The sequence below is a fragment of the Salmonella sp. GDC200615 genome (assembly GCF_050574145.1).
GTDB lineage: Bacteria > Pseudomonadota > Gammaproteobacteria > Enterobacterales > Enterobacteriaceae > Salmonella > Salmonella enterica.
Genome location: NZ_CP192247.1, coordinates 1898862 through 1956532 on the forward strand (window position 1 = coordinate 1898862; position 57671 = coordinate 1956532).

At 52.9% G+C, this 57671-nt stretch carries 50 protein-coding genes and 3 pseudogenes (2 of these 53 cut by a window edge); 37 read left to right on the forward strand and 16 right to left on the reverse strand.

What is annotated here, in order from left to right:
- From ACQ29O_RS08960 to flgL, 4 genes and pseudogenes are all read left to right on the forward strand, one after another.
- A protein-coding gene (locus tag ACQ29O_RS08960) for a flagellar basal body P-ring protein FlgI (RefSeq protein ID WP_001747324.1) crosses the window boundary here: on the forward strand, window positions 1-1072 show its 3' portion. Its footprint begins 26 nt before the window's first position; only the last 1072 of its 1098 coding nucleotides appear in the window; its start codon lies off the left edge, out of view; the stop codon is at window positions 1070-1072.
- Complete coding sequence (flgJ, locus tag ACQ29O_RS08965; protein ID WP_000578682.1) at window positions 1072-2022, forward strand: flagellar assembly peptidoglycan hydrolase FlgJ; 951 nt, start codon at window positions 1072-1074, stop codon at window positions 2020-2022. Before ACQ29O_RS08960 ends, flgJ begins: the two co-directional genes overlap by 1 nt.
- Before the next feature lie 64 nt (window positions 2023-2086).
- A pseudogene (gene flgK / locus ACQ29O_RS08970) lies at window positions 2087-3748 on the forward strand (flagellar hook-associated protein FlgK).
- Between the two features lie 14 nt (window positions 3749-3762).
- Window positions 3763-4716 carry a flagellar hook-associated protein FlgL gene (flgL, locus tag ACQ29O_RS08975; protein WP_001223036.1) on the forward strand — a complete coding sequence of 318 codons (954 nt, stop codon included), beginning with the start codon at window positions 3763-3765 and terminating at the stop codon, window positions 4714-4716.
- A gap of 246 nt (window positions 4717-4962) precedes the next feature.
- Here the strand turns inward: flgL and rne are convergent, their stop codons facing one another.
- A complete protein-coding gene (gene rne, locus ACQ29O_RS08980) occupies window positions 4963-8169 on the reverse strand; it encodes a ribonuclease E (protein ID WP_000827478.1) in 3207 nt (1068 codons plus the stop codon).
- A gap of 573 nt (window positions 8170-8742) precedes the next feature.
- On the opposite strand from rne, the gene rluC reads away from it, so the two are divergent.
- From rluC to ACQ29O_RS08995, 3 genes and pseudogenes are all read left to right on the forward strand, one after another.
- A complete protein-coding gene (gene rluC, locus ACQ29O_RS08985; protein WP_000846319.1) occupies window positions 8743-9702 on the forward strand; it encodes a 23S rRNA pseudouridine(955/2504/2580) synthase RluC in 960 nt (319 codons plus the stop codon).
- Window positions 9703-9857: 155 nt separating this feature from the next.
- Window positions 9858-10600, forward strand: a pseudogene (locus ACQ29O_RS08990) (DUF3053 domain-containing protein).
- Window positions 10601-10802: 202 nt separating this feature from the next.
- Complete coding sequence (locus ACQ29O_RS08995; protein WP_000528430.1) at window positions 10803-11027, forward strand: hypothetical protein; 225 nt, start codon at window positions 10803-10805, stop codon at window positions 11025-11027.
- 70 nt (window positions 11028-11097) lie between these two features.
- Here ACQ29O_RS08995 and ACQ29O_RS09000 read toward each other — a convergent pair whose 3' ends face one another.
- The gene (locus ACQ29O_RS09000; RefSeq protein WP_020936936.1) at window positions 11098-11682 is read right to left on the reverse strand and encodes a Maf family protein; all 585 of its coding nucleotides are present in this window, start codon (window positions 11680-11682) and stop codon (window positions 11098-11100) included.
- Window positions 11683-11879: 197 nt separating this feature from the next.
- Between ACQ29O_RS09000 and yceD the strand changes: the two genes are divergently transcribed.
- The 14 genes from yceD (at window position 11880) to ptsG (ending at window position 24409) form a co-directional block, all read left to right on the forward strand.
- Window positions 11880-12401, forward strand: coding sequence for a 23S rRNA accumulation protein YceD (gene yceD / locus ACQ29O_RS09005; RefSeq protein ID WP_001174492.1), 522 nt, complete (start codon window positions 11880-11882; stop codon window positions 12399-12401).
- 51 nt (window positions 12402-12452) lie between these two features.
- Window positions 12453-12626, forward strand: coding sequence for a 50S ribosomal protein L32 (rpmF, locus tag ACQ29O_RS09010; protein ID WP_000290727.1), 174 nt, complete (start codon window positions 12453-12455; stop codon window positions 12624-12626).
- Between the two features lie 133 nt (window positions 12627-12759).
- Complete coding sequence (gene plsX, locus ACQ29O_RS09015; RefSeq protein ID WP_001518286.1) at window positions 12760-13839, forward strand: phosphate acyltransferase PlsX; 1080 nt, start codon at window positions 12760-12762, stop codon at window positions 13837-13839.
- Window positions 13840-13918: 79 nt separating this feature from the next.
- Complete coding sequence (gene fabH, locus ACQ29O_RS09020; RefSeq protein ID WP_000288148.1) at window positions 13919-14872, forward strand: beta-ketoacyl-ACP synthase III; 954 nt, start codon at window positions 13919-13921, stop codon at window positions 14870-14872.
- Between the two features lie 15 nt (window positions 14873-14887).
- Window positions 14888-15817, forward strand: coding sequence for an ACP S-malonyltransferase (gene fabD / locus ACQ29O_RS09025; RefSeq protein ID WP_000191342.1), 930 nt, complete (start codon window positions 14888-14890; stop codon window positions 15815-15817).
- 12 nt (window positions 15818-15829) lie between these two features.
- Complete coding sequence (gene fabG / locus ACQ29O_RS09030) at window positions 15830-16564, forward strand: 3-oxoacyl-ACP reductase FabG (RefSeq protein ID WP_000007236.1); 735 nt, start codon at window positions 15830-15832, stop codon at window positions 16562-16564.
- Window positions 16565-16719: 155 nt separating this feature from the next.
- Entirely contained in the window at window positions 16720-16956 is a 237-nt protein-coding gene (gene acpP, locus ACQ29O_RS09035; RefSeq protein WP_000103754.1) for an acyl carrier protein, read from the forward strand.
- 85 nt (window positions 16957-17041) lie between these two features.
- Complete coding sequence (fabF, locus tag ACQ29O_RS09040) at window positions 17042-18283, forward strand: beta-ketoacyl-ACP synthase II (RefSeq protein ID WP_000044664.1); 1242 nt, start codon at window positions 17042-17044, stop codon at window positions 18281-18283.
- Window positions 18284-18406: 123 nt separating this feature from the next.
- Window positions 18407-19216: an aminodeoxychorismate lyase gene (pabC, locus tag ACQ29O_RS09045; RefSeq protein WP_000478653.1), complete on the forward strand. Its 810-nt coding sequence runs from the start codon at window positions 18407-18409 to the stop codon at window positions 19214-19216.
- Window positions 19217-19218: 2 nt separating this feature from the next.
- The gene (gene yceG / locus ACQ29O_RS09050) at window positions 19219-20241 is read left to right on the forward strand and encodes a cell division protein YceG (RefSeq protein ID WP_000736467.1); all 1023 of its coding nucleotides are present in this window, start codon (window positions 19219-19221) and stop codon (window positions 20239-20241) included.
- Entirely contained in the window at window positions 20231-20872 is a 642-nt protein-coding gene (gene tmk / locus ACQ29O_RS09055) for a dTMP kinase (RefSeq protein WP_000535396.1), read from the forward strand. Before yceG ends, tmk begins: the two co-directional genes overlap by 11 nt.
- On the forward strand, window positions 20869-21873 hold the full coding sequence (gene holB / locus ACQ29O_RS09060; protein WP_020936939.1) for a DNA polymerase III subunit delta': 1005 nt from the start codon (window positions 20869-20871) through the stop codon (window positions 21871-21873). The genes tmk and holB overlap by 4 nt, the downstream gene beginning before the upstream one ends.
- Window positions 21874-21883: 10 nt before the next feature.
- Window positions 21884-22681: a metal-dependent hydrolase gene (locus ACQ29O_RS09065; RefSeq protein ID WP_000480268.1), complete on the forward strand. Its 798-nt coding sequence runs from the start codon at window positions 21884-21886 to the stop codon at window positions 22679-22681.
- A gap of 294 nt (window positions 22682-22975) precedes the next feature.
- Window positions 22976-24409, forward strand: coding sequence for a PTS glucose transporter subunit IIBC (ptsG, locus tag ACQ29O_RS09070; RefSeq protein ID WP_000475700.1), 1434 nt, complete (start codon window positions 22976-22978; stop codon window positions 24407-24409).
- An 84-nt stretch (window positions 24410-24493) separates the two neighbouring features.
- On the opposite strand, the pseudogene fhuE reads toward ptsG, so the two are convergent.
- A pseudogene (gene fhuE / locus ACQ29O_RS09075) lies at window positions 24494-26657 on the reverse strand (ferric-rhodotorulic acid/ferric-coprogen receptor FhuE).
- Between the two features lie 341 nt (window positions 26658-26998).
- Between fhuE and hinT the strand changes: the two are divergent.
- The 8 genes from hinT to ACQ29O_RS09115 all read left to right on the forward strand — a co-directional run bounded on the left by hinT (window position 26999) and on the right by ACQ29O_RS09115 (window position 33072).
- Window positions 26999-27358, forward strand: coding sequence for a purine nucleoside phosphoramidase (gene hinT / locus ACQ29O_RS09080; RefSeq protein ID WP_001532068.1), 360 nt, complete (start codon window positions 26999-27001; stop codon window positions 27356-27358).
- 2 nt (window positions 27359-27360) lie between these two features.
- Window positions 27361-27735: a YcfL family protein gene (locus ACQ29O_RS09085; RefSeq protein WP_000589563.1), complete on the forward strand. Its 375-nt coding sequence runs from the start codon at window positions 27361-27363 to the stop codon at window positions 27733-27735.
- Between the two features lie 13 nt (window positions 27736-27748).
- On the forward strand, window positions 27749-28387 hold the full coding sequence (gene lpoB, locus ACQ29O_RS09090) for a penicillin-binding protein activator LpoB (RefSeq protein WP_000164350.1): 639 nt from the start codon (window positions 27749-27751) through the stop codon (window positions 28385-28387).
- A complete protein-coding gene (gene thiK, locus ACQ29O_RS09095) occupies window positions 28368-29192 on the forward strand; it encodes a thiamine kinase (protein ID WP_001257325.1) in 825 nt (274 codons plus the stop codon). The genes lpoB and thiK overlap by 20 nt, the downstream gene beginning before the upstream one ends.
- 10 nt (window positions 29193-29202) lie before the next feature.
- Complete coding sequence (gene nagZ / locus ACQ29O_RS09100) at window positions 29203-30228, forward strand: beta-N-acetylhexosaminidase (protein WP_000529340.1); 1026 nt, start codon at window positions 29203-29205, stop codon at window positions 30226-30228.
- Between the two features lie 24 nt (window positions 30229-30252).
- Entirely contained in the window at window positions 30253-30795 is a 543-nt protein-coding gene (gene ycfP / locus ACQ29O_RS09105; protein WP_000587945.1) for an alpha/beta hydrolase YcfP, read from the forward strand.
- Between the two features lie 254 nt (window positions 30796-31049).
- Window positions 31050-32354 carry an NADH-quinone dehydrogenase gene (ndh, locus tag ACQ29O_RS09110; protein WP_000211053.1) on the forward strand — a complete coding sequence of 435 codons (1305 nt, stop codon included), beginning with the start codon at window positions 31050-31052 and terminating at the stop codon, window positions 32352-32354.
- Between the two features lie 178 nt (window positions 32355-32532).
- Window positions 32533-33072 (forward strand): glycine zipper 2TM domain-containing protein, encoded by a 540-nt coding sequence (locus tag ACQ29O_RS09115; RefSeq protein ID WP_001043452.1) that lies wholly within the window; start codon window positions 32533-32535, stop codon window positions 33070-33072.
- 73 nt (window positions 33073-33145) lie between these two features.
- Here the strand turns inward: ACQ29O_RS09115 and comR are convergent, their stop codons facing one another.
- On the reverse strand, window positions 33146-33781 hold the full coding sequence (gene comR / locus ACQ29O_RS09120) for a TetR family copper-responsive transcriptional repressor ComR (RefSeq protein ID WP_000205982.1): 636 nt from the start codon (window positions 33779-33781) through the stop codon (window positions 33146-33148).
- Between the two features lie 241 nt (window positions 33782-34022).
- On the opposite strand from comR, the gene bhsA reads away from it, so the two are divergent.
- Complete coding sequence (gene bhsA, locus ACQ29O_RS09125; protein WP_000800134.1) at window positions 34023-34280, forward strand: multiple stress resistance protein BhsA; 258 nt, start codon at window positions 34023-34025, stop codon at window positions 34278-34280.
- 96 nt (window positions 34281-34376) lie between these two features.
- Here bhsA and ldtC read toward each other — a convergent pair whose 3' ends face one another.
- Together ldtC and mfd are read right to left on the reverse strand one after the other, a co-directional pair.
- The gene (ldtC, locus tag ACQ29O_RS09130) at window positions 34377-35342 is read right to left on the reverse strand and encodes a L,D-transpeptidase LdtC (protein ID WP_000482961.1); all 966 of its coding nucleotides are present in this window, start codon (window positions 35340-35342) and stop codon (window positions 34377-34379) included.
- 147 nt (window positions 35343-35489) lie between these two features.
- Window positions 35490-38936 carry a transcription-repair coupling factor gene (gene mfd / locus ACQ29O_RS09135; protein ID WP_001114330.1) on the reverse strand — a complete coding sequence of 1149 codons (3447 nt, stop codon included), beginning with the start codon at window positions 38934-38936 and terminating at the stop codon, window positions 35490-35492.
- A 337-nt stretch (window positions 38937-39273) separates the two neighbouring features.
- Here mfd and lolC point away from each other — a divergent pair, with 337 nt between their 5' ends.
- From lolC to cobB, 5 genes are read left to right on the forward strand one after another with little or no spacing between them, the layout of a single operon-like run.
- Entirely contained in the window at window positions 39274-40473 is a 1200-nt protein-coding gene (gene lolC / locus ACQ29O_RS09140; RefSeq protein WP_001532069.1) for a lipoprotein-releasing ABC transporter permease subunit LolC, read from the forward strand.
- The gene (gene lolD, locus ACQ29O_RS09145; protein ID WP_001033714.1) at window positions 40466-41167 is read left to right on the forward strand and encodes a lipoprotein-releasing ABC transporter ATP-binding protein LolD; all 702 of its coding nucleotides are present in this window, start codon (window positions 40466-40468) and stop codon (window positions 41165-41167) included. Before lolC ends, lolD begins: the two co-directional genes overlap by 8 nt.
- Window positions 41167-42411 carry a lipoprotein-releasing ABC transporter permease subunit LolE gene (gene lolE, locus ACQ29O_RS09150; RefSeq protein WP_000168092.1) on the forward strand — a complete coding sequence of 415 codons (1245 nt, stop codon included), beginning with the start codon at window positions 41167-41169 and terminating at the stop codon, window positions 42409-42411. Before lolD ends, lolE begins: the two co-directional genes overlap by 1 nt.
- Window positions 42412-42439: 28 nt before the next feature.
- The gene (nagK, locus tag ACQ29O_RS09155; protein WP_000291334.1) at window positions 42440-43351 is read left to right on the forward strand and encodes an N-acetylglucosamine kinase; all 912 of its coding nucleotides are present in this window, start codon (window positions 42440-42442) and stop codon (window positions 43349-43351) included.
- Window positions 43352-43369: 18 nt separating this feature from the next.
- The gene (gene cobB / locus ACQ29O_RS09160; protein ID WP_001191856.1) at window positions 43370-44191 is read left to right on the forward strand and encodes a Sir2 family NAD+-dependent deacetylase; all 822 of its coding nucleotides are present in this window, start codon (window positions 43370-43372) and stop codon (window positions 44189-44191) included.
- Window positions 44192-44272: 81 nt separating this feature from the next.
- Here the strand turns inward: cobB and potD are convergent, their stop codons facing one another.
- The 5 genes from potD to potA form a co-directional block, all read right to left on the reverse strand.
- Entirely contained in the window at window positions 44273-45319 is a 1047-nt protein-coding gene (gene potD, locus ACQ29O_RS09165) for a spermidine/putrescine ABC transporter substrate-binding protein PotD (protein WP_000759332.1), read from the reverse strand.
- A gap of 24 nt (window positions 45320-45343) precedes the next feature.
- Window positions 45344-46123 carry a spermidine/putrescine ABC transporter permease PotC gene (potC, locus tag ACQ29O_RS09170; RefSeq protein WP_000580299.1) on the reverse strand — a complete coding sequence of 260 codons (780 nt, stop codon included), beginning with the start codon at window positions 46121-46123 and terminating at the stop codon, window positions 45344-45346.
- A gap of 315 nt (window positions 46124-46438) precedes the next feature.
- Window positions 46439-47449 carry an SPI-2 type III secretion system effector SifA gene (gene sifA, locus ACQ29O_RS09175; protein ID WP_020936941.1) on the reverse strand — a complete coding sequence of 337 codons (1011 nt, stop codon included), beginning with the start codon at window positions 47447-47449 and terminating at the stop codon, window positions 46439-46441.
- Between the two features lie 328 nt (window positions 47450-47777).
- On the reverse strand, window positions 47778-48641 hold the full coding sequence (gene potB, locus ACQ29O_RS09180) for a spermidine/putrescine ABC transporter permease PotB (RefSeq protein ID WP_000799388.1): 864 nt from the start codon (window positions 48639-48641) through the stop codon (window positions 47778-47780).
- Window positions 48625-49761 carry a spermidine/putrescine ABC transporter ATP-binding protein PotA gene (gene potA / locus ACQ29O_RS09185; RefSeq protein ID WP_000531607.1) on the reverse strand — a complete coding sequence of 379 codons (1137 nt, stop codon included), beginning with the start codon at window positions 49759-49761 and terminating at the stop codon, window positions 48625-48627. The genes potB and potA overlap by 17 nt, the downstream gene beginning before the upstream one ends.
- 250 nt (window positions 49762-50011) lie before the next feature.
- Between potA and pepT the strand changes: the two genes are divergently transcribed.
- Together pepT and ACQ29O_RS09195 are read left to right on the forward strand one after the other, a co-directional pair.
- Window positions 50012-51241, forward strand: a complete 1230-nt coding sequence (pepT, locus tag ACQ29O_RS09190) for a peptidase T (protein ID WP_000359414.1) — start codon at window positions 50012-50014, stop codon at window positions 51239-51241.
- 3 nt (window positions 51242-51244) lie between these two features.
- Window positions 51245-52579, forward strand: a complete 1335-nt coding sequence (locus ACQ29O_RS09195) for a hypothetical protein (protein ID WP_000944546.1) — start codon at window positions 51245-51247, stop codon at window positions 52577-52579.
- Window positions 52580-52618: 39 nt separating this feature from the next.
- Here ACQ29O_RS09195 and roxA read toward each other — a convergent pair whose 3' ends face one another.
- The 5 genes from roxA to hflD form a co-directional block, all read right to left on the reverse strand.
- Window positions 52619-53740 carry a [50S ribosomal protein L16]-arginine 3-hydroxylase gene (roxA, locus tag ACQ29O_RS09200; protein ID WP_000456514.1) on the reverse strand — a complete coding sequence of 374 codons (1122 nt, stop codon included), beginning with the start codon at window positions 53738-53740 and terminating at the stop codon, window positions 52619-52621.
- 80 nt (window positions 53741-53820) lie between these two features.
- On the reverse strand, window positions 53821-55284 hold the full coding sequence (gene phoQ / locus ACQ29O_RS09205; RefSeq protein ID WP_001031687.1) for a two-component system sensor histidine kinase PhoQ: 1464 nt from the start codon (window positions 55282-55284) through the stop codon (window positions 53821-53823).
- Window positions 55284-55955 carry a two-component system response regulator PhoP gene (gene phoP, locus ACQ29O_RS09210; protein WP_001537766.1) on the reverse strand — a complete coding sequence of 224 codons (672 nt, stop codon included), beginning with the start codon at window positions 55953-55955 and terminating at the stop codon, window positions 55284-55286. Before phoP ends, phoQ begins: the two co-directional genes overlap by 1 nt.
- 126 nt (window positions 55956-56081) lie before the next feature.
- Window positions 56082-57452 (reverse strand): adenylosuccinate lyase, encoded by a 1371-nt coding sequence (gene purB / locus ACQ29O_RS09215; protein ID WP_000423759.1) that lies wholly within the window; start codon window positions 57450-57452, stop codon window positions 56082-56084.
- 3 nt (window positions 57453-57455) lie between these two features.
- On the reverse strand, window positions 57456-57671 hold the end of the coding sequence (gene hflD, locus ACQ29O_RS09220; protein WP_001747268.1) for a high frequency lysogenization protein HflD. The gene runs 426 nt beyond the window's last position; only the last 216 of its 642 coding nucleotides appear in the window; its start codon lies beyond the right edge, outside the window; its stop codon occupies window positions 57456-57458.

Sequence of the window (57671 nt, forward strand, 5' to 3'; positions counted from 1 at the left end):
TCTGGCACTGGTTGCCACTCTGGCGCACGCCGGGCGTATCCGGGATCTGACCAGTGTCCAGGGAGTACGGGAAAACTCGCTGATCGGCTACGGGCTGGTGGTCGGGCTGGACGGTACGGGCGACCAGACGACCCAGACGCCATTTACCACCCAGACGCTGAATAACATGCTGTCACAACTGGGGATTACGGTCCCCACCGGCACCAACATGCAGTTGAAAAACGTGGCGGCGGTGATGGTGACGGCGTCGTATCCGCCTTTTGCGCGACAGGGACAAACGATCGATGTCGTCGTTTCCTCAATGGGGAACGCTAAAAGTCTGCGTGGCGGGACGTTATTAATGACGCCGTTAAAAGGGGTGGACAGCCAGGTGTATGCTCTGGCGCAGGGCAATATTCTGGTCGGCGGCGCGGGCGCTTCCGCAGGCGGCAGTAGCGTGCAGGTTAACCAGCTTAATGGCGGGCGCATCACTAATGGCGCGATTATCGAACGCGAGTTGCCGACTCAGTTCGGCGCTGGCAACACCATTAATCTGCAATTGAACGACGAAGATTTTACGATGGCGCAGCAAATTACCGACGCCATCAACCGCGCCCGCGGTTACGGCAGCGCCACTGCGCTTGATGCGCGAACGGTACAGGTACGCGTGCCCAGCGGCAACAGCTCGCAGGTGCGTTTTCTGGCGGACATTCAAAATATGGAAGTCAACGTGACGCCGCAGGATGCAAAAGTTGTGATCAACTCGCGTACCGGTTCGGTGGTCATGAATCGGGAAGTCACGCTGGATAGCTGCGCTGTGGCGCAGGGCAATTTGTCAGTGACAGTCAATCGCCAGCTCAACGTCAACCAGCCGAATACGCCATTTGGCGGCGGGCAGACCGTGGTGACGCCACAGACTCAAATAGATTTGCGTCAGAGCGGCGAATCGCTACAGAGCGTGCGTTCCAGCGCCAATCTGAACAGCGTAGTGCGTGCGCTGAATGCGCTTGGCGCGACGCCGATGGACCTGATGTCGATTTTGCAGTCCATGCAGAGCGCGGGCTGTCTACGCGCCAAACTGGAAATCATCTGATGATCGGAGACGGTAAATTGCTGGCCAGCGCGGCCTGGGATGCGCAATCTCTGAACGAACTGAAAGCGAAAGCGGGCCAGGACCCGGCGGCGAATATCCGTCCTGTGGCCCGTCAGGTGGAAGGGATGTTTGTGCAGATGATGCTGAAAAGTATGCGCGAGGCTTTACCCAAAGATGGTTTATTCAGCAGCGATCAGACGCGTCTGTATACCAGCATGTATGACCAGCAGATCGCCCAGCAGATGACCGCCGGTAAGGGATTGGGGCTGGCGGATATGATGGTTAAACAGATGACGGGCGGGCAGACGATGCCTGCGGATGATGCGCCGCAAGTACCGCTTAAATTCTCCCTGGAGACGGTAAACAGCTATCAAAATCAGGCGCTGACCCAACTGGTGCGCAAAGCCATACCGAAAACGCCGGACAGCAGCGATGCGCCGCTCTCCGGCGACAGTAAAGACTTTCTGGCCCGGCTTTCGCTCCCGGCGAGGCTGGCCAGCGAACAAAGCGGGGTGCCGCATCATCTGATTCTGGCGCAGGCGGCGCTGGAGTCCGGCTGGGGGCAACGGCAAATCCTGCGGGAGAATGGCGAACCCAGCTATAACGTATTTGGCGTGAAAGCGACCGCCAGTTGGAAAGGGCCGGTGACGGAAATCACCACCACTGAATACGAGAATGGCGAAGCGAAAAAAGTGAAAGCGAAATTCCGCGTCTATAGCTCGTATCTGGAGGCATTATCGGATTATGTCGCGCTGTTAGCGCGTAACCCACGCTACGCTGCCGTGACCACTGCCGCCACGGCAGAGCAGGGCGCAGTGGCTCTGCAAAACGCCGGATACGCCACTGACCCGAATTACGCGCGTAAATTGACCAGCATGATTCAGCAGTTGAAAGCGATGAGTGAAAAGGTCAGCAAAACCTACAGCGCGAATCTCGACAATCTCTTTTAAATTGCTCAAGTCCACGTAGTCGCTGCCGATAACAACGAGTATTGAAGGATTAAAAGGAACCATCATGTCCAGCTTGATTAATCACGCCATGAGCGGACTTAACGCCGCGCAGGCCGCGTTAAATACGGTCAGTAATAACATCAACAATTATAACGTTGCGGGTTATACCCGGCAGACAACTATTCTGGCGCAGGCAAACAGTACGTTAGGGGCTGGCGGCTGGATAGGTAATGGCGTTTACGTTTCAGGCGTACAGCGCGAATATGATGCGTTTATTACTAATCAGCTACGCGGCGCGCAAAACCAGAGCAGCGGCTTGACCACGCGCTATGAACAGATGTCGAAAATCGACAACCTGCTGGCCGATAAATCCAGCTCACTGTCTGGTTCGTTGCAGAGTTTTTTTACCAGCCTGCAAACGTTAGTCAGTAATGCGTAAGATCCTGCGGCGCGTCAGGCGCTGATTGGTAAAGCGGAAGGGCTGGTAAACCAGTTCAAAACCACCGATCAGTATCTGCGCGATCAGGATAAACAGGTCAATATCGCGATTGGCTCCAGCGTGGCGCAAATCAACAATTACGCGAAGCAGATAGCTAACCTGAACGATCAAATCTCCCGTATGACGGGCGTAGGCGCGGGCGCATCGCCGAACGACCTGCTCGATCAACGTGATCAGTTGGTTAGCGAGCTTAACAAGATCGTTGGCGTCGAGGTGAGTGTACAGGACGGCGGCACCTATAACCTGACGATGGCCAATGGCTATACGCTGGTGCAGGGGTCGACGGCGCGTCAGTTGGCGGCGGTTCCCTCCAGCGCCGACCCGACGCGAACGACTGTCGCTTATGTCGATGAGGCCGCCGGTAACATCGAAATTCCGGAAAAGTTGCTGAACACCGGTTCGCTCGGCGGGCTACTGACGTTCCGTTCCCAGGATCTGGATCAGACTCGTAATACGCTGGGCCAGTTGGCGTTGGCGTTTGCCGATGCGTTTAACGCGCAGCATACCAAAGGTTATGACGCCGACGGCAATAAAGGGAAAGACTTCTTTAGCATTGGCTCGCCGGTGGTATATAGCAACAGTAATAATGCCGATAAAACGGTATCGCTAACCGCTAAGGTGGTCGATAGCACGAAGGTTCAGGCGACGGATTATAAGATTGTTTTTGACGGTACAGACTGGCAGGTTACTCGCACTGCGGATAACACCACCTTCACGGCGACAAAAGATGCTGACGGAAAACTGGAGATTGACGGTCTGAAAGTGACGGTAGGGACCGGCGCACAGAAAAACGACAGTTTTCTTCTCAAGCCGGTTAGCAATGCTATCGTCGACATGAACGTTAAAGTGACGAATGAAGCCGAGATTGCGATGGCGTCTGAGTCAAAACTCGATCCTGACGTGGATACCGGCGACAGCGATAACCGCAATGGTCAGGCATTGCTGGACTTACAAAACAGCAATGTAGTGGGCGGCAACAAAACTTTTAACGATGCTTACGCCACGTTGGTCAGCGATGTGGGTAACAAAACGTCAACGCTGAAAACCAGCAGCACCACGCAGGCGAATGTGGTTAAACAGCTTTATAAACAGCAACAGTCGGTTTCCGGCGTTAACCTCGACGAAGAGTACGGCAATTTGCAGCGTTATCAGCAGTATTATCTGGCGAATGCGCAAGTATTGCAGACCGCGAATGCGCTGTTTGATGCGTTATTGAATATTCGCTAAAGGAGAAGGATGACATGCGTATCAGTACCCAGATGATGTACGAACAAAATATGAGCGGCATCACTAATTCTCAGGCCGAATGGATGAAGCTGGGCGAGCAGATGTCTACCGGTAAGCGCGTTACCAACCCATCTGACGATCCAATCGCCGCGTCGCAGGCGGTAGTACTCTCTCAGGCGCAGGCGCAGAATAGCCAGTATGCCCTGGCGCGTACGTTTGCCACCCAAAAAGTGTCGCTGGAAGAAAGCGTACTCAGTCAGGTGACGACGGCGATTCAAACCGCGCAGGAAAAAATCGTCTATGCCGGAAACGGCACGTTAAGCGACGATGATCGCGCGTCGCTGGCGACGGATTTACAGGGGATCCGCGATCAGCTGATGAACCTGGCAAACAGCACTGACGGCAATGGTCGCTATATCTTTGCCGGGTATAAAACGGAAGCGGCGCCATTCGACCAGGCGACAGGTGGTTATCATGGCGGCGAGAAAAGTGTTACCCAGCAGGTGGATTCCGCACGCACGATGGTAATTGGCCATACGGGAGTGCAAATTTTTAATAGCATCACCAGCAATGCGGTGCCGGAACCGGATGGCTCGGACTCCGAAAAGAATCTGTTTGTCATGCTCGATACGGCAATTGCCGCGCTCAAGACCCCGGTGGAAGGCAATGACGTGGAAAAAGAAAAAGCCGCTGCCGCCATTGATAAAACCAATCGCGGCTTAAAAAATTCGCTTAATAACGTCCTGACCGTTCGTGCGGAACTGGGAACGCAACTGAGCGAACTCAGTACGCTGGATTCACTGGGAAGCGACCGTGCGCTGGGACAGAAACTGCAGATGAGCAACCTGGTAGATGTGGACTGGAACTCGGTCATTTCTTCCTACGTCATGCAACAGGCGGCATTACAGGCGTCCTATAAAACGTTTACCGACATGCAGGGAATGTCGCTTTTCCAGTTGAACCGGTAACACCTCTTTTTGAAACATATCACGAAACTGGATATGTTTTGTCTGCCCGCGCCATCCACCCCGGCGCGGGCATTTTTTTAGTCGTCATTGAGTTAGTGGTCATATTGTCGCGCCCGTAGCGACGCCATCCGTACGTATTATCCCGCCCGATCTCATAGTGACTAAAAGACGCCATGGGGTGAGGCATCGCCCTGTAAGGGGCATAAAAAAGCCGACCTGGCGGTCGGCTTTGTATCAGCATTTACATCATTCTACCGGCTGTGGGCGTGTCGCCGGGGCGCTGGCATGACGTGTAGCGCTGTGTCCGCCTGCCGCGCCTTTACCTTCAAAGTGGAAGGAAGGGCGCTGCCAGTCGCTATGGTGCGGGGTTTCCGGCACATATTCCGGCGCTGGCGCACGCGTCATCGGCGCGCTGGCGTGATTATGATCGTCGTCAACGCAGACAGCGTCCTGCGGCTTTTCCACCACCTGGGCCGGTGCGATAACGGTTTCTTCTGCCGTGTGCTCCACAACAGCCGCTTCCGCTTTTGTCTCTTCTTCTGGCTCGACAACGACAACATCAGCCACGTTTTCAGCCACCGTAATGGACGCGTCGGCGGTTTCTGCTACCGGTTCGGCGTCAGCAATAACCTCTTGCGCTTCCGGCGTATCGCTTTCGGCAATCAGTTGCGGCTGTTCATCAACCGGCGCGGCAATCACTTCCGGATGCGTTGTCTCGACCTTGACGACTTCCGGCGCCTGTGGTTCGGCGACGGTCTGCGGCTCAACGGCAACGTTTTCTACCGCCTGTACCGACGCTTGTGGTTCTAACGCTACGGTCGCAGCGATAACCTGCGGTTCAGCGACAACCGGTTGTGGCAGCGCCAGATCTGCTTCACGCTGCTCTTCAACAACCTGCGTTTCCTGAGGACGGACAATCGGGTAGCGGATCCAGACTTTACCGGACGCCATTTCCGGCGACGCGCAGGCGACGGTTAACGGCATCGGCGATTGTGTCGGGTAGCGCTCGTCACGATAGCGACGGCGACGCTGACCGCTTACGCGCAGGTGGCGCGGAGAACGGCGGGAGCGACGCGGCATACCGGTATTATCGCGAGGTTCTACGCTATCATCCTGCTCCGGCGCGATATCGGCGACGACAGGTAAATCAACTTTCGCCAGCTCGGTACGCGGCGCTGGAACGGGCTGTTCAACGTTTTCAACCGGGCGTGGTTCGTCGACGACGACCGGCGTGTCAACCGTTTCAACCACTGCGCTGTTGGTAAAGCGGACTTTCTGATTAAGCTGACGCTGCTTGCGGCGCGGCTGAACCTGCTGAACGCGTTCTTCCTGCTCGGTCTCCTGGGCAGGCTGTTCTTCGCGGTTAAGCGCTTTTACTTCCTGCTGCGCCTGGCGCTTGTCATCATTGCGGCGGCGGCTGCGTTCGCGACGCGGCGTCTGTTGCTGTTCATCGCCGGTTTTCACTTTTTCCGCCGTTTCCTGCTGGCGGGTATCGCGCGCTTCCGCATTTTGCTGCTGCGTCTGGCGACGGTTACGACGATTATCGTCGCGGCTCTCGCCGCCGTCACGTCCGGCACGGTTATCACGGGTGTCGCGGCGTTCGTTACGATCGCGACGGTTGTTCTGCCGTGGCTTGCGACGATCCTGCTGACGCTCCGCTTTTTCTTCCGCTTTCGGCGCGGCTGTTTCGACGGCTTTCGTTTCTTCACCGCTGAACAGTTGTTTCAGCGCGTTAAGGAAGCGGCTAAACAGACCCGGCTGGGCAGGCTGCGCGGCGGCAACATTATCCTTTTTCGCCGTGGCGACGCTAACCGCCGGTTCGACAGGCGTCGGCGCCGGAGGCACATCTGGCATAGCGAATGTCGCCAGCGCAGGCTGTTCCGGGCGTTTACGCTCGGCGTACTCTTCTTCAGAAGGCAGCGCCATCGCTTCTTCGTGCAGCTTCGGCAGCATGTAGCTCAGGGTCGGCGTTTCTTCCCCTTTGCGTACGCGCAGCACGGAATAGTGCGGCGTTTCCATCTGATCGTTCGGGACGATGACACAGCGGACGCCATCCTGACGCGTCTCAATAGCGTTAACTGCCGTCCGTTTTTCGTTAAGCAGATAAGAGGCGATCGGCACCGGAACAATGGCATGGACTTCCTGCGTATTCTCTTTCAGCGCTTCTTCTTCAATCAGGCGCAGAATGGACAGCGACAGAGATTCGTTATCGCGCACGGTGCCGGTACCGCTACAGCGCGGACACACGTGATGGCTGGATTCGCCCAGCGACGGGCTCAGGCGCTGACGCGACATTTCGAGCAGGCCGAAGCGGGAAATATGGCTAATCTGAATACGCGCCCGGTCCTGACGCACCGCTTCACGCAGACGGTTTTCTACCGCGCGCTGGTGACGTACCGGCGTCATATCGATAAAGTCGATAACGATCAGGCCGCCCAGGTCGCGCAGACGCAACTGGCGGGCAATCTCATCGGCCGCTTCCAGGTTGGTATTAAACGCCGTTTCTTCGATATCGCCGCCGCGAGTCGCGCGGGCGGAGTTGATATCGATGGCGGTTAACGCTTCGGTACTATCAATGACGATGGAGCCGCCGGAGGGCAGGCGCACTTCACGCTGGAACGCTGACTCGATCTGCGATTCGATCTGGTAATGGCTGAACAACGGGATTTCACCGGTGTACAGCTTAATTTTGCTGCTAAAATCCGGGCGGCCCAACGCGGCGATATGCTGACGCGCCATTTCCATCACTTTTGGATTGTCGATCAGGATTTCACCGATATCCTGACGCAGATAGTCGCGAAACGAGCGTACGATGACGTTGCTTTCCTGATGGATCAGGAACGGCGCGGGACGGCTTTCAGCGGCTTTCTGAATGGCCTCCCAGTGTTTCAGGCGGAAGCTTAAATCCCACTGCAACGCTTCGGCGGATTTACCCACGCCCGCGGTACGCACGATAAGCCCCATCCCTTCAGGAAGTTCCAGGCTGGCCAACGCTTCTTTTAACTCGGTACGATCGTCGCCTTCAATGCGACGGGAAATACCACCCGCGCGCGGGTTATTCGGCATCAGTACCAGGTAGCTGCCCGCCAGACTGATAAAGGTGGTTAACGCCGCGCCTTTGTTGCCGCGCTCTTCTTTATCGATTTGAACAATGACTTCCTGGCCTTCGCGTAACACGTCTTTAATGTTCGGGCGACCATGAGCGCTGTAGTTAGCGGGGAAATATTCGCGGGCAATTTCTTTTAACGGGAGGAAACCGTGGCGTTCTGCGCCGTAATCAACAAAAGCCGCTTCCAGGCTCGGTTCAATACGGGTAATTTTGCCTTTATATATGTTCGCTTTTTTCTGCTCGTGTCCGGGGCTTTCTATATCCAGATCGTACAGACGCTGCCCATCTACAAGGGCGACGCGCAACTCTTCCTGCTGAGTCGCGTTGATTAACATTCTTTTCATCGTAACTTACTCATTATTCTTACGTTGACGACTAAGCTGCGGGCATGGTGACGCCTTACCGGGCATGAACCGATGGCCTCGTGACTATTTCGCGTCGCCAACCTCACGGTTATCGTCAGCTCAAAGAGGCGCAGAGTGTCGGTTGCCTGTATTTCATACGGAAACACAGCGCAATTATCAGGGAAGCAGCCTGGGCATTACTCTCCAGAGAAGATCCTATCTACCGGTAAGGACTGCAACCCGCAGCCCGCTAACTGTCTGAAAAATCAATACGTCTTACGCCATTGCTGCGTTGATGATCGGTCAGACAAAATGGGTTATTCCGCTAAACTTTTTGTTTTAACAAGTTTCGGTGCGGAAACCGCATCATTATTCCACTGCTAACCTTGTTATAGCAAGATGACTTTTACCATTTATCACCCGCTTACTCACAGTTTTTTCACCAGCGCGAGCCAATCGCTTTAATAACCAGCAAAACCGCAGTGAAAAATGTTCATCCACTGGCGTAGACGTCTCTATAAGCATAGAAAAATGTGTGGCGCGAATCTCACAGGCTATTTAGAATCGCCCCCCATGAAAACAGAAACGCCATCCGTAAAAATTGTTGCTATCGCCGCTGACGAAGCGGGGCAACGCATTGATAACTTTTTGCGCACCCAACTGAAAGGGGTACCAAAAAGTATGATTTATCGCATCTTGCGTAAAGGCGAGGTGCGGGTGAACAAAAAACGCATTAAACCGGAATACAAACTGGAAGCGGGCGATGAAGTCCGCATTCCGCCGGTTCGCGTTGCTGAACGCGAAGAAGAGGCCGTGTCGCCGCATTTGCAAAAAGTGGCGGCGTTGGCGGACGTCATTTTGTATGAAGACGACCATATTCTGGTGCTGAATAAGCCTTCCGGCACCGCCGTACACGGCGGGAGCGGGTTAAGTTTTGGCGTCATCGAAGGGCTGCGGGCGTTGCGTCCGGAAGCGCGATTCCTGGAACTGGTGCATCGTCTTGACCGCGATACCTCCGGCGTGCTGTTGGTGGCGAAAAAACGCTCCGCGCTGCGTTCGCTGCATGAGCAACTGCGCGAAAAGGGAATGCAGAAAGATTATCTGGCGCTGGTGCGCGGCCAGTGGCAATCGCACGTTAAAACCGTACAGGCGCCATTATTAAAGAACATTCTGCAAAGCGGCGAACGTATTGTTCGCGTGAGCCAGGAAGGCAAACCGTCAGAAACGCGCTTCAAGGTGGAAGAGCGCTATGCCTTCGCCACGCTGGTGCGCTGTAGCCCGGTAACGGGCCGTACGCATCAGATTCGCGTACATACCCAATATGCCGGTCACCCTATTGCGTTCGACGATCGCTACGGCGACCGTGAGTTTGATCAACAGCTTACCGAAGCGGGAACCGGTCTTAAACGTCTCTTTCTACACGCCGCGGCGCTGAAGTTCACGCATCCGGGAACGGGCGAAGTCATGCGCATTGAAGCGCCGATGGATAACGCCCTGAAGCGCTGTCTGCAGGTGCTGCGTAACGCAAAATAGTTCCTCTCTCGGGCAGGTTATCTGCCCGAATCTCACTTTTCTCATAATATTTTTGTTTTGCTGTATCCGACGCATTTTTACCGTTGTGTACTGTTTATTCTTGCGATCCGGATTTCGGCGTGTTTAAGGACGAACAGATGGCCAATACTAGCTGGATGCGCTCATTTACTCAGCGTTGGGGAAAATACGTTATCGTGCCGCTCGTGATCGCGATGCTGACCGGTTGCGAAGGGAAGGGCGATAGTTCACGACGGGCTTTCGTTGAGTATTTGAATACGCAAATCATTACGTCTCCCGTGGTGGGCGTCTGTGAGTTGACGCCAGCCCAACGTCAGGCTTTTGGTCATTACGCCGATGACTACGATGTACTATTAGCTGCCTACGGGCAAATCTTTGCTGTGGTGTATGAGACCGGCCAGGAGGATAAGATCACCGGTGTTATTCAGTCTGAGCGTGATAATCTGGTTTTCCTGAACGAGCTACGTGTGGCTCGTGACGTAAACAATCGATTTATCCTTCGGTTGAAAAATGTGAGTAGTGAAAACAGAAAAAAATATTCTGCTTTAAAGCTCCCCTCTGATGTGAAGCCTGTCTTTGACGCTGCGTGGAATAAAACCGTAACACCGCTGGATGAGACGATGACTCGCTATTATTTTCTGCGCGGAAAGCGGCTCGACCAGCTGGTCGCAATGGGCGAGTTTCTGCAAAAACAGGGAAATAAAGTCCGCGTTGAAACGGATGGAAAAGCGGTTTTTGTCGACCTGGCAGCAAAAGAACACTTCAGGATCAACAATTTAATTTTTTCATTACGCAGAATGATATAAACCATCTTACTCAGCAGATGGTTGAATTTATAAATAGTCAACAAGATGCGGCGGATGCTGGCGGCGTTAATTAAAGGAATGTGTCGTGAGGTGAAGCAATGTTAGGGGGGCGTAAACTCATCGCGAGATGGAATTTAACGAGTCGCAAAGGGAAGGTTTCAGGACAGTAAACGTCCTGAGAGTTGCTCGCGAGAATAAGTTTGTAAGCCGCTTTTGACGCCGTAGAGCGCGTCAGGCGAGTATTGAGAACATGTGTTTTTACAAAACTGAACTGAGATGGGGAATTCATTAACGCGCACGTACACCGCTGTTGATACCCTATGGGATAAAACGCACCGTACATCGGTTCGTAATACCAATGCTTTTTTTCTGGTCGGTGAATGGATTGACCAGGAAACGGGCCCGCACGAAGAGAGTGAAGATCGGCAGGCGCTAAATTGTTCACAACAAGCGCTTTCCAGTTGGTTAGAACTGGAAGCGGTCGAAACTGCTCCCCAATAAACGGGAGATAACTACCAACACGTGCAGAAACGGCTTTTAGCGGTATTTGAAAAGCCTACAGAATATCCGTTTACTGCAGTAGCGGGTTGAAGCCTTCCCGTCGCAGCATCTGGCACAGAGCAATAAGCGGCAAGCCGATCAGCGTGTTCGGATCGCGGCCCTCCAGGCGCTCAAATAATGCAATGCCTAAACCTTCGCTTTTAAAACTTCCCGCGCAGTACAGCGGATGCTCTTTACGGACATAGTCGTCTATTTCCGCTTCGCTTAAATGGCGAAAATGAACGTCAAAAGGCTCCACTTCGGTTTGTAAGTGCCCGGAGGCGGAGTTATACAGTGCCAGTCCGGTATAAAACGTCACAATATTTCCGCTGGCTTTGGCTAATTGCTGACGCGCTTTTTCTTCCGTCAGCGGTTTGCCGGTGATTTCGCCGTCCAGAACACAAATTTGGTCGGAGCCAATAATCAAATGATTCGGGAAACGCGCGGCGAGCGATTGCGCCTTCGCCTGCGCCAGCCGCAGCACCAACTGACGCGGCGCTTCGCCCGGCATGGGGGTTTCATCAACATCCGGCGTGGCGCATTCGAAAGGAATCGTCAGCTTTTCCAGCAGCGCGCGACGCCAGGGAGAGGTAGACGCAAGGATGAGACGGGGCATATTTTTTCCCTCAGATATAGCGTAATGATGAGAGCCATCTTAAACTATGCTCTTCGGTCTTCAAGCCTGTCATACTGACTCGTCTTGAGCGAAAATAAGTCTGTAACCCGCAATGTGTGCGAATTATTGGCAAAAGGCAACCGCAGGCTGCCTTTTTCTTTGACTATATGACGTTACGAAGTTAATATGCGCGCCCTATGCAAAAGGTAAAATTACCCCTGACTCTTGATCCGGTTCGTACCGCTCAAAAACGCCTTGATTACCAGGGTATCTATACCCCCGATCAGGTTGAGCGCGTTGCCGAATCTGTAGTCAGTGTGGACAGTGATGTGGAATGCTCCATGTCGTTCGCTATCGATAACCAGCGTCTCGCCGTTTTAACCGGCGATGCGGTCGTTACGGTGTCGCTCGAATGCCAGCGTTGCGGGAAACCGTTTACCCATCAGGTTCACACAACGTATTGTTTTAGCCCTGTCCGTTCCGACGAGCAGGCTGAAGCACTGCCGGAAGCGTATGAGCCGATTGAGGTAAACGAATTCGGCGAAATCGATCTGCTGGCGACGGTTGAAGATGAAATCATCCTCGCCTTGCCGGTAGTTCCGGTGCATGATTCTGAACACTGTGAAGTGTCCGAGGCGGACATGGTCTTTGGCGAACTGCCTGATGAAGCGCAAAAGCCAAACCCATTTGCCGTATTAGCCAGCTTAAAGCGTAAGTAATAGGTCTTCCCCGCGGACGCAGGGATAAACCGTAATTGAGGAGTAAGGTCCATGGCCGTACAACAGAATAAACCAACCCGTTCCAAACGTGGCATGCGTCGTTCCCATGACGCTCTGACCGCAGTCACCAGCCTGTCTGTAGACAAAACTTCTGGTGAAAAACACCTGCGTCACCACATCACTGCCGACGGTTACTACCGCGGCCGTAAGGTCATCGCTAAGTAATCGCGCGATACTCGATGCCTTTTGCATCACAGGCGTGCCTGTGGTGTAAAAGCCGAAGAGTACAAGCGTGATAAAGCTTAGTGAGGATTTCTCCGCGTAAGCGGAGAACACCGAACCAGGCAGCGACGATACCTTGACACGTCTAACCCTGGCGTTAGATGTCATGGGGGGCGATTTTGGTCCTTCCGTGACGGTGCCTGCAGCATTGCAGGCACTGAACGCTAATTCGCAGCTCACTCTTCTTTTAGTCGGGAATCCCGATATTATCACGCCATTACTTGCCAAAGCTGACTTTGAACAACGTTCGCGTCTGCAGATTATCCCTGCACAGTCAGTTATTGCCAGTGATGCCCGGCCTTCGCAGGCGATCCGCGCCAGTCGCGGGACATCCATGCGTGTGGCCCTGGAGCTTGTGAAAGAAGGCCGAGCCGAAGCTTGCGTTAGCGCCGGTAATACCGGGGCGCTGATGGGGCTGGCGAAATTATTGCTCAAGCCTCTTGAGGGGATTGAGCGTCCGGCGTTGGTGACGGTATTACCGCACCAGCAAAAGGGCAAAACGGTAGTGCTTGATTTGGGGGCCAACGTCGACTGTGACAGTACCATGCTGGTGCAGTTTGCCGTGATGGGCGCCGTTTTGGCGGAAGAGGTCGTCGGGATCAAAAATCCCCGCGTGGCGCTACTCAATATCGGGGAAGAAGAAACCAAAGGCCTCGACAGTATTCGCGAAGCCTCTTTAATGTTAAAAACAGTCCCAACCATCAATTACATCGGCTACCTTGAGGCGAATGAGTTACTGACGGGAAAAACCGATGTACTGGTGTGTGACGGCTTTACAGGCAATGTCACACTTAAAACGATGGAGGGGGTTGTCAGAATGTTCCTTTCACTGCTGAAATCACAGGGCGAGGGGAAAAAACGGTCGTGGTGGCTGCTGTTATTAAAACGTTGGTTACAAAAAAGCCTGACGAGGCGATTCAGTCACCTCAACCCCGACCAGTATAATGGCGCCTGTCTGTTAGGATTGCGCGGCACGGTGATAAAAAGTCATGGTGCGGCCAATCAGCGAGCATTTGCAGTCGCGATTGAACAGGCAGTGCAGGCGGTGCAGCGACAAGTTCCTCAGCGAATTGCCGCTCGCCTGGAATCTGTATACCCAGCCGGATTTGAACCGCTGGACGATGGCAAAGGCGTAAACCTGCGGGCGCACAGATAATATCGCTGTCTCCCCGGCGCCGCCAGCGTGCCAGACGTTTACAGGTAACGGTATATAACCGAAAAGTGACTGAGCGTACATGTATACGAAGATTATTGGTACTGGCAGCTATCTGCCCGAACAAGTGCGGACTAACGCCGATCTGGAAAAAATGGTTGAGACCTCTGACGAGTGGATTGTCACTCGTACAGGTATTCGTGAACGCCATATCGCCGCGCCTAATGAAACTGTCGCGACGATGGGCTTTACCGCTGCGAATCGCGCGATTGAGATGGCGGGGATCGATAAAGACCAAATTGGCTTGATTGTGGTGGCTACCACATCAGCAACGCATGCATTTCCAAGCGCGGCATGTCAGATTCAAAGTATGCTCGGTATTAAAGGTTGCCCGGCGTTTGATGTCGCGGCAGCGTGCGCAGGTTTCACCTACGCGTTAAGCATCGCCGACCAGTACGTTAAATCCGGCGCGGTTAAACACGCGCTGGTGGTCGGTTCCGATGTATTAGCCCGCACTTGCGATCCTGGCGATCGCGGTACGATCATTATTTTCGGCGATGGCGCAGGCGCGGCCGTACTGAGCGCTTCTGAAGAACCGGGTATTATCTCCACTCATCTTCATGCCGATGGCCGTTACGGTGAATTACTGACCCTGCCGAATGCCGATCGCGTAAATCCGGATAACCCGATTTACCTGACGATGGCGGGCAATGAAGTCTTTAAAGTGGCGGTCACTGAACTGGCGCATATTGTCGATGAGACGCTGGCGGCTAATAACCTGGATCGCTCAGAACTCGATTGGCTGGTGCCGCATCAGGCTAACCTGCGTATCATTAGCGCGACAGCGAAAAAACTCGGCATGTCGATGGACAATGTCGTCGTCACGCTGGACAGGCACGGCAATACCTCCGCGGCTTCTGTGCCGTGCGCGCTGGATGAAGCCGTGCGTGACGGGCGAATTAAAGCCGGTCAGCTGGTATTGCTTGAAGCCTTCGGGGGTGGATTCACCTGGGGCTCCGCGCTGATTCGTTTCTAGTATAAGGATTTAAACATGACGCAATTTGCATTTGTGTTCCCCGGTCAGGGTTCTCAGAGCGTTGGGATGTTGGCCGAGATGGCGGCAAATTACCCTATCGTAGAAGAAACGTTTGCTGAAGCTTCTGCGGCTCTGGGATATGATCTGTGGGCGCTCACCCAGCAAGGTCCAGCGGAAGAACTGAATAAAACCTGGCAGACGCAGCCGGCGCTATTAACCGCTTCCGTCGCGCTTTGGCGCGTTTGGCAGCAGCAGGGCGGTAAAATGCCTGCGTTAATGGCAGGTCACAGCCTGGGCGAATATTCCGCGCTGGTTTGCGCTGGCGTCATCAACTTTGCTGATGCCGTTCGTCTGGTGGAAATGCGCGGTAAATTCATGCAGGAAGCGGTTCCGGAAGGTACTGGCGGCATGTCTGCGATCATAGGGCTGGATGATGCCTCTATTGCTAAAGCCTGTGAAGAATCTGCCGAAGGGCAGGTTGTTTCACCGGTTAACTTTAACTCGCCGGGACAGGTGGTTATCGCCGGGCATAAAGAGGCGGTAGAACGCGCAGGCGCAGCCTGTAAAGCCGCTGGCGCGAAACGCGCGCTGCCGCTGCCGGTGAGCGTACCGTCGCACTGCGCGCTGATGAAACCAGCGGCAGATAAGCTGGCGGTTGAATTAGCCAAAATTACCTTTAACGTGCCAACGGTGCCGGTAGTAAACAACGTTGACGTGAAATGTGAAACCGATGCCGCCGCTATCCGCGATGCGCTGGTTCGCCAGTTGTACAATCCGGTACAGTGGACGAAGAGCGTGGAATTTATCGCGGCGCAGGGCGTTGAACATCTTTATGAAGTGGGTCCAGGTAAAGTCCTCACTGGTCTGACGAAACGTATTGTCGACACCCTGACAGCGTCGGCGCTGAACGAGCCGGCGGCGCTGTCTGCGGCACTTACGCAATAAAAGAGGAAAACCATGAGCTTTGAAGGAAAGATTGCGCTGGTGACTGGTGCAAGCCGTGGCATAGGCCGCGCAATTGCAGAGACTCTCGTTGCCCGCGGCGCGAAAGTTATCGGGACTGCGACCAGTGAAAATGGTGCGAAGAACATTAGCGACTATTTAGGTGCTAACGGGAAAGGTTTGATGCTGAATGTGACCGATCCTGCATCTATTGAGTCTGTTCTGGAAAATATTCGCGCAGAATTTGGTGAAGTGGATATCCTGGTTAATAATGCCGGTATCACTCGTGATAATCTGTTGATGCGAATGAAAGATGATGAGTGGAACGATATTATCGAAACCAATTTATCATCCGTTTTCCGCCTGTCAAAAGCGGTAATGCGCGCTATGATGAAAAAGCGTTGTGGTCGCATTATCACTATTGGTTCTGTGGTTGGTACCATGGGAAATGCAGGTCAGGCAAACTACGCTGCGGCGAAAGCGGGCCTGATCGGTTTCAGTAAATCACTGGCGCGTGAAGTTGCGTCCCGTGGTATTACTGTCAATGTTGTGGCTCCGGGTTTTATTGAAACGGACATGACGCGTGCGCTGTCTGACGATCAGCGTGCGGGTATCCTGGCGCAGGTGCCTGCGGGTCGCCTCGGCGGCGCTCAGGAAATCGCCAGTGCGGTTGCATTTTTAGCCTCTGACGAAGCGAGTTACATCACTGGTGAGACTCTGCACGTCAACGGCGGAATGTACATGGTTTAATCACGATTGAAAAATATTTGCGTTATTAGGGCGAAAGGCCGCAAAATAACGTAAAATCGTGGTAAGACCTGCCGGGATTTAGTTGCAAATTTTTCAACATTTTATACACTACGAAAACCATCGCGAAAGCGAGTTTTGATAGGAAATTTAAGAGTATGAGCACTATCGAAGAACGCGTTAAGAAAATTATCGGCGAACAGCTGGGCGTTAAGCAGGAAGAAGTAACCAACAATGCTTCTTTCGTTGAAGACCTGGGCGCAGATTCTCTTGACACCGTTGAGCTGGTAATGGCTCTGGAAGAAGAGTTTGATACTGAGATTCCGGACGAAGAAGCTGAGAAAATCACCACCGTTCAGGCTGCCATTGATTACATCAACGGCCACCAGGCGTAAGTGAACATCTCCAGGCGGTCGTTCGACCGCCTGAGTTTTATATTTTTGTCCCACTAGAATCATTTTCCCTCCCTGGAGGACAACCGTGTCTAAGCGTCGTGTAGTTGTGACCGGACTGGGCATGTTGTCTCCTGTCGGCAATACCGTAGAGTCTACCTGGAAAGCTCTCCTTGCCGGTCAGAGTGGCATCAGCCTGATCGACCATTTCGATACTAGCGCCTATGCAACGAAATTTGCTGGCTTAGTAAAGGATTTTAACTGTGATGACATTATCTCGCGCAAAGAACAGCGCAAGATGGATGCCTTCATTCAATATGGAATTGTCGCTGGCGTACAGGCCATGCAGGATTCTGGCCTTGAAGTGACGGAAGAGAACGCAAGCCGTATTGGCGCCGCTATCGGCTCCGGTATCGGTGGTCTCGGTCTGATCGAAGAAAACCACAGTTCGCTGGTAAAAGGCGGACCGCGTAAGATTAGCCCGTTCTTTGTCCCGTCGACGATTGTTAACATGGTAGCAGGCCATCTGACTATCATGTATGGCCTGCGTGGGCCAAGCATCTCTATTGCGACTGCCTGTACTTCAGGCGTGCATAACATCGGCCATGCCGCGCGTATCATCGCCTATGGCGATGCGGACGCGATGGTGGCAGGTGGCGCAGAAAAAGCCAGTACGCCGCTGGGTGTAGGCGGTTTTGGCGCAGCGCGCGCGCTGTCGACCCGCAACGATAACCCACAGGCGGCGAGCCGTCCGTGGGATAAAGAACGCGATGGTTTTGTACTGGGCGACGGTGCCGGTATGTTGGTGCTTGAAGAGTACGAACATGCGAAAGCGCGTGGTGCGAAAATCTATGCTGAAATCGTCGGCTTTGGTATGAGCAGCGATGCTTACCATATGACGTCGCCGCCGGAAAATGGCGCAGGCGCTGCGCTGGCGATGGTTAACGCGTTGCGTGATGCCGCGATTGAGCCTGCTCAGATTGGCTACGTCAACGCGCACGGCACGTCGACGCCTGCCGGCGACAAAGCTGAGACGCAGGCGGTTAAGTCAGTCTTTGGCGATGCCGCAAGCCGAGTGATGGTGAGCTCGACCAAATCGATGACCGGCCATCTGTTGGGCGCCGCAGGCGCAGTAGAGTCTATTTTCTCTATTCTGGCGTTACGCGATCAGGCCATTCCGCCAACCATTAATCTGGATAACCCGGATGAAGGTTGCGATCTGGACTTCGTGCCGCATGAAGCGCGCCAGGTCAGCGATCTGGAGTACGCTCTGTGTAACTCCTTTGGCTTTGGCGGAACTAACGGTTCCTTGATTTTTAAAAAGATCTAAGTTAAGCCAGAGACAGACATTAATAAAAAGGTCCGCTTGTCGGGCCTTTTTTATCAGGCATATCACCTCTTGTTCTGCGTTATTCATCCTGCCACACTAGCAGGCGACGGATAAGGAGCCACTATGTTTTTAATTAATGGCCATGCGCAGGATCAACTTGCTGTAAGCGACCGGGCGACGCAGTTCGGCGATGGCAGTTTTACGACCGCACGTATTGTTGATGGCAACATTTGCCATCTGGAAGCGCATCTTCAGCGCTTGCAGGTTGCCTGTGAAAAATTACGGATCGCTTTTAGCCATTGGGCGACCCTTCGGCAAGAGATGACAATGTTGGCCACAGGGCATGATTCAGGCGTGTTGAAAGTGATCATTAGCCGTGGTAGCGGTGGCCGGGGATACAGCGCCATGAATTGTCAGGCAGCTACCCGAATCCTCTCCGTTTCTGCTTATCCCGCTTATTATTCTCAGTGGCGTAAGCAAGGCATCACTCTTACCCTTAGTCCCATACCGCTTGGGCGCAATCCTTATCTTGCCGGATTAAAACATCTGAACCGCCTCGAACAGGTGTTGATTCGCTCTCATCTTGAGCAGACGGACGCCGATGAGGCGCTGGTTCTTGACAGCGAGGGATGGGTTACGGAATGCTGTGCGGCTAATTTGTTCTGGCGTACAGGCGACATTGTTTTTACGCCGCGTCTGGATCAGGCCGGGGTGAACGGCATTATGCGACAATTTTGTTTACGCCAACTGGCGCAATCTCCTTTCCAGGTTCTTGAAGTACAGGCGAGAGAGGAGGCAGTCAGGCAGGCGGATGAGATTATCATTTGCAACGCGCTAATGCCGATTATTCCCATACGCGCCTATCACGGGACGTCGTATTCTTCGCGAACACTGTTTCAATTTTTAGCCCCATTTTGTGAGCATCCGAATTAGTTATGAAAAAATTGTCAGGCGTTTTCCTTCTGCTGTTGGTTGTGCTGGGTATTGCCGCGGGCGTGGGGATGTGGAAAGTTCGCCATCTGGAGAACAGCACGTTACTTATTAAAAACGAGACTATCTTTACGCTCAAGGCGGGAACGGGGCGGCTGGCGCTTGGCGACCAGCTTTATGATGAAAAAATCATTAATCGCCCCCGGGTATTTCAGTGGCTGCTGCGCGTGGAGCCTGAGTTATCGCACTTTAAAGCGGGAACTTACCGTTTTACGCCGGGGATGACCGTACGGGAGATGCTTGAGTTGCTGGAGAGCGGCAAAGAAGCGCAATTCCCGTTGCGGTTTGTGGAAGGGATGCGCCTTAGCGATTACCTGAAACAGTTACGAGAGGCGCCGTATATTCGCCATACATTGCCGGATGATGACTACGCCACTGTCGCTCAGGCATTAAAGCTTGCGCATCCGGAATGGGTAGAAGGGTGGTTCTGGCCCGATACCTGGATGTATACCGCCAACACCAGCGATGTCGCTATTCTCAAGCGAGCGCACCAAAAGATGGTGAAAGCTGTCGATACTGTCTGGAAAGGCCGGGCCGAGGGGCTGCCTTATAAAGATCAGAACCAACTGGTGACAATGGCCTCGATTATTGAAAAAGAAACGGCTGTCGCCAGCGAACGCGATCAGGTGGCCTCAGTCTTTATTAATCGCCTGAGAATCGGTATGCGCCTTCAGACCGATCCCACCGTGATTTACGGAATGGGGACGAGTTATAATGGTAACTTGTCGCGTGCGGATCTGGAAAAGCCGACGGCTTATAACACGTATACCATAACCGGGCTGCCGCCAGGACCGATTGCATCGCCCAGCGAAGCGTCATTGCAGGCGGCGGCGCATCCGGCGAAAACGCCGTATCTCTATTTTGTGGCCGACGGTAAAGGCGGTCACACATTTAACACCAATCTTGCCAGCCATAATCGGTCAGTGCAGGAGTACCTGAAAGTGCTTAAGGAAAAAAATGGGCAGTAATTATATCGTCATCGAGGGCCTGGAAGGCGCCGGAAAAACCACTGCGCGCGACGTGGTGGTGGAGACCCTTGAGCAACTGGGTATTCGTAATATGATTTTTACCCGAGAGCCGGGCGGGACGCAACTTGCCGAAAAGCTAAGAAGTCTGGTGCTGGATATCCGATCGGTAGGCGACGAAGTGATTACCGATAAAGCGGAAGTGCTGATGTTTTATGCCGCTCGCGTACAGCTCGTCGAAACGGTAATCAAACCCGCGCTGGCGCAAGGCATATGGGTGATCGGCGATCGCCACGATCTCTCGACCCAGGCGTATCAGGGGGGAGGGCGCGGCATTGATCAAACCATGCTGGCGACACTACGCGATGCCGTGCTGGGCGATTTTCGTCCTGACCTGACGCTGTATCTGGATGTCACGCCGGAAGTCGGGCTAAAACGCGCCAGAGCGCGCGGCGATTTGGATCGCATTGAGCAGGAATCTTTTGATTTCTTTAACCGGACTCGCGCGCGCTATCTGGAACTGGCGGCGCAAGACTCGCGTATCCGCACCATTGACGCGACCCAGCCGCTGGATGCCGTCATGCGCGACATTCGCGCCACGGTGACGAAGTGGGTGCAGGAGCAAGCGGCATGAAATGGTATTCATGGTTACGGCCCGCCTATGAAAAACTGGTAGAAAGTTACCAGGCGGGACGTGGGCACCATGCGCTACTGATTCAGGCCTTACCTGGCATGGGCGACGAGGCGCTGTGCTATGCGCTGAGCCGTTATCTGTTATGCCAGCAGCCTGAGGGCCACAAAAGCTGTGGGCATTGCCGTGGTTGTCAGCTTATGCAGGCTGGCACGCATCCGGACTATTACACGCTGACGCCGGATAAAGGCAAAAGCAGCCTCGGCGTAGATGCGGTACGCGAGGTCAGCGAGAAATTGTACGAGCACTCCCGTCTGGGCGGCGCGAAGGTGGTGTGGATTGCGGATGCGGCGCTATTAACCGACGCCGCCGCCAATGTGTTGCTCAAAACGCTGGAAGAGCCGCCGGAGCAAACCTGGTTTTTCCTTGCCAGCCCGGAGCCTGCTCGTCTGTTGGCGACATTACGTAGCCGCTGTCGGCTGCATCATCTGGCGGCGCCGTCCGAATCGTATGCGATGTCATGGCTGTCGCGAGAAGTGACGGCGTCACAAGAAGCATTGCTCACGGCGCTACGCCTGAATGCGGGGTCGCCCGGCGCCGCGCTGGCGCTGTTGCAGTCTGAACGTTGGGCGCAGCGTGAGGCGCTGTGTCAGGCGTTGATGGACAGTTTACATACGGGCGACTGGTATGCGTTATTAACGGCGCTCAATCATGAGCAAGCCCCGGCGCGCCTGCATTTGCTGGCGACGCTGCTGGTAGACGCGCTGAAACGTCAGCACGGCGCGTCGTACCTGACAAACGTTGATGCGGACGCGGTTGTTGCCGCGCTGGCGGGGCCGCTATCCCCGGCGCGTATTCAGGCAATCCTGAACGATGTTTGCCATTGTCGTGATCAATTACTTCATGTGACCGGATTAAATCGCGAACTGGTATTAACCGATCTCATTCTCCGCATCGAGCATTACCTGCAACCAGGCACCTTGTTGCCTGTTCCTCATCTTTGAGAGAGACATTATGTTTTTAGTCGACTCACACTGCCATCTTGATGGTCTGGATTATCAATCTTTGCATAAGGACGTGGACGATGTGCTGGCGAAAGCCGCCGCGCGCGATGTGAAGTTCTGTTTAGCGGTGGCGACGACGCTGCCGGGGTATCGCCATATGCGCGAGCTGGTGGGCAAGCGCGATAATGTGGTCTTTTCCTGCGGCGTGCATCCGTTAAATCAGGATGAAGCATATGACGTAGAAGAACTGCGCCTCCTTGCTGCAGAAGACGATGTGGTGGCGATGGGCGAGACCGGGCTTGATTACTTTTACACGCCTGAGACCAAAATCCGCCAGCAGGCGTCTTTTATTCATCATATCCAGATTGGCCGCGAATTGCATAAACCGGTGATTGTCCATACTCGCGACGCGCGTGCCGATACGCTGGCTATCCTGCGCGAAGAAAAAGTGACGGATTGCGGCGGCGTACTACACTGTTTTACAGAAGACAGAGAAACGGCCGGCAAATTGCTGGATCTGGGGTTTTATATCTCTTTTTCCGGCATCGTAACGTTCCGTAACGCTGAACAGTTGCGTGATGCGGCGCGCTATGTGCCGCTGGATCGGTTATTAGTCGAGACCGATTCTCCTTATCTGGCGCCGGTGCCGCATCGCGGTAAAGAGAACCAGCCTGCGATGGTACGCGACGTCGCAGAATATATGGCGGTATTGAAAGGGGTTGCCGTTGAAGAACTGGCGCAGATCACCACCGATAACTTTGCTCGCCTGTTCCATATTGACGCGTCTCGCCTGTCATCAATCCGTTAAACGAGTTTTTTTAAAGCTCGTAATTAATAAGCAAAGCGCGTAAAGTTCACCGCCACAAAAGGGGCGGTGAACGAGCTTGTGGAAACATTCGGAAACTCATTTTGGCAGAATGTGATACTTTTTAGGCTATCTGGCGCTGAAACGTGATAGCCGTCAAACAAAATCAGACGTATTTATTTTACTCTGTGTAATAAATAAAAGGGCACTTAGATGTCCTGTCCACGGCGGGGTTCTCCCCCCTCGCCAATGCGTGAGAACGTAGAAAAGCACAAATACTCAGGAGCACTCTCAATTATGTTTAAGAATGCATTTGCTAACCTGCAAAAGGTCGGTAAATCGCTGATGCTGCCGGTATCCGTACTCCCTATCGCAGGTATCCTGCTGGGTGTCGGTTCCGCTAACTTCAGCTGGCTGCCAGCCGTTGTATCGCACGTTATGGCAGAAGCGGGCGGATCTGTTTTTGCCAATATGCCGCTGATTTTCGCTATCGGCGTGGCGTTGGGCTTCACCAACAACGACGGCGTTTCGGCTCTGGCGGCGGTAGTAGCGTATGGCATCATGGTGAAAACCATGGCTGTGGTTGCGCCGCTGGTTCTGCATTTACCTGCTGAAGAGATCGCCGCTAAACACCTTGCTGATACGGGTGTTCTCGGGGGGATTATCTCCGGTGCGATCGCAGCGTATATGTTTAACCGCTTCTACCGTATCAAACTGCCTGAGTATCTGGGCTTCTTTGCGGGCAAACGCTTCGTGCCGATCATTTCGGGTCTGGCCGCTATTTTTACCGGTGTGGTGCTGTCTTTCGTATGGCCGCCAATCGGTACGGCTATCCAGGCGTTCTCGCAGTGGGCGGCTTATCAGAATCCGGTTGTCGCGTTTGGTATTTACGGTTTTATCGAGCGTTGCCTGGTGCCGTTTGGTCTGCATCATATCTGGAACGCTCCTTTCCAGATGCAGATCGGCGAATACACCAACGCAGCGGGTCAGGTATTCCACGGCGACATTCCGCGCTATATGGCGGGCGACCCGACGGCGGGTATGTTGTCTGGCGGCTTCCTGTTCAAAATGTACGGTCTGCCGGCTGCGGCCATTGCTATCTGGCACTCTGCTAAACCGGAAAACCGCGCAAAAGTGGGCGGTATCATGATTTCCGCCGCGCTGACCTCGTTTTTGACGGGTATTACCGAGCCTATCGAGTTCTCCTTCATGTTCGTGGCGCCGATCCTGTACATCATTCACGCGATTCTGGCAGGTCTGGCATTCCCGATCTGTATCCTGCTGGGGATGCGTGACGGTACGTCGTTCTCCCACGGTCTGATCGACTTTATCGTGCTGTCCGGTAACAGCAGCAAATTGTGGCTGTTCCCGATTGTTGGTGCCGGTTATGCGATTGTGTACTACACCGTGTTCCGTGTGCTGATCAAAGCGCTGGATCTGAAAACGCCGGGTCGTGAAGACACTACTGATGACGCAAAAGCGGGCGCGACCAGCGAAATGGCGCCGGCTTTGGTTGCGGCGTTTGGCGGTAAAGAGAACATCACTAACCTGGATGCCTGTATCACGCGTCTGCGCGTGAGCGTAGCCGATGTAGCGAAAGTGGATCAGGCTGGCCTGAAGAAACTGGGTGCGGCAGGCGTTGTCGTCGCGGGTTCCGGCGTTCAGGCTATTTTCGGTACGAAATCCGATAACCTGAAAACGGAAATGGATGAGTACATCCGTAACAGCTAAGCAGTAATGATGTTGGGGAGAAAAAAGGCAGCCATTCGGCTGCCTTTTTTAATGGCGCTTTACATGCCGCTCTCCGACAGTCTGTCAGAACTGATAATTGGCGGTGAGGCTGACGTTACGCGGCGCGCCGTAAACAATGGAACCATCAATATTGGTGTCGTAGGTTTTATCAAACAGGTTGTTGATGTTTCCCTGTACGGAGAAATTTTTCGTCACCTGATAGCGGGTAAACAGATCGACCAGCGCATAGCTGCCCTGTTCGGCGCGGAAAGTGCCGTACGGCGTCGTGGTATCTTTGTAAACCCGATTCTGCCAGTTCACGCCGCCGCCGACCGTCAGCTCCGGTATCGCCGGCAGACGATAGCGGGTGAATAACTTCACGCTGGTGCGCGGGAGATTAGGGTTCACGGCGTTACCTTCATTGTCCTCGGCAACATACCGGGTAGCCCCGAAAGTCATCTGCCAGTTATCGGTAATTGCGCCGTTCACTTCAAATTCGACGCCTTTGCTCACCGTTCCGTCAGTAGACTTCCAGGCAAACTCCCCATTACTGCCAGGGATGGGAATAGTGGTTGCCTGAGCGACGTTATTCTGCTCAATGCGGAACACGGACAACGTGGTGGTGAGGCGACTGTTCATCCAGTCGGACTTCAGACCCGCTTCATAGTTATTACCGGTAATCGGAGCCAGATATTGACCCGCTTTGTCGCGTTTATTCTGCGGCTGAAAGATAGAGGTATAACTGGCATAAGCGGACCAGTTGTCGTTGATATCATAAATCAGCCCGGCATACGGCGTGGTATGGTTTTTCTCCATGCTGTAGGTCAGTGTATCAACACGCCAGTTGGTATAACGAGCGCCGAGAATCAGATGCAGCGGGTCGGCCAGCGAAATGCGCGTAGTGGCATACAGCGATTTCATATGCGTGGTATCGTCCTGCGCCAGATTTTGTGGCGCCCAGTGGGTTTGGGGGAAATTACCGTTAAAGGCGCTGAAGTTGCCAATGTCGTCCGGAAAGACGTTCGCCCAGGCGCTAAAATAGCGGTTATTCTGTTTACTATAACTGCCGCCAAACATCATATTGTGCTGACGGCCAAACAGCTCATAAGCGCCATCGGCAAAGAGATCTATGGCATCTACTTTGCGCTTGCCGCTGTTCCAGCCCGTACCGCCGACCACGGGGTAGCTTGCGCCATAAGGACTCACCAGCGTACCTGTCTCTTTATCGACTAACGCATCGATATACATCATTTTACTGTCGAATTTGACCTCAGTATGGGTCGCATTCAGGGTCGCCTGCCAGCTTTCGGCAAAACGCTGTTTAAGCGTGACGAAGAATTTATTTATCTCTTTGTTGTTATAAGCCCAGTCCGGGGCGGTACTACGCGCGCGGTCATAGCTATTTTTGCTGCCATCGGTGTTCCAGCGCGGCAGACCGCCCCAGGTTGGGCTGTTGACATCAATTTTTTGATATTCATAACCGGCTGAAAGGTTGGTGGTTGTACCCAGATCGGCATCGACAATTCCGGAAAAGAACGCTTTCTCACTGTTATAGCGGTCCAGCCAGGAATCATTATTCTGATAACCCGCCACGATGCGCCCACGGACATTGCCGTCCGCGGTGAGCGGACTTTGCGTAACGCTGCTTATTCCAGCTACCGTATTCTGTGGAAACGTTACCTTTGAACTCCCGACTGGTGGCGTGTTTACGGATCATATTAATTGAGGCCGAAGGATTACCGGTCCCGGTCATCAGCCCATTCGCGCCGCGAACCACCTCCACGCGCTCATACAGCGCGGTATCCGTTAGCGCATCGCCCAGATTCCAGCGGGACTCAAAATACGTTGGAATACCGTCAACCATATAGTTGTCAATTTCAAACCCGCGCGAGTAATAGCTGATGCGATCGGAGTCAGCCTGGCTTCCGCTGATCCCTAGCGTATTGGTCATCACTTCGCCCAGGGTTTGCAACTGCTGGTCTTCCATACGCTGCTGGCTGACAATACTGACCGACTGCGGGATATCGCGCTGAGTCATCGGCATTTTGGTGCCCGCTGCGGTCGTTTTCACGCTGTAATCCTGTTCTTCGCGGTTTACGGCGTCAGCGGTCGTCGCGCCTTCGACAATAACGGTATCCTCAGCCGCGAAGGCGGCAGGCATAAATGCCATCGCCATACCCATAGCTAACAGCGACGGTGCGGCGGTGGACGGAAGGTGTTTGTCCCGGCGGTATTGAATGAAAGACATCTGAAAATCCTTGCTTGTTATTGGGGTAAGTTCAGGACGTATGACGTTGAACCTTTTCATTCTTTGCTAGTTAATGTGTATAAAAATGCAAATGAGAAATATACGCATTTGTATTAAATGTGTAAAACGGTATAACCAGGGAAACTAGAAATATTTTTTAAGCGTACAAAGGCGTCATGGCAGGGGGATATGGCGGTAAGTCCAGCATGTAGTCATTTTTCGCTTAATATATCGTGGGTTAAAGTTGAAAGAGCGTCGGTAACTCGCTCATACTCTATACTCGCAGTATGGCTCGGCGTAGCATGTGCGCTGCAAGGGCTATTATGAAAAAGGAAAACGTCGTGGCAGAAGAAACTATATTCAGCAAAATTATTCGTCGTGAAATCCCTTCGGATATCGTTTATCAGGATGAGCTGGTCACCGCCTTTCGTGATATTTCACCGCAGGCGCCGACGCATATCTTGATTATTCCCAATATCCTGATCCCAACCGTCAATGACGTGACGGCGGAACATGAACAGGCGTTAGGTCGGATGATCACCGTGGCGGCGAAAATCGCCGAACAGGAAGGCATTGCCGAAGATGGGTATCGTTTAATCATGAATACCAACCGTCATGGGGGCCAGGAGGTTTATCATATCCATATGCACCTACTGGGCGGCCGCCCGCTAGGCCCGATGCTGGCGCATAAAGGCTTGTAAGTATGATCAAAGGATGCATCGCGGTTTCTCTGGGCTTGCTGCTGCTTACCGGCTGCCGGTCACACCCTGAAATTCCGGTAAGCGACGCGCAGTCGCTGGTGATGGAGTCCACGGTTCTGGCGGCGGGCGTCACCGCAGAGCCGCCTGAACTGACGGCGTCTGATATCCAGCCATCAGCCTCTTCCCGCGTCTATAACGAAAGGCAAGAGCCCATAACCGTTCATTATCGGTTTTACTGGTATGACGCGCGGGGGCTGGAGATGCATCCGCTGGAGGCGCCGCGTAGCGTAACCATACCCGCGCGTTCGTCGGTAACGCTATTTGGCAGCGCCAATTATCTGGGGGCGCATAAGGTCAGGCTTTATCTTTATTTGTGAGGAGTGAATTTTGATGACAAAAATGCATCGCTACGCCGCCATTGCTGCGCTGGCGATATTTCTCTCCGGGTGTATGGCGCAACGTCAACCTGCGCCAGTTGAAGAGGTAAAACCAGCGCCAGAACAACCCGCGCAGCCACCGCAACCTCCTGTTGTGCCGTCTGTGCCAACCATTCTACAGCAACCGGGGCCGATCGAACATGAAGATCAAACGGGCCAGCCAGCGCCTAAGGTGCGCCACTATGACTGGAACGGCGCGATGCAACCGCTGGTCAGCAAAATGTTGCAGGCTGATGGCGTGACGGCCGGAAGCGTATTGCTTGTCGACAGCGTGAATAACCGGACGAATGGGTCGTTAAATGCGAACGAGGCAACGGAAACGTTACGTAATGCGCTGGCGAACAACGGTAAATTTACGCTGGTCTCCGTACAGCAACTCTCGATGGCAAAACAGCAGTTAGGGTTGTCTCCGCAGGATAGTCTGGGAACGCGCAGTAAAGCTATTGGCATTGCGCGCAATGTCGGGGCGCAATATGTACTTTACTCCAGCGCATCCGGTAACGTTAACGCGCCTGCATTACAGATGCAGTTAATGCTGGTGCAAATGGGCGAGATAATCTGGTCAGGTAAAGGTGCGGTCCAACAACAATAATCCCTTAACGCGCGACGAGATCCTGTCGCGCTATTTTCCCCAGTATCGTCCCGCCGTCGCCGCATCGCAGGGGCTAAGCGGCGGGAGCTGTATTATTGCCCACGATACTCACCGTATCGTGCTGCGCCGTCATCACGACCCCGACGCTCCACCAGCCCATTTTTTACGTCATTACCGCGCCTTATCCCAATTGCCGGCCAGTCTTGCGCCGCGAGCGCTTTTTTATACGCCGGGCTGGATGGCGGTAGAATATCTGCATGGTGTGGTAAATTCCGCTCTGCCAGATGCCGACGAACTGGCGGCCTTACTGTATCATTTGCATCAACAGCCGCGTTTTGGCTGGCGTATCGCGCTATCGCCACTATTGGCGCAGTACTGGTCGTGTTGCGATCCGGCGAGGCGTACGCCGTTTTGGTTGCGGCGGCTCAAACAGTTGCAAAAAAACGGTGAACCTCGCCCGCTGCGGCTCGCGCCTTTGCATATGGATGTCCATGGCGACAATATAGTATTAACGTCCGCCGGGTTGAGACTGATTGACTGGGAGTATGCCGGCGACGGCGATATTGCGTTGGAGCTGGCGGCAGTATGGGTTGAGGATGAACGCCAGCACCGACAACTGGCAGACGCGTATGCAGCGTGCGCGCGAATCGACGCCCGGCAGCTATGGCGACAGATACGATTATGGCACCCCTGGGTCATTATGCTAAAAGCAGGGTGGTTCGAATACCGCTGGCGACAAACTGGCGAGCAACAATTTATCAGGCTGGCCGATGAAACCTGGCGCCAGCTACGTATGAAAGGATAAGGAGAGCAGTGTGGGCCCAGTAATGTTGAATGTCGAAGGATGTGAGCTGGATGCGGAGGAGCGCGAGATACTGGCGCATCCGCTGGTTGGCGGGCTTATTCTGTTCACGCGTAATTACCATGACCCGGAACAGCTGCGCGAATTAGTGCGCCAGATTCGGGCGGCATCGCGTAACCATCTGGTGGTGGCCGTCGATCAGGAAGGCGGGCGCGTACAGCGTTTCCGTGAAGGGTTTACCCGCCTGCCCGCGGCGCAATCTTTTTTTGCGCTGCATGGGCTGGAAGAGGGGGGGCGACTGGCGCAGGAGGCTGGGTGGCTGATGGCCAGCGAAATGATCGCGATGGATATTGATATCAGTTTTGCGCCAGTGCTGGACGTCGGGCATATCAGCGCGGCAATTGGCGAGCGTTCTTATCATGCCGATCCCGCAAAAGCGTTGGCAATGGCAACACGCTTTATTGACGGTATGCATGACGCCGGGATGAAAACGACCGGTAAGCATTTCCCCGGCCACGGCGCGGTCACGGCGGACTCCCACAAAGAGACGCCGTGCGATCCACGTCCTGAAACGGACATCCGTGGCAAAGATATGTCGGTGTTCCGCACGCTGATTAGCGAGAATAAACTGGATGCGATTATGCCTGCGCACGTGATCTACCGCGCTATCGATCCGCGTCCGGCAAGCGGTTCGCCGTACTGGCTGAAAACGGTGCTGCGTCAGGAGTTAGGCTTTGATGGCGTCATTTTCTCCGACGATCTGTCGATGGAGGGCGCGGCGATTATGGGCAGCTATGCTGAGCGCGCTCAGGCGTCGCTGGATGCGGGTTGCGATATGATTCTGGTCTGCAATAATCGTAAAGGCGCAGTCAGCGTGCTGGATAATCTGTCGCCGATCAAAGCAGAACGTGTTACACGTTTGTATCATAAAGGTTCATTTTCACGCCGGGAGCTCATGGACTCAGCACGCTGGAAAACAGCCAGCGCCCAGCTCAACCAGTTACATGAACGCTGGCAGGAAGAAAAAGCAGGTCATTAACTCGAGTTTTCGTGAGGGTGCCAGATGATTATTTATTTACACGGTTTTGATTCAAATAGTCCGGGCAACCATGAAAAAGTGTTGCAATTACAGTTTATCGACCCGGATGTTCGGCTGGTAAGCTACAGTACGCGGCATCCTAAGCACGATATGCAGCATCTGCTGAAAGAAGTGGACAAAATGTTGCAGTTGAATGTGGACGAGCGCCCTTTAATCTGTGGCGTGGGGCTGGGCGGTTACTGGGCGGAGCGGATTGGCTTTTTGTGCGATATCCGTCAGGTGGTTTTTAACCCGAACCTGTTCCCCTATGAAAACATGGAGGGGAAAATCGATCGCCCGGAAGAATATGCGGACATCGCTACAAAGTGCGTGACCAACTTTCGCGAAAAAAATCGCGATCGCTGTCTGGTGATCCTCTCGCGTCATGACGAAGCGCTGGACAGCCAACGCTCAGCGCAAGCGCTTCACCCGTATTATGAAATTGTGTGGGATGAGGAACAGACTCACAAATTCAAAAATATTTCGCCGCATTTGCAACGTATCAAAGCGTTTAAAACGCTGGGATAACGCCATCCGGCAATATGGCGTTATCAGTGACCGGATAACCAGCCTTGCGGCTGGTTTTTTTATGCTCAATTCTCGCAAACTGTCTATCTTTTCAGCATGAAAACTTGATGCACATCAATTTTGGTATGACCAATGCACCGTTCATGCTATTCTCATATCAGAAGCTTATTCTCATTAACGTAACTTGTTGTTAATTAAAGGCTATACTAATAACTTTTAATTAACAATTGGTTAATAAATTTAAGGGGGTCACGTTGACTACACCATTAAAAAAGATCGTGATTGTCGGCGGCGGCGCTGGCGGGCTGGAAATGGCGACGCAGTTAGGCCATAAACTGGGGCGCAAGAAAAAAGCGAAAATCACGCTGGTAGACAGAAATCACAGCCATCTGTGGAAACCATTGCTGCACGAAGTGGCGACTGGCTCTCTGGACGAAGGCGTGGATGCGCTGAGCTATCTGGCTCATGCGCGTAATCATGGTTTCCAGTTCCAGCTGGGGTCGGTGATGGATATCGATCGCGAAGCGAAGACCATCACCATTGCCGAGTTGCGTGATGAAAAGGGCGAACTGCTGGTGCCGGAGCGCAAAATCGCGTATGACACGCTGGTGATGGCGCTGGGCAGCACCTCTAATGATTTCAACACGCCGGGCGTGAAAGAGCACTGTATCTTCCTCGATAACCCGCATCAGGCGCGCCGTTTTCACCAGGAGATGCTGAACCTGTTCCTCAAGTATTCGGCTAATCTGGGCGCGAACGGTAAGGTCAATATCGCCATCGTTGGCGGCGGTGCGACGGGGGTTGAGCTGTCGGCTGAACTGCATAATGCGGTAAAACAGCTGCATAGCTATGGTTATAAGGGGCTGACCAACGACGCGCTGAACGTGACGTTGGTTGAGGCTGGCGAGCGTATTCTGCCTGCGTTGCCGCCGCGTATCTCCAGCGCCGCGCATAATGAACTGACCAAACTGGGCGTTCGCGTGCTGACGCAAACTATGGTCACCAGCGCCGACGAAGGCGGTCTGCATACGAAAGAAGGTGAATATATTCAGGCCGATCTGATGGTGTGGGCGGCGGGTATCAAAGCGCCAGATTTTATGAAAGAGATTGGTGGTCTGGAAACGAACCGCATTAACCAACTGGTGGTGGAACCGACGCTGCAAACCACGCGCGATCCTGATATTTATGCGATTGGCGACTGCGCTTCCTGCGCACGTCCGGAGGGAGGTTTTGTGCCGCCTCGCGCTCAGGCGGCGCATCAGATGGCTACCTGCGCGATGAATAACATTCTGGCGCAGATGAATGGCAAACCGCTGAAAGCTTACCAGTATAAAGATCATGGATCGCTGGTCTCTCTGTCCAACTTCTCTACCGTGGGTAGTCTGATGGGGAACCTGACCCGCGGTTCAATGATGATTGAAGGACGTATCGCCCGCTTCGTGTATATCTCGCTATACCGTATGCACCAGATAGCGCTGCATGGATACTTTAAAACCGGCCTGATGATGCTGGTGGGCAGTATTAACCGCGTCATTCGTCCGCGTCTGAAACTGCATTAATTTCTCTGCGCCTCACCGGCTGCTCGCGCCGGTGAGCGCTTCTCCATCTCTTGCTTCGGAGTTGTCCGAATCCTTCAGCTTTACCGCCTCATCCCGCATTTTTCATCCTCATTCCGATTGGCTTTGTTCGCATACTGGTTGCAAAATTGTTACCAATAGCAACGAAGGAGGAGCTCCCGTGAATAAATCAATGTTGGCGGGTATAGGGATTGGCGTAGCGGCTGCGCTGGGTGTGGCGGCAGTGGCCAGTCTCAACGTATTTGATCGTAGTCCGCAATATGCGCAGGTGATATCGGCTAAACCGATTAAAGAGACGGTAAAAACGCCGCGTCAGGAGTGCCGTAATGTCACGGTCACGCATCGCAGACCGGTTCAGGACGAAAACCGTATTGCCGGCTCGGTGCTTGGCGCAGTAGCAGGCGGCGTGATTGGACATCAATTTGGCGGCGGTCGTGGTAAAGATGTGGCGACGGTCGTCGGGGCGCTGGGCGGCGGTTATGCTGGCAATCAAATCCAGGGGTCAATGCAGGAAAGTGATACTTACACTACCACGCAGCAACGCTGTAAGACGGTGTATGACAAATCTGAAAAGATGCTTGGCTACGACGTGACCTACAAAATTGGCGATCAGCAGGGCAAAATCCGCATGGATAAAGACCCCGGAACGCAAATTCCCCTCGACGGCAATGGCCAACTGGTTCTGAATAACAAAGCATAAAAAAGCTGTACTCTGCAAGTTAGCCCCTCATTCGCTCAGGCTGAGGGGCTTTTTTTATCCGAAGCCGCGTCGTTCAGGACTTAAGTAGTTCAGGCCAGATGCGCAGAGTCGTACGCATAATTTGCATCAGTTGTTCGAAGGTGGCTCCTTCACGGGCGCTGATCGACATTCCCTGTAAAATACAGTTTATATATTCCGCGAGCGCCTGCGGGTTACAGTGCGCCGGAATTTCACCGCGCTCCTGACGTTGGCGCAGAAACTGGATGAGCGTCTGTTCCTGCATGGCGTGGCGTGATTTTACCGTGCGGGCGATATCGCGCGAGGAGGCGGCGAGGGTGGCGGACGTATTAATCATAAAGCAGCCAGCCGGCGTGTCTGTACTGGTAAAGCAGGCGGCAATTTCTGTGAAGTAATCTTCCAGCGCCGATTCCACGCTTTTCTCTTCACAAAAGAGCTGGGCTTCGTGCTTTGAGGCAAAGCGAGTGATGTAGCGATCCAGGACAGCGCGAAATAATCCTTCTTTATTAGTGAATTCCGCATAGAGAGTAGGCGCTTTCGCCCCGGTAGCCTCTACGAGATCGGCAAGCGAAGTTGCTTCATAGCCGTGCTGCCAGAAGAGAGTCATGGCCTTATCAAGCGCGGCTTCCCTGTCGAACACTTTTGGTCGGCCACGGCTTTTCTTCGCGCAACTCGTGGTATCCGTTGTCATGATGCCGTTGTACCTGTTTAAAGAGCGGTCTCTCTATTATAAAAACAAACCACTTCTGGCTCCAGAGTATTCATTAGAAAAATAAATCAATTCTATTCACATGAAAAATAACATCTTTATAAATTATATAACGATCATTATAAAAAGAAGTTGACGTGTGATGTAGATCACATCTATGATTAATTTATCGATCGTTAAGTTAATGCTTACGACACCCATTCATCTGCTAAAGGTCATCACTATGAAAAACGTAAAAAACCTCATCGCTGCTGCCGTACTGAGTTCGCTCTCATTCGCCAGCTTCGCCGCCGTTGAAGTTCAGGCAACGCCAGAAGGTCAACAGAAGTTCGGTACCATTTCCGCGAATGGCGGCACGAATCTGGGCTCGCTGGAAGATCAGCTGGCGCAAAAAGCGCAGGAGATGGGGGCGAAGTCTTTCCGTATTACCTCTGTTACCGGCCCGAATACCCTTCACGGTACGGCGGTAATCTATAAGTAAGCATTAACCCTCATTAATGCCGCTGCGATTGCCACAATAAAAAAAGAAAGCCTCGCGATGCATCGCGAGGCTTTTTTGTCGGTCAGCTATTCACGTTTACAGCGACTGCGGTTTCGCCTCTGCTTGACGGGTTACATCCACCGGCATTCCGGAACGCACTTCCATAACATGTTCCATCACCGCAGCATCGGTCTGCGGCGCGTCCTTAAAGGCCTGCATCGGGCCATTCAGCACAATCGGCAGCACCTGCGGATCGTCGCCTATATTTTTAGACAGCGGCTGATGAACTTCCACCAGTCGCACGCCGCCTGGCTCCACCGAGGCTTTAATCGGCGTATTGATAATATTCACTTTGGTTCCCGGCGTGACCTGACGGAACAATGTCTCTATATCACCGTCGCGCAGACGGATACAGCCGGAACTGACGCGCATACCAATGCCAAAATCGGCATTCGTGCCATGTAACAGATAGACGCCGCCGTAGGCCGCTAAACGAATCGCGTGATGCCCCATTGGGTTATCGGGACCGGCAGGCACCACGGCGGGGAGATCGATGCCTTGCGCTTTATAACGTGCGCGAATATTGGCGGTCGGCGTCCAGGTTGGATTGGCGCGTTTATCCGAAATGGTCGTCACCATCGTTGGCGTCAGGGTATCGCCGCCCAGTTGGCCAATCCCGATAGGGTAGACCGTGACCGTATTTTTCCCCGGTTGATAATAGTAAAGCCGTAATTCCGCGAGGTTAATGACAATCCCTTCACGTGGCGCGTCCGGTAGCAGCGTTTGCAGCGGAATCGTCAGCACGCTGCCTGCGCGTGGCACGTAAGGATCAATGCCGGGGTTGGCCTGTAACAGGGCTAAAAAGCCCACGTTATATTTTTTGGCGATCGCCTCCAGCGAGCCGCCGTCGTCTTCAACGACATGGAATTTATTTTCTCCCACCAGTCGACTGCCGGGGGGCGGAAGAGGCCACGTATTCGCCTGCGCGGGAAGGGCAAGCATGATGGTCGCGGTAAGCGCAAACAACGCCCACCAGCGAGAGAGTCGCGTATTGTTGAACATTATAATAAGCCCATGATTATTATGTGGTTATTTTTATAAAAGAGGAAATAAGAATTATGGCGGTTGGCTGTGTCTGGAACTGCAGGGAAGTGCAAAGAATTTGTAAAGATTAGGCCGGACGCAGAGTAATGACGCCCGGCCTGACGCTTATGCAATAGCGTTTTCTTCCAGTTGCTGCATAAACTGGCGTACCCAGTCTATACGCGTTTTACGTTCGCTTAAATCCTGAATAAACTTGAGGCGCGTCGGGCCATCCAGACGGAAATGCTGCGGCTGTTTTTGCAGCAACCCGATAAGCCAGGCGGGGTCAACGTGGTTTTTCTCGGCGAACTCAATCGTTCCGCCTTTCTCGTTACCCTCCAGTTTTCGGATGCCGAGCTTTTGCGCCTGTTGGCGCAGGCGGGCGATATCCAGCAGATTACGCGCCGGATCGGGCAGCAGGCCGAAGCGGTCGATCAATTCCACTTTGATCTCCTCCAGCTCGTTTTCGTTCTTCGCGCTGGCAATGCGTTTATAGAATGACAGCCGGGTATTAACATCCGGAATAAAATCATCTGGCAGCAACGACGGCATTCGCAGCTCGACTTCCGTTTGCTGACTGGTGAGATCTTCCAGCGAGGGTTCGCGGCCTGCTTTCAGCGCATCGACGGCGTTTTCCAGCAGTTCCATGTAGAGTGAGAAGCCAATGGTTTCCATTGAGCCGCTTTGCTCTTCGCCAAGCAGTTCGCCCGCGCCGCGGATCTCCAGGTCGTGGGTCGCCAGCGCAAACCCGGCGCCTAAATCCTCCAGCGACGCAATCGCCTCCAGCCGTTTTTGCGCATCGGTGGTCATGGCCTTAGGATGTGGCGTCAACAGCCAGGCGTAGGCCTGGTGGTGCGAGCGCCCAACGCGGCCACGCAGCTGGTGCAACTGCGCGAGGCCGAAATGATCCGCGCGTTCAATGATGATCGTGTTAGCGGTGGGAATGTCGATCCCCGTTTCGATAATGGTAGTACACACCAGCACGTTAAAACGTTGATGGTGGAAATCGTTCATGACCCGTTCCAGCTCACGTTCACGCATCTGCCCGTGGCCTATAGCGATTCGCGCTTCCGGTACCAGTTCCGCCAGCCGCTCTGCGGCTTTCTGAATATTTTCGACGTCATTGTACAAATAGTAAACCTGACCGCCGCGCAGGGTTTCACGCAGAATCGCTTCCCTTACTACCAGGCTATCATACTCGCGAACAAAGGTTTTTACCGCCAGACGACGGGCAGGGGGAGTGGCGATAATGGAGAGATCGCGCATACCGCTCATCGCCATATTCAGCGTCCGCGGGATCGGCGTCGCCGTGAGCGTCAGAATATCGACATCGGCGCGCATCGCCTTAATTCGCTCTTTGTGGCGCACGCCGAAACGGTGCTCTTCATCGACAATCAGCAGGCCCAGGTCGCGCAGCTTCACATCGCTTTGTAGCAGTTTATGCGTACCGATCAGAATATCGATCTTACCCTCGGCGGCTTCCGCCAGGATTTGTGTCTGCTCTTTGGCGCTGCGAAAGCGGGACAGAATCTCAATGCGTACCGGCCAGTTGGCGAAACGGTCGCGGAAGTTATCATAGTGTTGCTGCGCCAGCAGCGTGGTTGGCACCAGTACCGCTACTTGTTTATGGTTTTCCACTGCCAGGAACGCGGCGCGCATCGCCACTTCGGTTTTGCCGAAGCCGACGTCGCCGCACACCAGCCTGTCCATCGCCAGCGGTTGGCACATATCGCTCAATACGGCGTTAATCGCCTGTGCCTGATCGGGCGTCGTTTCAAACGGGAAGCTGTCGCAGAATAACTGATACTGCTCACGATCATGCTTAAAGGCAAACCCCTCTTTTGCCGCCCGTTGCGCATAAATATCCAACAGTTCCGCTGCGACATCGCGCACTTTTTCCGCCGCTTTCTGCCGGGCGCGCGACCAGGCGTCGCCGCCCAGTTTATGCAGCGGCGCACTTTCTTCCGCGCCGCCGGCATAGCGGCTAATCAGATGCAATGAGGAGACCGGCACATACAGTTTGGCGTCATTGGCGTAGGTGAGCATCAGATACTCACCCTTGATGCCGCCAGCCTCCAGAGTGGTCATGCCGGCATAGCGTCCGACGCCGTGCTCCAGATGCACTACCGGCTGACCGACGTGGAGCTCCGCCAGGTTACGAATCAACGTATCCGGGTTGATCGTGCGGCGGGAATCCAGGCGGCGACGCGCCACCCGCTCACCCAAAAGATCGCTTTCACAAATCAGCGCCAGATTGCGTTGGGTGTCGATAAAGCCATGTTCTGCGGCGCCAATCATCAGATAGCGTCCCGCATCCTGCGCCTCGTCCTGGCGTAATATCCGCTTCGGCGCGATTTTTATGCGAGCCAGGAGCTCTCCCAGCGCTTCGCGGCGTCCTTCGCTTTCCACAGAAAAAATCACCGGGCCGCTGAAAGATTCGAGGAACTTACGCAGCGCGTCCAGCGGCGCTTTCTGCTGTGCCTGGATAGCCAAATCCGGTAATTTCTGGAAACCAAGATTGGTATTGGCGGCTTTTTCCGGCAGATGGTCGGTTTTAAGCTGGAGGCGAGGCCAGCGTTTAAGCTCGGAAAAGAGCTCATCTACCCGTAGCCAGAGGGCTTCCGGCGGCAAAAGCGGGCGCATAGGATCGACGCCGCGATTTTCAAAACGCGCCAGCGTATCGGCCTGAAAGCGTTCGGCGCTGGTTTCCAGCGAGCCAGTATTCACCACCAGAGTATTGGCGGGGAAATAGCTAAATAATGGCGGTAACGGTTCGCTGAAAAAGAGCGGCTGCCAGTATTCGATCCCGGCGGGCAAGGTGCCTTTGCTGACCTGCTGATAGATGTGTTCGGCGTCGCGTTTTACCTCAAAGGTATCGCGCCACTGGCTACGGAAAAGCTCAATAGCGGCTTTGTCGGTAGGAAATTCGTGCGCGGGCAACAAATTGATGGCCTCGACCTCCTCCAGCGTACGCTGGGTATCCGCGTCAAACAGACGCAGGCTGTCGATTTCATCATCAAAAAAGTCGAGGCGATAAGGCTGTTCGCTGCCCATCGGAAAGAGATCCAACAGCGCGCCGCGCGTCGCGTATTCGCCATGCTCCATCACCTGATCGACATGCCGATAACCGGCGCTGTCAAGCTGCGCGCGCAGAGCGTCGCGGGACAGCCGCTGGCCTTTTTTCATCACCAGCGCATGACCATGCAGATAGCTATGCGGACAAACGCGCTGCATCAGGGTGTTTACCGGTACAATCAAGACGCCGCGCTGCATCGACGGCAACTGGTAGAGCGTGGACAGGCGCGAAGAGATAATTTCCTGATGCGGGGAGAAGCTGTCATACGGTAGCGTTTCCCAGTCCGCCAGGTTCATCACCATCTGATCGGTAAACTGGCGGATTTCATCATGCAATCGCAGAGCATTTTGCATGTCAGGCGCTATGAGTACCACCGGACCGGCATGGCGTTCGGCTATCTCCGCCACCAGCGTAGCGCAGGCGGCACCGGTAAGTTCGCCCAACTGGCGCTGATCGCCCGCTTTTGTCGGCAGCGTGTAACGTTGTTTTTCAGGCATAACGGTTGTCAGTATCTCTTTTTGTTTTACGCCGCACTCTACGCGTCACCCTTCAGGCTGCTTCATGGTTGGCTGCGCGCCGGGACAGCATGAAGGACTCAGGTATTCAGGGGCATATGACTGATAAGCAATGTTCTTTATTATCCGCGATCGTTGTTTATTAGCAAATTGAATCCGCCGGATAACGCGCCGAACAGGTAAAGTATGAACATGTAAGTGACTTGATTTGTCGGCCTTTTTCAGAATAACGCTGACGAACTCTTACGGTTCAGACATTTACGCATTCCGCTTTCGCTTATATACTCGGGACTTTGCTAACAGCAACCAGACGGATTACATGTATCAACCTGTCGCTCTATTCATCGGCCTGCGTTACATGCGCGGGCGTGCAGCAGATCGCTTCGGTCGCTTCGTTTCCTGGCTTTCCACTATCGGCATTACCCTGGGGGTGATGGCGCTGGTCACGGTATTGTCGGTGATGAACGGTTTTGAGCGCGAACTGCAAAATAACATTCTTGGTTTGATGCCTCAGGCCATCCTCTCTGCTGAACATGGTTCTCTTAACCCGAGTCAGATGCCGGAAAAAGCGGTGAATCTGCAAGGCGTTAACCGTATTGCGCCGCTGACGACGGGCGATGTCGTACTGCAAAGCGCGCGTAGCGTTGCGGTTGGCGTGATGTTGGGTATCGATCCGGCGCAAAAAGATCCGTTAACGCCGTATCTGGTCAATGTGAAGCAAAGCGAATTACAGCCGGGTAAGTATAATGTCATCCTCGGCGAGCAGCTCGCCGGACAGTTAGGGGTCAACCGTGGCGATCAGATTCGGCTAATGGTGCCATCTGCCAGCCAGTTTACGCCAATGGGACGCCTGCCCAGCCAGCGTCTGTTTACGGTGATTGGCACATTTGCCGCCAATAGCGAGGTCGATGGCTATGAAATGCTGGTCAATATTCAGGACGCGTCGCGTTTAATGCGCTATCCGGCAGGCAATATTACCGGCTGGCGTCTGTGGCTGGATGAACCGCTGCAAGTCGATACCCTCAGTCAACAGACGCTGCCGCAAGGCACGAAGTGGCAGGACTGGCGCGAACGCAAAGGCGAGTTGTTCCAGGCTGTGCGCATGGAAAAGAACATGATGGGATTGTTGCTGAGTCTCATCGTGGCAGTCGCGGCTTTTAACATTATTACTTCGTTGGGCCTGATGGTCATGGAGAAGCAGGGCGAAGTGGCGATTTTACAAACTCAAGGGCTGACGCCGCGACAAATTATGATGGTCTTTATGGTGCAGGGCGCCAGCGCCGGGATTATCGGCGCGCTGTTGGGCGCCGCGCTGGGCGCATTGCTTGCCAGCCAACTGAATAACCTGATGCCGATCATCGGCGCGTTTCTGGATGGCGCTGCGTTGCCCGTGGCGATAGAGCCGTTACAGGTGATCGTTATCGCTCTGGTGGCAATGGCCATCGCGCTGCTTTCTACGCTTTATCCTTCCTGGCGCGCTGCCGCCACTCAACCCGCTGAGGCTTTACGTTATGAATAAGATCCTGTTGCAATGCGACAACCTGTGCAAACGCTATCAGGAAGGCACCGTACAAACCGACGTGTTGCACGATGTCAGCTTCAGTATCGGCGAAGGCGAAATGATGGCGATCGTCGGCAGTTCCGGTTCGGGTAAAAGTACGTTGCTGCATCTGTTAGGCGGGCTGGATACGCCCACCTCCGGTGATGTGATTTTTAGCGGCCAGCCGATGAGCAAACTCTCTTCTGCGGCAAAAGCGGAATTACGTAACCAGAAACTGGGGTTTATCTATCAGTTTCATCATCTCCTGCCGGATTTTACGGCGCTGGAAAACGTGGCGATGCCATTATTGATTGGCAAAAAGAAACCGGCGGAGATTGACGCTCGGGCGCGAGAAATGCTGCACGCCGTAGGGCTGGAGCATCGCGCAACCCATCGACCTTCGGAACTTTCCGGCGGTGAGCGCCAGCGTGTCGCGATAGCGCGCGCGTTGGTGAATAACCCGCGTCTGGTACTGGCGGATGAGCCGACCGGTAATCTGGATGCGCGTAATGCCGACAGTATTTTTGAGCTTCTGGGCGAGTTAAATCGTCTGCAGGGAACCGCGTTTCTGGTGGTGACTCACGATTTGCAACTGGCGAAACGTATGAGCCGCCAGCTTGAGATGCGCGATGGCCGCCTGACGGCGGAACTGAGCCTGATGGGGGCGGAGTAATGGCGTCGCCTTTATCATTGTTAATTGGCTTGCGCTTCAGCCGTGGGCGGCGGCGCGGCGGTATGGTTTCGCTCATTTCCGTCATTTCTACCATCGGTATCGCGCTGGGCGTGGCGGTATTGATTGTCGGTTTAAGCGCGATGAACGGTTTCGAACGCGAGTTGAATAACCGTATTCTGGCGGTGGTTCCGCACGGGGAGATTGAAGCGGTCAATCAGCCGTGGACCAACTGGCGTGAAGCGCTGGCAAAAGTGCAGAAGGTGCCGGGCATTGCCGCCGCCGCGCCGTATATCAATTTTACCGGCCTGGTAGAGAGCGGGGCGAATTTGCGCGCCATTCAGGTTAAAGGCGTCGACCCTAAGCAAGAGCAGCAGCTTAGCGCGTTACCGTCATTTGTGCAAAATCACGCCTGGGATCATTTCAAAGCGGGCGAACAGCAGATCATTATCGGCAAAGGCGTCGCCGATGCGCTGAACGTGAAACAGGGCGACTGGGTGTCCATCATGATCCCCAATGCGAATGCCGACCATAAGCTGCTCCAGCCCAAACGCGTGCGTTTGCATGTCATCGGGATTCTGCAACTGAGCGGCCAGCTCGATCACAGCTTCGCCATGATCCCGCTTGAGGATGCGCAGCAGTATCTGGATATGGGGTCCAGCGTTTCCGGTATCGCGCTTAAAGTCCACGACGTGTTTAATGCGAACAAACTGGTGCGTGACGCGGGTGAAGTGACTAACAGCTATGTCTACATTAAGAGCTGGATCGGCACCTACGGCTATATGTATCGCGATATCCAGATGATTCGCGCCATTATGTATCTGGCGATGATTCTGGTGATCGGCGTGGCCTGTTTTAATATCGTTTCCACCTTAGTGATGGCGGTAAAAGACAAAAGCGGCGACATTGCGGTATTAAGAACGCTGGGGGCGAAAGATGGTTTGATTCGTGCCATTTTCGTCTGGTACGGGCTACTGGCGGGCTTGCTGGGCAGCTTGATTGGCGTGGCGATCGGCGTTGTCGTTTCGCTTCAGCTTACCGCCATTATTAATGGGATTGAAAAGGAGATCGGGCATCAGTTTTTGTCCGGCGATATCTATTTTATCGACTTCCTGCCATCCGAATTACATTGGCTGGACGTTGTTTACGTACTGGTCACGGCGTTGTTGTTAAGCTTACTGGCGAGCTGGTATCCGGCGCGGCGGGCGAGCAACATTGACCCTGCGCGAGTATTGAGCGGGCAGTAATCGCGGAATATAAAAACAAGGAGCGGTGATGTATTACGGGTTTGACATTGGCGGAACAAAGATTGCGTTAGGCGTATTTGACTCAACGCGGCGGCTGCAGTGGGAAAAACGGGTTCCCACGCCCCATACCAGCTATAGCGCCTTTTTAGACGCCGTATGCGAACTGGTCGCGGAAGCCGACCAGCGATTTGGCGTAAAAGGGTCGGTAGGGATTGGCATACCCGGTATGCCGGAAACCGAAGACGGCACGCTGTACGCCGCGAATGTCCCGGCAGCCAGCGGTAAGCCGTTGCGCGCCGATCTCAGCGCCCGACTGGATCGCGATGTGCGTCTGGACAATGACGCTAACTGTTTTGCCTTGTCCGAAGCCTGGGATAATGAATTCACGCAATATCCTTTGGTTATGGGGCTTATCCTCGGCACCGGCGTCGGCGGTGGCCTGGTGCTAAACGGGAAGCCGATTACCGGTCAGAGCTATATCACCGGCGAGTTTGGTCATATGCGTTTGCCGGTTGACGCGCTAACGTTGATGGGGTTTGATTTTCCTCTCCGCCGTTGTGGATGCGGTCAGATGGGCTGCATTGAGAATTATCTGTCCGGGCGCGGGTTTGCGTGGCTATATCAGCATTATTATGATCAATCGCTGCAGGCGCCGGAGATTATCGCGTTGTGGGAGCAGGGCGATGAGCAGGCGCACGCGCATGTTGAGCGCTATCTGGATTTACTGGCGGTTTGTCTGGGGAATATACTGACGATTGTCGATCCCGATTTATTGGTGATCGGCGGCGGACTATCGAACTTTACGGCAATAACAACGCAACTGGCGGAAAGACTGCCGCGCCATCTCCTCCCTGTTGCCCGCGCGCCGCGCATTGAGCGTGCGCGGCATGGGGATGCAGGTGGGATGCGCGGTGCTGCTTTTTTACATCTTACCGACTAATCAAAAAAAGAGGTTGTTATGCAGTCGCGTCGGTTTCATCGATTAAGCCGCTTTCGTAAAAATAAACGTCTGTTGCGTGAACGTCTGCGCCAGCGGATCTTTTTCAGAGACAGAGTGGTGCCGGAAATGATGGAAAACCCAAGAGTATTAGTCCTTACAGGTGCAGGAATTTCTGCAGAGTCTGGTATTCGTACGTTTCGCGCGGCGGATGGCCTTTGGGAAGAGCATCGGGTTGAAGACGTGGCAACGCCGGAAGGATTCGCCCGTAATCCGGGGCTGGTGCAGACATTTTATAATGCCCGCCGTCAGCAGCTTCAACAGCCGGAAATACAACCCAATGCGGCGCATCTGGCGTTAGCGAAGCTTGAAGAAGCGCTTGGCGATCGCTTTTTGCTGGTGACGCAAAACATCGACAATTTGCATGAACGCGCGGGCAATCGCAACATCATTCATATGCATGGCGAGCTGTTGAAGGTGCGCTGTTCGCAAAGCGGCCAAATTCTGGAATGGAACGGCGATGTGATGCCGGAAGATAAATGTCACTGCTGCCAGTTCCCGGCGCCGCTACGTCCGCACGTGGTGTGGTTTGGCGAGATGCCGCTTGGCATGGATGAAATTTATATGGCGCTGTCGATGGCGGATATTTTTATCGCCATTGGCACATCCGGTCATGTCTATCCGGCTGCGGGGTTTGTGCATGAAGCAAAACTGCACGGCGCACATACGGTGGAACTGAATCTTGAGCCAAGCCAGGTCGGCAGCGAGTTTGAAGAGAAGCACTACGGCCCGGCAAGCCAGGTTGTGCCGGAATTTGTTGATAAATTCCTGAAAGGGCTGTAGTGCTGTTTGCCCGGTAACGCCTTATCCGGCCTACATTTCACGTTACGTTCATCTGTAGGCCCGACAGGCGCTTTGGCTGAATTAGCGTCCTGCTTTTAGCTTCTGATAATACTCTTCATAAATGGCGCTGGCGTCGCCGACATCGTTTTGCCACTCGCCTTTGCTGATGGTTTGCGCATCCGGATAGAGCGACTTATCATTGGCGACCTCCGGGCTTAACAGCTTACGCGCCGCCAGGTTGGGGGTAGGGTAGCCGATGGTTTCTGCCACCTCTTTCGCGACGTCAGGACGCAGCAGGAAGTTGATTAGCTTCAGCGCGCCCTCTTTATTTTTCGCGTTTGCCGGAATAGCCAGGCTATCCATCCAGAAAATACCGCCTTCTTTCGGCCAGACGACCTCCAGCGGCGTGCCAGCCTGACGAGCAACGAAGGCCGAACCGTTCCACACCATCCCCAGATTGACTTCCCCTTCCATATACGGATTCGCCGGATTATCGGAGTTGAAGGCCGCTACGTTCGGCATCAGTTTTTTCAACTCTTCATATGCCGCTTCGATCTCTTTCGGATCGGTAGTGTTACCGGAATAACCTAGCTTGCGCAGCGCCATCTGGAAGACTTCTCGCGCATCGTCGGTTAAAAGCAGGCTGTTTTTATATTCCGGTTTCCACAAGTCAGCCCAGCTGGTAATGGTTTTTGGATCGATAGCATCGCTGTTCACGCCAATCGCCGTTGCGCCCCAGATATACGGAACAGAATAATCGTTGTTGGGGTCAAACGGTTTGTTGAGCATTTCCGGATCGAGGTTGTGTAAATTGGTTAATTTCGACTTATCGATCTTCTGGATCATGCCTTCTTTGCGCATTTTGTCGACATAGTATGTAGAAGGAACAACCAGGTCATACGCGCCATCTTTATAGGTTTTGAGTTTGGCATACATGGTTTCGTTCGACTCGTAGGTCGAATAAATCACCTTAATGCCTGTCTCTTTAGTGAACTGTTCCAGCAGGCCCGGCGGTACATACTCAGTCCAGTTATAGAAATAGAGCGTGTCGTTGTCGGAGGCATGAGCGGCACTCATACCCAGCGCCAGGGCGCCCGCCGCGAGCAGGTGGCGTGACCATTTTTTCATTTAACGTCCCCTGAATTACGGGCCTTATCGGCCCTTGGTTTTATCACGAGCAATAAGCTGGCTGGCAATGACCATTACCAGAGACAGCACCAATAAAACGGTCGCCAGCGCGTTCACTTCTGGTGAAACGCCGACTTTTACCATGGAATAAATCTTTAAGGGTAAAATTTCATAGCCCGGCCCGGTGACAAACGACGAGACCACTACATCGTCCATCGACAACGTAAAGCTCAGCAACCAGCCCGCCGCCACCGCCGGCATCGCCAGCGGCAGAATGATTTTGCGTAAAATCGTTACCTCACTGGCCCCCAGGTCTTTTGCGGCTTCCAGCATTCTGACATCAAAGCCTTTCAGGCGCGAATAGACCGTGACGACCACAAACGGCAGGCTAAAGGTGATGTGCGAGAACAGCAACGACCAAAAGCCCAGTTGAATGCCGAGTAACATAAACAGCACCAGCAGGGAGATCGCCATCACGATATCCGGCGACATCATTACTACAAACAGCATCCCGCTGACGAATGGCTTCCCGCGAAAGCGGTAGCGATAAAGCGCCACCGCGGTTAACGAGCCAATCAACGTGGCGAAGGTCGCTGAAAAAATCGCCATCGTCAGTGAATGTTGAGCGGCCTGCAACAGACTGTCGTTATTGACCAGGAGTTCGTACCATTTAGTGGTAAAGCCCTGCCAGTTAATGCCGAACCGCGAACTGTTGAAGGAGTTCACGATCAGAATAATGATGGGAATATACAGATACGCATAGATGGCAGTCATGAAACCGCCACGGAGCAGCCGACCGATCATTCAAGTTCCACCTTCTTATTCAGAGGATGGGGTGCTTTTAGAGTATTGAAAATGATCAATTTTTTCTCTTCTCCAAAATCTCTCCAAAACGTCTCGCGGTTATCAGCAGCCAGGAAGAAGCAAGCTGCCGCTTGAAGCCGCGAATTTTACAACAAATTGCCAGACGAGCGGGAAAAAAAGGCCATTTAAATGACTATTCTCATCCGATCCGGTCATATGCGGCATTATTGCACCAGGCAAGAGGTTACTCTGTAGGCAAACATGGAGTACGTGAGTAAACCCTGAACGTGACGTTTGAGAAAGCGTCGTCTGATTTTATAAAAAACAACATAAACAGCCGCTTTGTTGTTCTGAGCGAACGTGTAGCGTGGTTAACTGTTCTTCCGCCATTTTTTGTATAGCCTGGGGGTCTATTCTAAAAATGGCGTGAAAAACCTGATCAGAGATGGTTTCGATTATCTCAGCTAACATACTTTGGCTGGTGCTGGGATCCGTTACGAGGAACGCCTGAAACGTCTTATCCGCTAGTAAAACCTCTTTTACCATTTTTTCAATAGGTATGTGGGTATGCGGTGGTGGTATTTCAAGCTGTTTTAATCCACACATCGCCATTGTTTCTAAAAATGCGTTTTGCTGAGTACTTTCGGATATATTCGCATGGTGTAAAATGCGCGTTGTCTTTTCAATCCCAGACTGAATTTTCGCTGCCAGGTAGGTTGCCTTTTCTTGCGCTTTCCACCCATCTAAATGTCCTTTTCTCAATTCAGTATATAAATACCCCTCTATGTTGTCTAATGGAACCGATAATATCGGCGCGCCAGCAGGATTGAGACATAATGTCGAAGGGAGGGGGTAGTCTACGATTTCGCTATATCTTCTCTTAATCATGGCCGTCATTTGTGGATGCGATTTTAAAATATCCGGGCGATCTTTCATTAAAAAATAAAGATTCCCCATGACTTCACAGCTAAAGGTATCGGTATTTTGAGTGATACGTAACAATTCGTTCTCTTCGTTTTGATCCATGATGCGAAGAATAATGGTGGCATCATTTTCATGAGGATTATGAACCTGAAATCTATCTCTTTGCGATGCGCAGGCTAACTCTTTCAACTCAAAAAAAATCTCTGTAAGCCGCTCTCGTGTGGGGGCGCGTTCGGCAAACAACATCTCATGTAGACAACGGTCCGCTTTTGCTTTGCCAGTAGAAAAAAAGAAGTCTTTAATTTTTTCCCATAAAACTTTCCACCATGCTTCTTTCGTATTCCTTGGGGAGTTGGTAAGGATTTCACTTTTTAAAAAACCACTCCCTATAGTAATCGGCATATTAATATCACTTAAACTGGAGTAAAAATGACTACATAATTGATTAAATCGACCCTTTTTATCTCAACTGCGGGCGCATCGGATGTAATATAATTTTTAAAAGAGACTGACAATCAGTATAAAACCTGAGAGCTTCGCGTATAAACGCATTACTGTCTGTGATAGCGTCGCTACAGGTAAAAATAAAAGAAGGCCTGGCGCGGATGATGTTGTAGATTTGCAATACTGGCGGCAACTGCTTTCATGCGTTTTTTATGCCGGAGGCATGAAGTTTACCCTTGAATAAACTTCATGCCTGGATGCGTGTGGATTTGTTAGCGTTGCGCAATTAATCGCTTATATCACTCACCTTCTTATTCAATAAGCGGGAAGCCCGCCAGTAAATCAATAGCATGAGTCCCATCACAATGGTCAGCGTAATGCTGGTAGCCGCGCCAAACGGCCAGTCGCGAATATTCAGGAACTGTACCTTAATGACGTTACCAATCAGCAGGTTTTTCGCGCCACCCATTAAATCGGAGACGTAGAACAGGCCCATTGCCGGTAGCATCACGAGCAAGCAACCGGCGACAATGCCCGGCATGGTTAATGGAATAATGATGCGGATGAACGTTTGCATTTTACTGGCGCCGAGATCGCGTGCGGCCTCCAGTAGTGGTTTGTCGAGCTTCTCAATGCTGGAGTAGAGCGGCATGACCATAAATGGCAGCAAAATGTAAACCAGGCCGATAATAACGGCGCTCGGGGTGAACATGATGCGAATCGGTGTATCAATCACGCCCAGCCACAGCAGGAATTCATTGAGATAACCTTTAGTGCTCAGGAATATTTTCAGCCCATAGATGCGGATCAGTGAGTTGGTCCAGAAAGGAACAATCAGCAAAAACAGCAATAACGGACGTATCTTTTCCGGTAACTTCGCCAGAAACCAGGCAAAAGGATAGCCCAGCACCAGGCAGGAGAGGGTGGCGATCAGCGCCATATTCAGAGAGTGCAGGAGCACTTCAAAATAGAGCGGATCGAGCAGGCGCGCGTAATTATCCAGCGTAAAGACTATCTTGACGAAACTGGCGTCGTCACGGGTCAGAAAGCTGGTGCCAATGATCATCAGGTTGGGCAGAAAAACAAATAACACAAGCCAACCGACGATAGTGACAATCACTACATTCTGGAATTTACTTGTGTTCTTCATCAGCCAGTACGACCTCCCAGCTTTCTACCCAACTAATGGCCATTTTTTGGTCAAGTGAATGGTCGAAGTCAGGATCGTCTTCGTTGAAGAATTCGCTGACCATCACCATTTTGCCATTTTCCAGTTCAACCACCGACTCCAGCGTCATACCTTTATAATTGCGCTCGCGCACGTAGCCGATAAGCCCTTCGATGTGGTTATCATCGTTGATCTCTTCGACGCGTAGATCTTCCGGTCGCAGCAGGACGTTCAGTTTTTGGCCCGGTTCGACAGCGAAATTGACGTATATATTGCACTCCCGACCTTCTACGCTGGCGCGGACGCGCTGTTCATCAAGCCGTTCAATGACGGTTGCGTCAAAGCGGTTAATTTCGCCGATAAAACCGGCGACAAACAGGTTTTTTGGCTCTTCATAGATTTCACGCGGCGTGCCGTCTTGCTCAATCACGCCATTACGCATTACCACGATACGATCGGACATGGTGAGCGCTTCTTCCTGATCGTGAGTGACAAAAACAAACGTGATACCGAGTTTACGCTGTAATGCTTTAAGCTCGTTCTGCATTTGTTTGCGCAATTTATAGTCCAGCGCGGAAAGCGATTCATCCAGTAATAACAGGCGAGGTTTATTCACCACCGCGCGAGCGATAGCCACACGCTGCTGCTGTCCGCCGGAAAGCTGGTGCGGTTTACGTTGTGCAAACTCTTCAAGCTGCACCATACGCAGCGCATCGGTCACGCGAGGCGCTATCTCGGCGGCTGGCGTTTTTTGCATTCGTAAGCCAAACGCGACATTTTCAAACACCGTCATATGCGGAAATAAAGCGTAGCTTTGAAATACGGTATTTACATAACGATTTTCGGCGGGAACGTGGGTGATATCCTGGTTATCCAACATGATATGCCCGGCATCAACGGTTTCCAGGCCGGCAATCAGGCGAAGAACGGTTGTTTTACCGCAGCCGGAAGGGCCAAGCAGCGTGAGGAATTCGCCATTGTTAATGGTCAAATCCAGTTGCGAAATGACCTCTTTGCCATCGAAACTTTTGCTAATTCCAGACAAAAGCACCAGCGGTGAAAGCGAACGCGGTTGATTATTCAATTTCTTACTCTGTCCCATGTAAACGCAACGGATGGCTGACCGCTGCGGGGTTTGTGGTTAACCACCTTAATCACTCTTAATGAGGGCGGTCATTCTACGGCAAACCACTGTGATCGCCAATCCTTGTTGCGAATTACTGACTTAGCTTTATAGTCAGAAAGCGTGTCAAAGTGAAATATTCTTGTTTGCAGGGATAAAAGTGACCTGACGCAATATTTGTCTTTTCTTGCTTATTAATAATGTTGTCACGAAAAGTGAGGGTGACTGCATGGATAAACTACTTGAGCGTTTTTTACACTACGTATCGCTGGATACCCAATCAAAGTCGGGTGTTCGGCAGGTTCCCAGCACTGAGGGGCAGTGGAAGTTACTACGTTTGCTCAAACAGCAGCTCGAAGAGATGGGGCTGGTTAACATTACATTAAGTGAAAAAGGGACGTTGATGGCGACGCTCCCGGCCAATGTTGAGGGGGATATTCCCGCCATTGGTTTTATCTCCCATGTGGATACCTCTCCGGATTTCAGCGGTAAAAACGTTAACCCGCAGATTGTCGAGAATTATCGCGGCGGCGATATAGCATTAGGGATTGGCGATGAGGTGTTGTCACCCGTGATGTTCCCGGTACTGCATCAATTACTGGGACAGACGCTGATTACTACCGATGGTAAGACATTGCTGGGCGCGGACGATAAAGCCGGCGTTGCGGAGATCATGACCGCGCTGGCGGTGCTGAAAGGTAATCCTATTCCCCACGGTGAAATTAAAGTGGCGTTTACGCCTGACGAAGAGGTAGGGAAAGGCGCGAAGCACTTCGATGTTGAGGCCTTTGGCGCGCAGTGGGCCTATACGGTCGACGGCGGCGGCGTGGGCGAACTGGAGTTTGAAAACTTCAATGCCGCCTCGGTGAATATCAAAATCGTCGGCAATAACGTGCATCCCGGTACGGCAAAAGGCGTGATGGTCAATGCGCTGTCGTTGGCGGCGAGGATTCACGCGGAAGTGCCGGCGGATGAAGCGCCTGAAACCACTGAAGGTTACGAAGGGTTTTATCATCTGGCCAGCATGAAAGGCACCGTTGACCGGGCCGAAATGCACTACATCATTCGCGATTTCGACCGTAAGCAGTTTGAAGCGCGTAAACGCAAAATGATGGAGATTGCCAAAAAAGTCGGTAAGGGGCTGCATCCGGACTGCTATATCGAACTGGTGATTGAAGACAGTTATTACAATATGCGCGAAAAAGTGGTTGAGCATCCGCATATTCTCGATATCGCCCAGCAGGCCATGCGTGACTGTCATATTACGCCGGAGATGAAACCAATTCGCGGCGGTACAGACGGGGCGCAACTGTCGTTTATGGGCCTGCCGTGTCCTAATCTCTTTACCGGCGGATATAACTATCATGGTAAACATGAGTTTGTGACGCTGGAGGGGATGGAAAAAGCGGTACAGGTGATTGTACGTATCGCGGAGCTGACGGCGAAGCGCGGCCAGTAGCGAATGTTACGCATTGTGGTGAAGCGTTTTATTATTTATGGCGGGATATTTTCCGCCATCAATTTTTCTGCCTGGAGCGCCGAATATACGCCTTCCTGGTCCCAGCGCCAGCAACAATCTGCAGCATGTTTTATGACCGGCGATGAAACCTGCATGACGTTTATTGATGATGCGGTGAGGCTGGCCTCGCAGCAATATGGCAAACGCTCAATACAGCTTGTTCGTAGCCTGCTATTACAAAGCGATATTTATCAATGGCTGGGTAAACCTGAATTAACGCCGCAAATGCTGCTGCGAGCGCGGGCAATAATGAAAACATTTCCGGCGGGCACTTATCCGGGCGATCGGGCCGATATGTTTGAACACCTGGCGGCCTTTTATGTTTACAGTGACGATCGCCATATAGAGTATTCATCTACAGAGCAGTGGCGATACGAGATTAAGGTTGATTACCGTCAGCGAATAGCCTGGCAAGAGCAGGCATTAACGTGGCGTCTTAAAGACAAAAAGGCATCGACGGAGGCATTGGTTTATACCTTAAACAGGATGCGCGACGCTTATTCTGATGCGCTGGAAGAGCGGGATGTCGAATGTGATAGTGCGCGTAAAGCCTATTATTTGGCGAAGATAGACACAACGGAGCGGCAGTGGCTGAGCGTTATTTTACGAGATAAAACCTGGGATAATCGTGAGCGCGTCGCCTCTTTTTTGCAGCAGAAAGCGGATATTGCTTATAATGCAGGGCATATTAGCGAGGCGATTAATGCGCTAAGTCAGACGCTAAAAATTGAGCAAACGCTTTATGGCGCCGAATTCGGCGAAATGACGGTTGACAGCAATAATCTTGCTGGCTTTTATGCACAGGGCCATCATTATAAGGAAGCGAAAGATCTCTACCTTAAACTTATCGCGTATTACCAGAGCCGTTTAACGCCAATGGCGACGGTAATATCACGATTACGCTTTTATTTGCCCGAAAACATCGACCTGGACAGTACCTCCCCCTATCTCCCATTGCTGGAAGAATATAAACGTCGGCAGTCCGACGTATCCATGGTGTTGTATGGTATTTCGCTGCTTTATCAGAATAATCAACAGCTTGAACAAGCAAAAGACTTTGCGGAACGCGCCTTTACGCTTGATGCCGTAGCTTATCCAGCAAAGATGCAGTATGAACGATTACAGCGACTGGCTAATATTGCCGAAGGTCTTGGCGATAACGTACTGGCGCGACGTTACCGACAATTGTCATTTCGCCATCGAATGGCCCACTCGATTTATCCGGGCGATCCGCAATATAACGATTTCGCCAAACCTGGCGGCGATCGTTGTGGATAGTTTGCGTCAGCCCGGCGGTCGCCGGGCATTGCGATGTTCTTATCCTTCGAAAAACCAGTATCCGCTATTCACCAGCGCCGCCAGCATCGCGAGGAAGGACGGGTCTTCCAGCGCATCGCCGAAGTTTTCAGCGGTCAGTGCAATATGACTGGCGAGCGCCTCCAGAGCGGGGCGATGCGGAGAGTCTATTTTTTCGCCATTCGCATAGACCTCATCGCCGATACGCAACACGCGAAGCCCGCCGAGACGTACTAATACCTCGCCTTGCTTTAAGGCATCGTAAATTTCATCAGGCTGATACGGCGGCTCCGGCGGCGCAATATCCAGTTCGTGGCGTGACTGAGAGAGAAACTCGCCAAGCCACTGTTGGAAATGCGCGGGTTGATTGATCAAATCGAGCATCATATTACGCAGTTTATCCATCTCCTGCGGCAGGATATCCGCCGGATGCTTGCGGGACGGCATATCCGGATCGCTGTAGTATGTATTGCCCAACTCCCGTTGCAGGACGTAATCGGCAAAACCGCTGATCAGCTCACGGCTATTGGGCGCGCGAAAACCGACCGAATAGTTCATGGCGTTTTCCAGCGCATAGCCTTCATGCGGGAATCCTGGCGGAATATACAGAATGTCGCCCGGCTCCAGCTCTTCATCAATAATGGCCTCGAACGGATCGACTTGTAACAGGTCGGGATGCGGGCAGTGCTGACGCATTTGCAGCTTTTCGCCCACGCGCCAGCGACGGCGACCGGTTCCCTGAATAATAAACACATCATACTGATCCAGATGCGGGCCAACGCCGCCGCCGGGAACGGAAAAGGAGATCATCAGATCGTCGATACGCCAGTCCGGCAGAGCGCGGAACGGGCGCATCAGCGCGGCGGTGGGTTCGTGCCAGTGGTTTACCGCCTGTACCAGCAGCGACCAATTGCTCTCACCCAGATGATCGTAGCTTTCGAAAGGGCCATGGCTGACCTGCCATTTGCCATCCTGATGGCTAACGAGTCGGCTGTCGATTTCGCTTTCCATCGCCAGCCCCGCCAGCTCATCCGGCGAGAGCGGATCGATAAAGTTGCTAAACCCACGTTTTAAGACCACCGGGCGTTTTTGCCAGTGGCGTTCAAGAAAGTCGGGCCAGTTAAGAGTTAATTGGTATTCCATGTTAAGTATCCGCAGGCTGGTATCTGACACCGATTATAACGGATGCTTAACGAGATGCGTGGAAGAACGCACAGAAATGTTTATTCCTCTTTCTGTGTGGGATGCTGTCGGCCAAAAACGACCTCCATACGGGCACCGCCGAGCAGACTGTCGCTGGCAATGATCTGCCCGGCGTATTGTTCCGTAATCTCGCGCGCGACAGCCAGCCCCACGCCTTGTCCTGGTCGTAGGGTATCGGCGCGCTGACCGCGATCAAACACCAGGGAACGTTTACTGTGGGGAATGCCTGGGCCATCATCTTCGACGAAAATATGCAAATGATCGTCGGTCTGGCGAGCCGAAATCTCGACAAACTCCAGACAATATTTACAAGCGTTGTCCAGTACGTTGCCCATTACTTCGACAAAGTCGTTTTGCTCGCCGACAAAACTGATCTCTGGTGAAATATCCATACTGATATTCACCCCTTTACGCTGATAAACTTTATTTAGCGCGGAGATCAGGTTATCTAACAACGGCGCGACGGGATGCAGTTCGCGGCTTAACAACACGCCGCTACCGCGCATACTGGCGCGATGCAGATAATAGCCGATCTGCTGGGAAATCCGGCTGATCTGTTCCAGCATCACCGGTTCAGCTTTGCTGACGCTCATCTTTTCGTTGCGTAAAGAGCGTAATGTACTCTGCAAAACCGCGAGCGGCGTTTTTAAACTGTGTGTCAGGTCGGTCAGGGTCGTGCGGTATTTGTTATAACGTTCACGCTCGCTTTTGAGCAGTTGATTAAGGTTGCGCACAAGGCTGGTCAGTTCACGCGTCGTCTCCGGATTGAGCATTTCGCGGTGATGATCTTCAAGCTCGCGGACTTCCCGTGCCAGCGCCTCGATAGGGCGTAAGCTCCACCAGGCGGCGATCCACAGTAAAGGAATGACTAACAGTAAATTGGCGGCCAGCACGTATACGAACCAGCTCCACACCATATAGGAGCGTTTTAGTTCTATCGGAATGGTATCGACCACCACGATGGTTAACTGCGGCATCCGCGCCGTGGCAGGATAAATATTTACCGCTACCGAGTGGGTCATCTCCGCATCATCGTCATCTTCACGTACTTCTTTGAGTTTTTCCTGCGCGGAATGGTCCTCGCTCAACAGCGTGCTGGTGGCGTCTACGTTGGTTTCAATTTCATGGAAGCCGTTCGTTTTTAACCATTCCGGTTGAATGCTTTTAATCAGCCAGGGGATATTGCGCTGCGTCCATAATAATTTGCCCGTTTCATCGTAAATCAGCGTCATGGTCGGGCTTTGCATGTCCAGATTTTCAGGCAGCTCAACGCTGATTTTATTATTTTCCCATTTGGCGAGGGTATAAAACAGGTTGCTTTCGCCGCGCAGCAAACGAAAGGTGGTTTTATCAAAACTTACGCTATAGCCGACCAGCGCCACTATGCCATATGCCAGAGAAAGCACCAGCACGACGCCGGCTGTCGCCAGCAAAAAACGAACCCGCAGCGACAGCGGCAGAAAATGGCGAGCAAATTTATTCATTAGCGCAATTCAAAAAGATATCCTTGTCCGCGTACGGTGGTAATGACATCGTGCGGATACTGGGCCTGTATTTTTTTCCGCAGACGCCCCATGAGAACATCAATGGTATGACTTTCCCGCAGTTCCGCATCCGGATACAGCTGAAGCATCAGCGAATCCTTGCTGACCACTTTACCGTTGTTACGGATAAGTGTTTCCATAATGGTGTATTCGAACGCCGTGAGTTTGATGACCTCTTCATTGACGGATAATTCCCGGCGTGAGAGATCCACCTGGAACGGCGGGATGTTGATCACTTGGGAGGCCAGACCGCTATTACGGCGCATTAACGCCTGCATACGCGCCATTACCTCTTCGATGTGGAATGGCTTCGTCACGTAGTCATCGGCCCCGGAGCTGAGAACCTCGACTTTATCCTGCCAGCCTTCGCGCGCGGTTAACACCAGAACCGGCAGTGAAACATCACTGCTGCGCCAGCGGCGTATCAAGGAAAGGCCGTCTTCATCCGGCAGACCTAAATCGACAATAGCGATATCCGGAAGGTGTTCATTAAGGTAGTAATCAGCTTCCCTGGCATCTTCTGCGGCATCGACCTGGTGACCTGAATCCTGGAGCTGAACCTTCAGGTGGTGGCGTAATAATGCATTATCCTCTACAACCAGTACGCGCATCATCTCTTCTCCCTTGTGTTAACAATAAGAACAGTCTAGCGTTGATTATGGTGCTTTGGGGATAAACAGTTAATAAACCAGACAAATAGTCACCCTCTTTCTGAAGAAAAGAGGGTGAGGCAGGCATTATTTAAGTTCGTCGACCAGAGTCACAGCGCGACCGATATAATTTGCCGGCGTCATGGCTTTAAGGCGCGTTTTTTCTGCTTCCGGCAGGGCCAGACTATCAATAAACTGTTTCATTCCTTCGGCATCAACACGCTTGCCACGGGTCAACTCTTTCAGTTTTTCATATGGTTTTTCAATACCATAGCGGCGCATGACGGTCTGGATCGGTTCGGCTAATACTTCCCAGTTGTGATCCAGTTCGTCAAGCAGATGATCGCGGTTTACTTCCAGCTTGCTGACGCCCTTCAGGGTGGACTGATAAGCGATAAGCGCATAGCCGATGCCGACACCCAGGTTACGCAGGACGGTTGAGTCGGTCAGATCGCGCTGCCAGCGGGAAACCGGCAGTTTGTTTGCCAGATGGTGCAACACTGCGTTAGACAGACCGAGGTTGCCTTCTGAGTTTTCAAAGTCAATGGGGTTAACTTTATGCGGCATGGTAGAAGAACCGATCTCCCCGGCGATGGTTTTCTGTTTGAAATGGTTCAACGCAATATAGCCCCAGACATCGCGATCGAAATCGATCAGGATGGTGTTAAAGCGCGCGATACAGTCAAACAGTTCCGCAATATAATCATGCGGTTCAATCTGGGTGGTGTAAGGATTCCACTGGATGCCCAGCGAGGTGACGAACTCTTCGCTGAACTGATGCCAGTCAACTTCCGGATAGGCGGCGATATGCGCGTTATAGTTGCCTACGGCGCCGTTAATTTTACCGAGGATCTCCACCTGGTTGAGCTGGCGGAACTGACGCTCCATCCGATACGCCACGTTCGCCATCTCTTTACCCAGAGTGGAAGGCGTTGCCGGCTGGCCGTGGGTGCGGGAGAGCAGAGGAATGTCGCGATACTGCGTGGCGAGATCTTTAACCGCGTTAATCATCTGACGCCAGTAAGGCAGGATCACTTCATCGCGCGCGGTTTTGAGCATTAACGCGTGCGACAGGTTGTTAATGTCCTCAGAAGTGCAGGCAAAGTGGATAAATTCGGAAACGTCATGTAGCGCCGGGATCGCGGCGACTTTTTCTTTCAGAAAATACTCAACCGCTTTCACATCGTGATTCGTGGTGCGCTCAATGGTTTTAATGCGCGCGGCATCTTCTTCATTGAAGTTTGCAACAAGCGTATCCAGGTAACCGTTTGCGTCGGCAGCAAAAGCAGGAACTTCCTTGATCGCTGCGTGCGCGGCTAATTTCTGCAGCCAACGTACTTCGACTTGTACACGAAATTTCAGCAAACCGTATTCGCTAAAAATTCCGCGCAGCGCGCTGACTTTATCGCCGTAGCGTCCATCGACAGGGGAAACGGCGGTCAGTGAGGATAATTCCATAGATCATAACTCCGGGGTTAAATGAGCAAGAATTTGTTTTGCCTGAGTCGTCAGGCGATGACGAGAAAACATAAGCTGTAGGCGACCACCTCCTACCTGATGCCAGAGCACGGCTGCACGGATGCCTGCCAGTAGCGAGGCGCGGACTTTGGCCTGCACCTGCGGACTTTGCAGAACGGCCGGGGAGCCCGTCACCTGAATGCGCGGGCCCAATGGGCT

Bases quoted from the DNA above. Each gene is read 5' to 3' on its own strand.
- flgJ (WP_000578682.1), top strand. From the start codon at position 1,072: ATGATCGGAGACGGTAAATTGCTGGCCAGCGCGGCCTGGGATGCGCAA.
- flgL (WP_001223036.1), top strand. From the start codon at position 3,763: ATGCGTATCAGTACCCAGATGATGTACGAACAAAATATGAGCGGCATC.
- rne (WP_000827478.1), bottom strand. From the start codon at position 8,169: ATGAAAAGAATGTTAATCAACGCGACTCAGCAGGAAGAGTTGCGCGTC.
- rluC (WP_000846319.1), top strand. From the start codon at position 8,743: ATGAAAACAGAAACGCCATCCGTAAAAATTGTTGCTATCGCCGCTGAC.
- ACQ29O_RS08995 (WP_000528430.1), top strand. From the start codon at position 10,803: ATGGGGAATTCATTAACGCGCACGTACACCGCTGTTGATACCCTATGG.
- ACQ29O_RS09000 (WP_020936936.1), bottom strand. From the start codon at position 11,682: ATGCCCCGTCTCATCCTTGCGTCTACCTCTCCCTGGCGTCGCGCGCTG.
- yceD (WP_001174492.1), top strand. From the start codon at position 11,880: ATGCAAAAGGTAAAATTACCCCTGACTCTTGATCCGGTTCGTACCGCT.
- rpmF (WP_000290727.1), top strand. From the start codon at position 12,453: ATGGCCGTACAACAGAATAAACCAACCCGTTCCAAACGTGGCATGCGT.
- fabH (WP_000288148.1), top strand. From the start codon at position 13,919: ATGTATACGAAGATTATTGGTACTGGCAGCTATCTGCCCGAACAAGTG.
- fabD (WP_000191342.1), top strand. From the start codon at position 14,888: ATGACGCAATTTGCATTTGTGTTCCCCGGTCAGGGTTCTCAGAGCGTT.
- fabG (WP_000007236.1), top strand. From the start codon at position 15,830: ATGAGCTTTGAAGGAAAGATTGCGCTGGTGACTGGTGCAAGCCGTGGC.
- acpP (WP_000103754.1), top strand. From the start codon at position 16,720: ATGAGCACTATCGAAGAACGCGTTAAGAAAATTATCGGCGAACAGCTG.
- pabC (WP_000478653.1), top strand. From the start codon at position 18,407: ATGTTTTTAATTAATGGCCATGCGCAGGATCAACTTGCTGTAAGCGAC.
- yceG (WP_000736467.1), top strand. From the start codon at position 19,219: ATGAAAAAATTGTCAGGCGTTTTCCTTCTGCTGTTGGTTGTGCTGGGT.
- tmk (WP_000535396.1), top strand. From the start codon at position 20,231: ATGGGCAGTAATTATATCGTCATCGAGGGCCTGGAAGGCGCCGGAAAA.
- holB (WP_020936939.1), top strand. From the start codon at position 20,869: ATGAAATGGTATTCATGGTTACGGCCCGCCTATGAAAAACTGGTAGAA.
- ACQ29O_RS09065 (WP_000480268.1), top strand. From the start codon at position 21,884: ATGTTTTTAGTCGACTCACACTGCCATCTTGATGGTCTGGATTATCAA.
- ptsG (WP_000475700.1), top strand. From the start codon at position 22,976: ATGTTTAAGAATGCATTTGCTAACCTGCAAAAGGTCGGTAAATCGCTG.
- ACQ29O_RS09085 (WP_000589563.1), top strand. From the start codon at position 27,361: ATGATCAAAGGATGCATCGCGGTTTCTCTGGGCTTGCTGCTGCTTACC.
- lpoB (WP_000164350.1), top strand. From the start codon at position 27,749: ATGACAAAAATGCATCGCTACGCCGCCATTGCTGCGCTGGCGATATTT.
- ycfP (WP_000587945.1), top strand. From the start codon at position 30,253: ATGATTATTTATTTACACGGTTTTGATTCAAATAGTCCGGGCAACCAT.
- comR (WP_000205982.1), bottom strand. From the start codon at position 33,781: ATGACAACGGATACCACGAGTTGCGCGAAGAAAAGCCGTGGCCGACCA.
- bhsA (WP_000800134.1), top strand. From the start codon at position 34,023: ATGAAAAACGTAAAAAACCTCATCGCTGCTGCCGTACTGAGTTCGCTC.
- ldtC (WP_000482961.1), bottom strand. From the start codon at position 35,342: ATGTTCAACAATACGCGACTCTCTCGCTGGTGGGCGTTGTTTGCGCTT.
- mfd (WP_001114330.1), bottom strand. From the start codon at position 38,936: ATGCCTGAAAAACAACGTTACACGCTGCCGACAAAAGCGGGCGATCAG.
- lolC (WP_001532069.1), top strand. From the start codon at position 39,274: ATGTATCAACCTGTCGCTCTATTCATCGGCCTGCGTTACATGCGCGGG.
- lolD (WP_001033714.1), top strand. From the start codon at position 40,466: ATGAATAAGATCCTGTTGCAATGCGACAACCTGTGCAAACGCTATCAG.
- lolE (WP_000168092.1), top strand. From the start codon at position 41,167: ATGGCGTCGCCTTTATCATTGTTAATTGGCTTGCGCTTCAGCCGTGGG.
- nagK (WP_000291334.1), top strand. From the start codon at position 42,440: ATGTATTACGGGTTTGACATTGGCGGAACAAAGATTGCGTTAGGCGTA.
- cobB (WP_001191856.1), top strand. From the start codon at position 43,370: ATGCAGTCGCGTCGGTTTCATCGATTAAGCCGCTTTCGTAAAAATAAA.
- potD (WP_000759332.1), bottom strand. From the start codon at position 45,319: ATGAAAAAATGGTCACGCCACCTGCTCGCGGCGGGCGCCCTGGCGCTG.
- potC (WP_000580299.1), bottom strand. From the start codon at position 46,123: ATGATCGGTCGGCTGCTCCGTGGCGGTTTCATGACTGCCATCTATGCG.
- sifA (WP_020936941.1), bottom strand. From the start codon at position 47,449: ATGCCGATTACTATAGGGAGTGGTTTTTTAAAAAGTGAAATCCTTACC.
- potB (WP_000799388.1), bottom strand. From the start codon at position 48,641: ATGAAGAACACAAGTAAATTCCAGAATGTAGTGATTGTCACTATCGTC.
- potA (WP_000531607.1), bottom strand. From the start codon at position 49,761: ATGGGACAGAGTAAGAAATTGAATAATCAACCGCGTTCGCTTTCACCG.
- pepT (WP_000359414.1), top strand. From the start codon at position 50,012: ATGGATAAACTACTTGAGCGTTTTTTACACTACGTATCGCTGGATACC.
- ACQ29O_RS09195 (WP_000944546.1), top strand. From the start codon at position 51,245: ATGTTACGCATTGTGGTGAAGCGTTTTATTATTTATGGCGGGATATTT.
- roxA (WP_000456514.1), bottom strand. From the start codon at position 53,740: ATGGAATACCAATTAACTCTTAACTGGCCCGACTTTCTTGAACGCCAC.
- phoQ (WP_001031687.1), bottom strand. From the start codon at position 55,284: ATGAATAAATTTGCTCGCCATTTTCTGCCGCTGTCGCTGCGGGTTCGT.
- phoP (WP_001537766.1), bottom strand. From the start codon at position 55,955: ATGCGCGTACTGGTTGTAGAGGATAATGCATTATTACGCCACCACCTG.
- purB (WP_000423759.1), bottom strand. From the start codon at position 57,452: ATGGAATTATCCTCACTGACCGCCGTTTCCCCTGTCGATGGACGCTAC.